The 43,653-nt window shown below is 66.3% G+C and carries 46 protein-coding genes, 3 tRNA genes and 1 pseudogene; 32 read left to right on the top strand and 18 right to left on the bottom strand.

All coding sequences use genetic code 11. From position 1 onward, the window contains the following. Both B3547_RS05040 and B3547_RS05035 read left to right on the top strand, forming a co-directional pair. Window positions 1-554: DUF4198 domain-containing protein (locus tag B3547_RS05040; RefSeq protein ID WP_292960812.1), on the top strand; the 554-nt coding region annotated here is incomplete at its 5' end. A 23-nt stretch (window positions 555-577) separates the two neighbouring features. Next, window positions 578-1,555: an FAD:protein FMN transferase gene (locus tag B3547_RS05035; RefSeq protein ID WP_349676475.1), complete on the top strand. Its 978-nt coding sequence runs from the start codon at window positions 578-580 to the stop codon at window positions 1,553-1,555. A 9-nt stretch (window positions 1,556-1,564) separates the two neighbouring features. Here the strand turns inward: B3547_RS05035 and B3547_RS05030 are convergent, their stop codons facing one another. Further along, complete coding sequence (locus B3547_RS05030) at window positions 1,565-4,000, bottom strand: TonB-dependent receptor (protein WP_292960810.1); 2,436 nt, start codon at window positions 3,998-4,000, stop codon at window positions 1,565-1,567. Between the two features lie 164 nt (window positions 4,001-4,164). Continuing rightward, complete coding sequence (locus B3547_RS05025; protein ID WP_292960807.1) at window positions 4,165-5,424, bottom strand: dipeptidase; 1,260 nt, start codon at window positions 5,422-5,424, stop codon at window positions 4,165-4,167. Between the two features lie 158 nt (window positions 5,425-5,582). Here B3547_RS05025 and B3547_RS05020 point away from each other — a divergent pair, with 158 nt between their 5' ends. Both B3547_RS05020 and B3547_RS05015 read left to right on the top strand, forming a co-directional pair. After that, a complete protein-coding gene (locus tag B3547_RS05020; protein WP_124807700.1) occupies window positions 5,583-6,035 on the top strand; it encodes a tRNA (cytidine(34)-2'-O)-methyltransferase in 453 nt (150 codons plus the stop codon). A gap of 66 nt (window positions 6,036-6,101) precedes the next feature. Next, the gene (locus tag B3547_RS05015; protein ID WP_292960804.1) at window positions 6,102-6,668 is read left to right on the top strand and encodes a DUF1993 domain-containing protein; all 567 of its coding nucleotides are present in this window, start codon (window positions 6,102-6,104) and stop codon (window positions 6,666-6,668) included. Between the two features lie 27 nt (window positions 6,669-6,695). On the opposite strand, the gene B3547_RS05010 is transcribed toward B3547_RS05015, so the two are convergent. The 4 genes from B3547_RS05010 to B3547_RS04995 all read right to left on the bottom strand — a co-directional run bounded on the left by B3547_RS05010 (window position 6,696) and on the right by B3547_RS04995 (window position 9,880). Then, window positions 6,696-6,772, bottom strand: a tRNA-Pro gene (locus B3547_RS05010). A 110-nt stretch (window positions 6,773-6,882) separates the two neighbouring features. Next, window positions 6,883-6,958, bottom strand: a tRNA-Ile gene (locus tag B3547_RS05005). A gap of 87 nt (window positions 6,959-7,045) precedes the next feature. Beyond that, window positions 7,046-8,038 carry a polysaccharide deacetylase family protein gene (locus B3547_RS05000; protein WP_292960802.1) on the bottom strand — a complete coding sequence of 331 codons (993 nt, stop codon included), beginning with the start codon at window positions 8,036-8,038 and terminating at the stop codon, window positions 7,046-7,048. Window positions 8,039-8,071: 33 nt separating this feature from the next. After that, the gene (locus B3547_RS04995; RefSeq protein ID WP_292960800.1) at window positions 8,072-9,880 is read right to left on the bottom strand and encodes a sensor histidine kinase; all 1,809 of its coding nucleotides are present in this window, start codon (window positions 9,878-9,880) and stop codon (window positions 8,072-8,074) included. A gap of 218 nt (window positions 9,881-10,098) precedes the next feature. Here B3547_RS04995 and B3547_RS04990 point away from each other — a divergent pair, with 218 nt between their 5' ends. Then, a complete protein-coding gene (locus B3547_RS04990) occupies window positions 10,099-10,566 on the top strand; it encodes an Lrp/AsnC family transcriptional regulator (RefSeq protein ID WP_124807696.1) in 468 nt (155 codons plus the stop codon). A gap of 51 nt (window positions 10,567-10,617) precedes the next feature. On the opposite strand, the gene B3547_RS04985 is transcribed toward B3547_RS04990, so the two are convergent. Beyond that, on the bottom strand, window positions 10,618-11,382 hold the full coding sequence (locus tag B3547_RS04985; protein WP_292960798.1) for a class I SAM-dependent methyltransferase: 765 nt from the start codon (window positions 11,380-11,382) through the stop codon (window positions 10,618-10,620). A gap of 81 nt (window positions 11,383-11,463) precedes the next feature. Here B3547_RS04985 and B3547_RS04980 point away from each other — a divergent pair, with 81 nt between their 5' ends. Then, entirely contained in the window at window positions 11,464-12,243 is a 780-nt protein-coding gene (locus tag B3547_RS04980) for a helix-turn-helix domain-containing protein (RefSeq protein ID WP_292960795.1), read from the top strand. A 42-nt stretch (window positions 12,244-12,285) separates the two neighbouring features. On the opposite strand, the gene B3547_RS04975 is transcribed toward B3547_RS04980, so the two are convergent. Continuing rightward, on the bottom strand, window positions 12,286-12,573 hold the full coding sequence (locus tag B3547_RS04975; RefSeq protein WP_124807693.1) for a chorismate mutase: 288 nt from the start codon (window positions 12,571-12,573) through the stop codon (window positions 12,286-12,288). Between the two features lie 113 nt (window positions 12,574-12,686). On the opposite strand from B3547_RS04975, the gene B3547_RS04970 reads away from it, so the two are divergent. Continuing rightward, the gene (locus B3547_RS04970; protein WP_125954878.1) at window positions 12,687-13,700 is read left to right on the top strand and encodes a polyprenyl synthetase family protein; all 1,014 of its coding nucleotides are present in this window, start codon (window positions 12,687-12,689) and stop codon (window positions 13,698-13,700) included. 11 nt (window positions 13,701-13,711) lie between these two features. Here the strand turns inward: B3547_RS04970 and B3547_RS04965 are convergent, their stop codons facing one another. Together B3547_RS04965 and B3547_RS04960 are read right to left on the bottom strand one after the other, a co-directional pair. Next, window positions 13,712-14,482: a DUF3142 domain-containing protein gene (locus tag B3547_RS04965; protein WP_194919975.1), complete on the bottom strand. Its 771-nt coding sequence runs from the start codon at window positions 14,480-14,482 to the stop codon at window positions 13,712-13,714. After that, entirely contained in the window at window positions 14,452-16,566 is a 2,115-nt protein-coding gene (locus B3547_RS04960; protein WP_292960760.1) for a hypothetical protein, read from the bottom strand. The genes B3547_RS04965 and B3547_RS04960 overlap by 31 nt, the downstream gene beginning before the upstream one ends. 219 nt (window positions 16,567-16,785) lie before the next feature. Here B3547_RS04960 and B3547_RS04955 point away from each other — a divergent pair. After that, window positions 16,786-16,861, top strand: a tRNA-Thr gene (locus B3547_RS04955). Here the strand turns inward: B3547_RS04955 and B3547_RS04950 are convergent. The 4 genes from B3547_RS04950 to B3547_RS04935 all read right to left on the bottom strand — a co-directional run bounded on the left by B3547_RS04950 (window position 16,832) and on the right by B3547_RS04935 (window position 19,450). Beyond that, window positions 16,832-18,511: a recombinase family protein gene (locus tag B3547_RS04950; protein ID WP_292960758.1), complete on the bottom strand. Its 1,680-nt coding sequence runs from the start codon at window positions 18,509-18,511 to the stop codon at window positions 16,832-16,834. The genes B3547_RS04955 and B3547_RS04950 overlap by 30 nt on opposite strands. 18 nt (window positions 18,512-18,529) lie before the next feature. Then, window positions 18,530-18,778 carry a hypothetical protein gene (locus B3547_RS04945; RefSeq protein WP_155178510.1) on the bottom strand — a complete coding sequence of 83 codons (249 nt, stop codon included), beginning with the start codon at window positions 18,776-18,778 and terminating at the stop codon, window positions 18,530-18,532. A gap of 112 nt (window positions 18,779-18,890) precedes the next feature. After that, window positions 18,891-19,184, bottom strand: a complete 294-nt coding sequence (locus tag B3547_RS04940; protein WP_155178511.1) for a type II toxin-antitoxin system RelE/ParE family toxin — start codon at window positions 19,182-19,184, stop codon at window positions 18,891-18,893. Next, on the bottom strand, window positions 19,181-19,450 hold the full coding sequence (locus B3547_RS04935; RefSeq protein ID WP_155178512.1) for a CopG family ribbon-helix-helix protein: 270 nt from the start codon (window positions 19,448-19,450) through the stop codon (window positions 19,181-19,183). The genes B3547_RS04940 and B3547_RS04935 overlap by 4 nt, the downstream gene beginning before the upstream one ends. 684 nt (window positions 19,451-20,134) lie before the next feature. On the opposite strand from B3547_RS04935, the gene B3547_RS04930 reads away from it, so the two are divergent. Further along, window positions 20,135-22,210, top strand: coding sequence for a ParB/RepB/Spo0J family partition protein (locus B3547_RS04930; protein ID WP_155178514.1), 2,076 nt, complete (start codon window positions 20,135-20,137; stop codon window positions 22,208-22,210). A 448-nt stretch (window positions 22,211-22,658) separates the two neighbouring features. Here B3547_RS04930 and B3547_RS04925 read toward each other — a convergent pair whose 3' ends face one another. Further along, the gene (locus B3547_RS04925) at window positions 22,659-22,973 is read right to left on the bottom strand and encodes a hypothetical protein (protein ID WP_155178516.1); all 315 of its coding nucleotides are present in this window, start codon (window positions 22,971-22,973) and stop codon (window positions 22,659-22,661) included. 78 nt (window positions 22,974-23,051) lie between these two features. On the opposite strand from B3547_RS04925, the gene B3547_RS04920 reads away from it, so the two are divergent. Continuing rightward, window positions 23,052-23,818, top strand: a protein-coding gene (locus tag B3547_RS04920) for an IS5 family transposase (protein WP_155178518.1) whose coding sequence is annotated in 2 segments (ribosomal slippage) — window positions 23,052-23,364 and window positions 23,364-23,818 — 768 coding nt in all. Because the reading frame shifts where the segments join, the coding sequence is not laid out codon by codon here. Window positions 23,819-23,859: 41 nt separating this feature from the next. Next, window positions 23,860-25,470, top strand: a complete 1,611-nt coding sequence (locus B3547_RS04915) for a retron Ec67 family RNA-directed DNA polymerase/endonuclease (protein WP_155178520.1) — start codon at window positions 23,860-23,862, stop codon at window positions 25,468-25,470. Between the two features lie 597 nt (window positions 25,471-26,067). Here B3547_RS04915 and B3547_RS04910 read toward each other — a convergent pair. Beyond that, entirely contained in the window at window positions 26,068-27,117 is a 1,050-nt protein-coding gene (locus B3547_RS04910; RefSeq protein ID WP_155178521.1) for an IS110 family transposase, read from the bottom strand. 206 nt (window positions 27,118-27,323) lie between these two features. Between B3547_RS04910 and B3547_RS04905 the strand changes: the two genes are divergently transcribed. From B3547_RS04905 to B3547_RS04895, 3 genes are all read left to right on the top strand, one after another. Next, window positions 27,324-27,623 carry a DUF736 domain-containing protein gene (locus B3547_RS04905; protein WP_155178523.1) on the top strand — a complete coding sequence of 100 codons (300 nt, stop codon included), beginning with the start codon at window positions 27,324-27,326 and terminating at the stop codon, window positions 27,621-27,623. A gap of 291 nt (window positions 27,624-27,914) precedes the next feature. Beyond that, window positions 27,915-28,757 (top strand): DUF932 domain-containing protein, encoded by an 843-nt coding sequence (locus tag B3547_RS04900; protein ID WP_155178525.1) that lies wholly within the window; start codon window positions 27,915-27,917, stop codon window positions 28,755-28,757. Beyond that, window positions 28,754-28,909, top strand: coding sequence for a hypothetical protein (locus B3547_RS04895; RefSeq protein ID WP_155178527.1), 156 nt, complete (start codon window positions 28,754-28,756; stop codon window positions 28,907-28,909). Before B3547_RS04900 ends, B3547_RS04895 begins: the two co-directional genes overlap by 4 nt. A 3-nt stretch (window positions 28,910-28,912) precedes the next feature. Here the strand turns inward: B3547_RS04895 and B3547_RS04890 are convergent, their stop codons facing one another. Continuing rightward, entirely contained in the window at window positions 28,913-29,134 is a 222-nt protein-coding gene (locus B3547_RS04890; protein WP_414690497.1) for a helix-turn-helix domain-containing protein, read from the bottom strand. Window positions 29,135-29,328: 194 nt separating this feature from the next. On the opposite strand from B3547_RS04890, the gene B3547_RS04885 reads away from it, so the two are divergent. The 11 genes from B3547_RS04885 (at window position 29,329) to B3547_RS04835 (ending at window position 37,726) form a co-directional block, all read left to right on the top strand. Next, complete coding sequence (locus B3547_RS04885) at window positions 29,329-29,574, top strand: DNA -binding domain-containing protein (protein ID WP_414690496.1); 246 nt, start codon at window positions 29,329-29,331, stop codon at window positions 29,572-29,574. 146 nt (window positions 29,575-29,720) lie between these two features. Further along, window positions 29,721-29,942, top strand: coding sequence for a transcriptional regulator domain-containing protein (locus B3547_RS04880; RefSeq protein WP_155178531.1), 222 nt, complete (start codon window positions 29,721-29,723; stop codon window positions 29,940-29,942). A 31-nt stretch (window positions 29,943-29,973) separates the two neighbouring features. Next, window positions 29,974-30,504, top strand: coding sequence for a DUF2285 domain-containing protein (locus B3547_RS04875; protein WP_230461248.1), 531 nt, complete (start codon window positions 29,974-29,976; stop codon window positions 30,502-30,504). 128 nt (window positions 30,505-30,632) lie between these two features. Continuing rightward, on the top strand, window positions 30,633-30,899 hold the full coding sequence (locus B3547_RS04870) for a helix-turn-helix transcriptional regulator (RefSeq protein WP_155178533.1): 267 nt from the start codon (window positions 30,633-30,635) through the stop codon (window positions 30,897-30,899). Further along, entirely contained in the window at window positions 30,896-31,402 is a 507-nt protein-coding gene (locus tag B3547_RS04865) for a DUF2840 domain-containing protein (protein ID WP_155178535.1), read from the top strand. The genes B3547_RS04870 and B3547_RS04865 overlap by 4 nt, the downstream gene beginning before the upstream one ends. Further along, a complete protein-coding gene (locus B3547_RS04860; RefSeq protein ID WP_155178537.1) occupies window positions 31,399-31,956 on the top strand; it encodes a S26 family signal peptidase in 558 nt (185 codons plus the stop codon). Before B3547_RS04865 ends, B3547_RS04860 begins: the two co-directional genes overlap by 4 nt. Window positions 31,957-31,991: 35 nt before the next feature. After that, complete coding sequence (locus B3547_RS04855; RefSeq protein ID WP_155178539.1) at window positions 31,992-32,324, top strand: DUF736 domain-containing protein; 333 nt, start codon at window positions 31,992-31,994, stop codon at window positions 32,322-32,324. 190 nt (window positions 32,325-32,514) lie between these two features. Continuing rightward, on the top strand, window positions 32,515-33,240 hold the full coding sequence (locus B3547_RS04850; protein ID WP_414690495.1) for a lytic transglycosylase domain-containing protein: 726 nt from the start codon (window positions 32,515-32,517) through the stop codon (window positions 33,238-33,240). A gap of 238 nt (window positions 33,241-33,478) precedes the next feature. Beyond that, window positions 33,479-35,236 carry a relaxase/mobilization nuclease domain-containing protein gene (locus B3547_RS04845; RefSeq protein WP_155178543.1) on the top strand — a complete coding sequence of 586 codons (1,758 nt, stop codon included), beginning with the start codon at window positions 33,479-33,481 and terminating at the stop codon, window positions 35,234-35,236. A gap of 15 nt (window positions 35,237-35,251) precedes the next feature. Further along, window positions 35,252-37,231, top strand: a complete 1,980-nt coding sequence (locus B3547_RS04840; protein WP_155178545.1) for a conjugal transfer protein TraG — start codon at window positions 35,252-35,254, stop codon at window positions 37,229-37,231. 9 nt (window positions 37,232-37,240) lie between these two features. Then, window positions 37,241-37,726, top strand: a complete 486-nt coding sequence (locus tag B3547_RS04835; protein ID WP_230461249.1) for a CopG family transcriptional regulator — start codon at window positions 37,241-37,243, stop codon at window positions 37,724-37,726. Here B3547_RS04835 and B3547_RS04830 read toward each other — a convergent pair. Then, window positions 37,642-38,004 (bottom strand): hypothetical protein, encoded by a 363-nt coding sequence (locus tag B3547_RS04830; protein ID WP_292960730.1) that lies wholly within the window; start codon window positions 38,002-38,004, stop codon window positions 37,642-37,644. The two genes, B3547_RS04835 and B3547_RS04830, sit on opposite strands and share 85 nt — an antisense overlap. Before the next feature lie 243 nt (window positions 38,005-38,247). Between B3547_RS04830 and trbB the strand changes: the two genes are divergently transcribed. The 7 genes and pseudogenes from trbB to B3547_RS04795 all read left to right on the top strand — a co-directional run. Next, the gene (gene trbB, locus B3547_RS04825; RefSeq protein ID WP_155178549.1) at window positions 38,248-39,234 is read left to right on the top strand and encodes a P-type conjugative transfer ATPase TrbB; all 987 of its coding nucleotides are present in this window, start codon (window positions 38,248-38,250) and stop codon (window positions 39,232-39,234) included. Next, complete coding sequence (locus B3547_RS04820; protein ID WP_155178551.1) at window positions 39,231-39,563, top strand: TrbC/VirB2 family protein; 333 nt, start codon at window positions 39,231-39,233, stop codon at window positions 39,561-39,563. Before trbB ends, B3547_RS04820 begins: the two co-directional genes overlap by 4 nt. Then, entirely contained in the window at window positions 39,563-39,844 is a 282-nt protein-coding gene (locus B3547_RS04815) for a VirB3 family type IV secretion system protein (RefSeq protein WP_155178553.1), read from the top strand. Before B3547_RS04820 ends, B3547_RS04815 begins: the two co-directional genes overlap by 1 nt. Further along, window positions 39,841-42,317, top strand: a pseudogene (trbE, locus tag B3547_RS04810) (conjugal transfer protein TrbE). Before B3547_RS04815 ends, trbE begins: the two are co-directional and overlap by 4 nt. Next, window positions 42,314-43,072 (top strand): P-type conjugative transfer protein TrbJ, encoded by a 759-nt coding sequence (trbJ, locus tag B3547_RS04805; RefSeq protein WP_155178557.1) that lies wholly within the window; start codon window positions 42,314-42,316, stop codon window positions 43,070-43,072. The pseudogene trbE and the gene trbJ overlap by 4 nt, the downstream one beginning before the upstream one ends. Before the next feature lie 5 nt (window positions 43,073-43,077). Beyond that, window positions 43,078-43,380, top strand: coding sequence for a putative entry exclusion protein TrbK-alt (gene trbK-alt / locus B3547_RS04800; RefSeq protein ID WP_155178558.1), 303 nt, complete (start codon window positions 43,078-43,080; stop codon window positions 43,378-43,380). A 1-nt stretch (window position 43,381) separates the two neighbouring features. Next, window positions 43,382-43,653 (top strand): type IV secretion system protein (locus B3547_RS04795; protein WP_292960722.1); only part of this gene is annotated, 272 nt, incomplete at its 3' end.

The following is a 43,653-nucleotide window of genomic DNA, read 5'->3' as shown; positions in this document are numbered from 1 at the left end:
GCAGCAACCGCCCGCCGATGCCGCCCGCTGGTGGTCCGGCCGGTGGTCCGGGCGGTCCCGGCGGTCCGGGGGGCGAGGGCGGCGGGCCGCGCCGCATGATCGATCCCGCGCATATCGTCGCCAGCGTGGCCGACATTCCGGCCGGCGCCACCGATCTCGATCTCACCCAGAACCAGAGCCGCAACGAGTTCTTCGTCACGGCCGGCGAACCGACGCAGACCGTGCTCCAGGCCACGGGCAAGGGGCTGGAAATGGTGCCGGTCACGCACCCTGACGATCTCGTCACCACCGAGCCAGGCAAGTTCCGCTTCCTGGTCGATGGCAAGCCGGCGGCCGGTCTCAAGGTGGAATTCGTGCCCAATGCCCAGCGCTTTCGCGATGGCGATCATGCCCAGGCGCTGACGACCGGGGCGGACGGGGTGGTCACCATCAAGTGGCCGGTCGCGGGCTTCTATTGGGTGAACGCCAGCCTGACCGACGACAAGCCCACCGCGCCGCGCGCGACGAAGCGCCGTCTGACCTATACCGCGACGCTGGAAGTCGTGGCGCCGTGACCATCGCGGCATCGACCGTTCCGGTGAGCATACGGATCGCCGTGCCGGAACGGATCGATGAAACGGCGCTGGCGCGGCTCGACCGGAGCGCGCCCGTGGTCGATTGGGAGGGCGCCACCATGGGCACGCGCTGGCGTGTCCGCGTGGCGCTGCCTGCAGGCAGCGATGCGGCGGTGCTGATCGCGCGCGTCCAGGCCCGCCTCGACGGGATCGTGGCGGAGATGAGCCACTGGGAGCCGTCGTCGCTGCTGTGCCGCTACAACCACGCCGCGCCGGGAAGCTGGACCGCGCTGCCCCCCGATTTCGCGGCGGTGATCAAAGCGGCGCTGCTGGTGGCGGAACGGTCGGCAGGGGCCTTCGATCCCGCGCTGGGCCGGCTCACCGACGTCTGGGGGCTAGGGCCACGCCGGCCGGACGCGCCACCCGACGAGGCCACGATCGCGCGGGCGCTGGCGGCTTCCGGCTGGCGGCGCCTCGCGCTGGATCGGGCGGGGCAGGGAGCACCAGCCCGCTTGCGCCAGCCGGGCGGACTATGGCTCGACCTGTCGGGCGTGGCCAAGGGCTATGCCGCTGATGCCGTGGCCGACCTGTTGGCGCGGGCTGGCATCGCCCATGCGCTTGTCGAAGTCGGCGGCGAATGCGTGGGAGCCGGGATGCGCCCCGATGGCGATCCGTGGTGGGTCGATCTGGAGACGCCCGCCGGCATCGCTCTGCCGCCGCTGCGCGCGGCGCTGCACCAGTTGGCGGTGGCGACCTCGGGCGATTACCTGCGCGGCGCGCACACGCTTGATCCGCACACAGGGCGCGTGCCGCAGGGCGCGGCGAGTGCCGTCAGCGTGCTGCACCCCTCCTGCATGATGGCCGACGCCTGGGCGAGTGCGCTGGGCGCGGTTCCGCTGGCGGAAGCGAGGGAACTGGCGGTGCGGGAGGGCCTCGCCGCGCGCCTGATCGCGCGCGACGGGGGCGAGTGGCTCAGCCCGGCCCTTTCCGCGATGCTTTGACCGGCCGCCTCAGAAGAACAGCTTGCGCACGCTGATCATCACCGTCCGGCCCAGCGGATCGAGATAGGCAGGCTGATAGGCATAGGGCGTTGCGCCTGTGCCGTCGGCCACTTTCTGGCGCGTGTTCAGCAGGTTGTTCACAGCCAGGCTCACCCGCATGCCCCGCATCCACGGGTGCTTGCCGATCAGGCCGGGCACCTGGGACGGGTTGGCGAAAAGCCGCAGGTTGAACGTGGCGAGGCTGCCGAAGTGCAGGTTGGCGCTGGGCGTGCCCGATGGATCGACGACGCGCGTCGCGCTTTGCCACTGGCCCGTCAGGCGCAGGCCGAATCCGCTGTGCGAAATGCCGGCCTGCACTTCCACTTCATGGCGTGGCTGGCCGGACTGGCTGCCGATCGTGCCGCCGTTCAGCAGGTCGATCGTCGGCTGTCCGGCGGCAAGGCGTGCCGTCTCGGTCAGATGCACCGAATGATAGACCGCGAAGGTGAGGCGGTTGCTGCCGCCTGGTCCGCCCGGGCCGCGCCCACCCGGACCGCCGAACCCGCGCGGAGGACCGCCTTCGCCGCGAGGAGGGCCGCCGCCGAACCCGTCCTGCGGCGGCGGAGGCGGTGTGCCGGCTCCCTCCGCCCGGCGTTGCCGTTCGGCAAAGGCGCGCATGAACGCGGCGCGCATCGCATCAGCCTGCGCTTTCGGAGTCTTCAGCGCTTTCGAAAAGTTGAAGCCCCAGCGCAGGACGCCGCTTTCCTGCCGGTCGATGTTCACGGGCGTGCCGATGATGCGGATCAGGTTGCCGTCATCGTCACGGATGAAGCGGCTGGGGAAGGCGGCCTGCGTCGCCGCGGTCAGCGCGGGCAGGGCCATGATGCCGTTGTCGGTGCTGGCGTGGTTGTAATCGACCGAGAAGGTAATGTCCTTGCCGGTGAACGGCTTGAGCGTCAGGCCCAGCCGCCATTCGCGCTTTTCGGCGCTGAGCAGCGCGGTGTTGCCCCCGCTCACCCGCGTGACCAGCACGCTCTGCCCGGTGGTGTAATCGAACACCGGCACCTGCGGAGTGGGGATCTGCGGGTTGCCGATCTGCTGCATCGTCGGCGCGCTTTGGGTCGATGCGAACGAGGCGATCAGGCTCACCTCGCGGCGCGGCGTCCATGTCGCGCCATAACCATAGCTGGTCAGCCCGCCGAAGTCGGACAGGGTCTGCAACTGCACGTTGCCGTTCACCGAGAGCCGGCCCAGGAACGGTGAGGGGCTGTCGAACACCGGGACGTCGACGCTCAGCGAGGCTAGTCCGGTGGTGCGGTCGAGATCGGCTTTCTGCTGTGTCACCTGCGCGCGCAAGGCCTCCGATCCGAAGCTGTTGAACGTGCCGCCCAGCCGCGCGGTCACCGAGATGTCGCCCGCCGGCAGGCGATAGGGCGTGACGTTCGAGGTGAGGTCCGCCGTTACCGTGTCGGTCGTGCTGCGGGCCACGTCCGCCGGCACGCCGCGCACGCTGATGGTGCGGCCTTCGTCGTGGTCGTAAGTGGTCGTCAGCGTGTTGTGCAGGCCCCGGAAGTCTGCGTTCACGGTCGAGCCGAGGTGCAGCGACAGATCCTTGGCGGTGCGCTGGAACACGTCGAGGTCCGGGGTGGTCGACGCGCCGATCAGCGAATGCTGACGATCCACCGTCATCTCGCCGTTCAGGCTGGCGCTGACCTTGGGCGAGAACGTATGCGCATAAGTCGCCGTCAGTGTCAGTTGCTCGTCCGAGGGAGCAAGCGAGCGCCGGGTGTCGCCCCCGGTGCTGGTGGTGATCCCGCGCTGGCTTTCGGCGAGCGCCGCCGTGTTCTCGTAATCGAGGTTGAGGTTCAGGCGGCCGTTGCGGCGGATGGTGAGCAGGCCCAGTTCGATTTCCGGGTTGTTCGCCCCGCCATCGGTGGTGAACTTGTCCTTGCCTTCCACGGTGATCGACTTGAACCGCCGCCGCAGCACGATGTTCAGCACCTTCTGGTTGGCGGAATAGCCATACTTGAGCGCCACTTCCTCGGGCAGCACTTCGGCGCGCTGGATCGCTTCGGCGGGGATCGTCGCGATTTCGCGGAAGCTGGACACGCGCCGGCCTTCCAACAGAATCACCGGCGAGCCGCCGCGCGTGCTGGCCAGCTGCGGGCCGAGTTCGGTCAGCAGATCGTTGATGCTGCTGACGCCCAGGGCGCGGATATCGCCGCCGTTGAAGGTGAGTTCGGGCTTGATATCGCCGATCACGCTGCCGCGCGGCCTCTGGCCCTGCACGACGATCTCTTCCTCGCCTTCATCCGCCGCCTGCTGCCCGCGTGCCTGAGCGGGCGCCTGAGCTGGTGCCCGAGCTGGCGGTTGTGCCGGTTCGGGCGCGCCGGACTGTGCCAGCGCGGGCACCGGCGACAGCATGGTGGTGGCCAGCCACAGGCCGGTCGGAAAGGAACGCTGCATGGTACTCCCAGATGATATTCGGTCGCGCCCGCCTTCACGGCGCGCGCGTCCTGGTCCGCAATCGGGCTACGGCATAGTTGTGTCAGAGCTTTGCTGGACCGCGCCTGAATTGTCGCAATTGGTCGCGGTCCCCGTAACGGGTCCCGACGCCAGGCAAGCTGCCGCTATTTCATGGTTTTTGCGACCTGCTCCGTGCGTTCCATCGCGCGTAGCACGTTGCCGCCGGCCACCTTGGCCACGTCGGCATCGCTCCAGCCGCGTCGCATCAGTTCGGCCAGCAGCGCGGGATAGGTGGAGACGTCCTCAAGTCCCTCCGGCAACTGGTTGCCCACGCCGTCGAAATCCGATCCCAGGCCAACATGGTCCACGCCGGCCACTTTCGCGATATGCTCGATATGATCGGCCACTTCGGCCAGCGTCACGCGCGGAGCGGGGTGCGCTTTGAGCCAGGCGGCATAGTCGGCCGCTGCCTTTTCCGGCTGGCCGATGTCCAGCCCGCCGAACGGCGGCGCGTTCAGCCGGGTCTTTTCCGCCGCCGAATCCGCCGCCCAGCGCCGATAGGCGTCCGAGACATAGGGCAGCGCGTAGTTGACCATGACCACCCCGCCGTTCGCCGCCACCAGCTTCAGCGTTTCATCCGAGACATTGCGCGGATGGTCGTCCACGGCGCGCGCGCCCGAATGCGAATAGATCACCGGCGCTTTCGACACGCGCAGCGCATCGCGCATCGTCGCTTCGCTCACGTGGCTGAGATCGACCAGCATCCCCAGCCGGTTGAGTTCCGCCACGATCTGTTCGCCGAACGGGGTCAGGCCATCGTGCTGGGGATTGTCGGTGGCGGAATCGGCCCATTCGATCGTCCGCGAATGCGTCAGCGTCAGGTAACCGGCACCCAGCGCGGCATAGGTTCGCAGGATGGAAAGGTTGCCGTCGATCTGGCCGCCACCCTCGACGCCGATCATCGAGGCGATCTTGCCGGACGCGTGCGCGCGGCGCACGTCCGCCGCCGTGCGTGCCAGCGCGAAGGTTTCCGGGTACCGGGCGACGATCGCCTTCACCAGGTCGATCTGCTCGAGCGTCTCCTCGACCTGCTGTTGGCCCGGCAGATTGGCCGAGACATAGACCGACCAGAACTGCCCGCCGACCATGCCCTTGCGCAGGCGCACGATGTCGGTGTTGTAGGCCTCCGGGCTCTTGGACAGGTCGGTCAGGTCGATCGTCCAGCGCTTGTCCCCTTCGCGTTCGCGCAGCGTTTCCGGCCAGTCGTTGTGCCCGTCGATCAGTGGTGTCGCCCGCAGGACGCGCGCGACGCGGGCCTGGTAGTCCTGCGTTGCCGGCGTCGCGCCGAACGCGGGCGCCGTCAGCGCGGTGCAGGCGGCGATCAGGCCGAGAAGGGCGGAGCGGCAGGTGGAGCTTGCGGGCATGGTGTTCCAGTGGTTTGGGCGTGACGATGGCCGGATCAGGATGATCCGGATGATGCGCCGACCATACTCATGCGCGGCGCGATGCCAATGCAATCCTGCTTATACCCGGTGCACGCTGAGGGCTTGCATGGCGTGCGCGCCGGCGCCAATCAGCCGGAATGCGTATAGCCCTTTTCGAACCGGAAATCGCGGGGAATGTCGGCGCCGTGCTGCGGCTTGGTGCGTGCCTGGGCGTGGCCGTGGACCTGATCGAGCCGATGGGTTTCGTGTGGGATGATCGCCGCGTGCGCCGGGCCGCCATGGACTATATCGATCATGTTTCCATCGCGCGCCACGCCGGGTTCGATGCCTTCAGGGAGACCGCAGGATCAAATCGGCTGGTGCTGTTCACCACCAAGGCCAGCCAATCGGTCTACGATTTCGCCTTCGCGCCCGATGATATCCTGCTGTTCGGCAAGGAAAGCGCCGGGGTACCTGTGACGGTTGCCGATGCCTGCCAGGCGCGCGTGCGCATTCCGATGCGGCCGCAGGTTCGCTCGATGAACCTTGCTTCGTCGGCAGCGCTCGCGCTGGGCGAGGCGTTGCGCCAGACGCAGGCTTTGCCTGGCTGATCGACCGTGGCTGCGGATGGCCGTATGATGCCGTCATCGGGCATTCTCCCGCGGAAAGGACTTTTCATGACGTTAGCCAGTCTCGTGGTGCCGACATACCGGCAGATGCTTGGCGCGCTGTCCGGCTGGCTGGACAAGGCACGCTCGCAGTTGTCGGCTGATGGGGGGGAGGCACTTCTGTCCGTTCGGCTTGCGCCGGACATGTTTCCGCTCGCCACGCAGATCCGTTTCGCCTGCGTGCAGGCCTATGAAGGAGTGTTCCGTCTCGGCAACGAGGCGTTTACGCCGATCGTCGCTACGCTGCTGAACGAAGGGCGCAACGCCGGGGAGCAGCCGGGTTCGCTCGCCGAAGCGCAAGACCGGATCGCCGAAACCATCGCGTTTCTCGATGGCGTCGATACGGCAGCGCTCGATGCCGCGGCCGGACGGGCGCTGGCGCACGGCCTGCCCAATGGAATGATCTTCGACCTGACCGCCGAACAATACGCGCGGGACTGGACCTTGCCGCAGTTCTACTTCCACGTGATGATCGCCTACGCGATCCTGCGCAGCGCCGGCGTTGATCTCGGCAAGGCGGACTACGTCGCGCACATGTTCGCCTATCTGCGGCCAGGGACGGTGCCCGGACAATAACGCGGCGGGATGGCGGTGGTGAAAAGGTGGTCGGGGAGATAGGATTCGAACCTACGACCCTCTGGTCCCAAACCAGATGCGCTACCAGGCTGCGCTACTCCCCGACACCGGGTTGCCCTTAGGGATGGCGGCCGATGGACGCAAGCGGGAATGCCGCGTCCTTCCCCCGCGCGGTAGCGACCGGAGCGACCGGTGGGACCGCGCGCGGGTGGGGTGGTGGGCCCGGCAGGATTCGAACCCGCGACCTAGCCGTTATGAGCGGCCAGCTCTAACCGCTGAGCTACAGGCCCGACCCCGGTGGAGGCGTTAGAGGGGAGGCGCGGTCTTGGCAAGGCAGGCTTGGGCGGGCTGGAGCGCCCATCCTGTGCAAAGCCGGGTCAGCCGGCGGCGGCCGTGATCTCGCGAACCGTCGTGGGCTTGATCCCGCGCTGGGCGAGATAGGTCAGGACGGTGCGCCACCAGTCATAGAACTGCGCCAGATCGTCGGCATCGCGGACATAGGGCGTGTAGCCGGGGCACAGCGACGGGCTGTGGAACGAGAACACCAGGATCGGCAAGCCATCGTCGATGGCGATGTCCACGCCTTTCAACGCCTCGTCCACGCTCACGCCTTCGGGCGTCAGTGGGATACGTTCCAGCATGCCCACGCGCGCGAGCAGGCCGCGCAGGCGCGGGACTCGCCACAGCATCGGGTAGAGCGTGCGGCCCTGCTTGCGCAACATGCCCCAGAACACCGTGGTCAGCGGCAGTTCCATCAGGTTCGCGGCGCGATCGATCCAGTAGGGCGTCAGGGGGTGATCGCGAAAGTTGGGGCCGCCCCCGGAACTGTAATCGAACAGCGCGCGGACCGAGGTGTCGATGGCGATGCCGGCGTCCGCCAGGATGCGTGCGCTTTCAGTCCCCACGCCATAGCGCCCGGCGCGGTAGATGCGCGGCGTGGAACCCAACCCGGTTTCGATCGCATCGCGCAGCGTGTTGAACTTGGCCCGTTCCAGCTCGCGCGGAAGATTGCCCGAGAAGCTGTTGTGAACGCTGACGGTTTCCTCGAAGGGCGGGCTGACCCAGGGGTGGAGTTGTACCCCGGCTTCGGCCTTGCCTGCCGCGATCGGGCCACCCATCACCTCGGCCGCGCGCGGGTCGGTAGCGATGGGATAGTCGACCAGGTAGATCGGGTTGACGCCGAAGCTTTCGCAGAACGTCTGGAATTCGGCGATATGGGGCACGTGGTCCAGGCCGAACCCGGTGCGGCTGAACGGCTGGCCCCAGTCGAACTCTTCCTCGGTATCGACCGTGACGATGAAGCGCTGCCCGAAGTCGGCCGCAAAGCGGACCATGTCCGCCTCTGCCGGCAAGTCCAGGATCGTCTTCATGCCCACGCTTCCCCCCGAGGGAACCGGACTGCTTCAACCCGCGCCGGCAGCGGGACCCCCCCGTTCGCTAAGTGCATGTTCGGGCTGGGTCAAGATGGGCAGGGTAACAATAATCTTGGACCCGCGCCGTTCCAGTCGTCCGCCCGCCGCGCGGGCTTCCGCCATGGCCAGGCGCAGCGCGAAGCCGTGGCCCAGCATTGCCGAAACGGGCTGGACGCCGCCGCGCCCCTGATCCGGTGCGAACAGCGTCTCGTCGTCGTGCAGCGCAAGCGAGGCGGTCAGCGGCAGGGCCAGCACCGCCGCGCCGTTTTCCTCGCTCAGCGTGGTGGCAAGCCGTTCGCCCGGCGCGGCGGAGGCAGCCAGGACCGAGAACACGCGCCAGATCATGCGCTCAAGCTCGATCTTCGCCACGCCCACGGGGACCGGCGCGTCCGGCCGGGCGTAACTCAGCCGTATCTGCCGGGAAACGGTTGCCGGCTCCAGTTGCTTCAGCAGCCGGCCGACCAGTTCGGCAAGGTCGGTCTCGCCCGGTTGGCTTTCCAGCCTGCCACTTTCCAGCTTCACCAGCCGTTCGATTTCCTCGAACCCCGCCAGCATCCGGGCCGCGTCGGCGGCGATGCTGGCGGCCAGCCCCCGGTACTGGTGCGGGGTTTCGCCGAAAAGCTGTTGCTGGATCAGCTCGGCAAAGCCCTGGATCGCATTGATCGGCGTGCGCAGTTCGTGCAGCACCTGCCTCAGCCGATCGGCGCTGCCGTCGGGCACATCGTCGTTGGCGGGGCGGCCGGACGCCGTATCCGCACCAGCGGCTTGAAGCGCGGCCGGCCGGCGCAGCAGCGCGTGATAGCCGGTGAAGCGCCCTCCATCCCCGGAAAACAGCGGCGCGGCGTCGATTCGCCAGGCCCCGGCGATCAGCGGCGAACCTGTCAGTTCCATCCGCCCCGCGATGATCGGCACATGCTTTTCCGCCGCGCGGACGGTGGCGGCGTCGCAGCGCGCCGGCGCGCCCGGTTCGGTCGTGAACGGACGAAAGCCCACCAGCATTGGGCCAAGCCCGGCGCCCGCTTGCAGCCCCGCCTGGACGATCCCGCCCGAGGCATCGCAGCGCAGGTCGATAGCGGTGATGCGGGGGGGCGCCGTAGCGCGCGCCTCGTCGCTGAAGGGCAGATGCGGCGCCGTGGGATCGGCCGGCCCTGCGGCCGCATCGCGGTTGCGGCGGAATGCCTCGATCCGTCGGACGATCGCGCCGATGCCTTCGTTGCGACCGGGCTGCCCGTCCGTTTCAGGGGATGGGGGCGGAGTGCGCGCCGCTGGCGTCAGTACGGCGATCCGTTCGTCGGCGGCCTCGTCGATCGGCCAAGCGCCGGACTCGCTGGTCTGCGCGGGCGCGGCGGGAAGCGCATGATAGCCATCGGGCTGCGGCAGGCCGAAATCGTCGATCCCCAGCCGCGCCAGCAGCGCTTCCACGTTCGCGCCCAGATCGCGCCGGTGGCGCAGAAATCCGCGCGCCTGCACGGGCAGCGTGGGGATCAGATCCAGCCAGGCCTGTTCGGGCAGGCGCGCCGATCCGATCGCGGCCAGCGCCACGCGGGGTTCCTGCGCAGCAAAGCGCGCGACCAGCGCGGCATCGGTCAGGCGGGTCTGGCGCAGCAGTGTGGCGCGTTCGTCCTCGTCGAGCAGGATGGCGAGCGAATCCAGGCGTTCCAGCGCGGAATCATGCCGCTTTGCGCCGCGCGCGTCCTCGCGCCGCAGCAGGTCCACCAGCTGCAGGAACTGCGTTCGCGCCGCCGTCGGCCCGGCCGCGACGGTACGCAGCACGGTATCAAGGCGGTCATCGACGATCATTCCTGCTCCGATTGGCCCCCCGCGGACCGGAGAACGGCCAGCTACAGCGTCAGACCCTAACAAATCGTGGCGGATCGGGAAGCGGCATCATCGACCGCGTTGCATTGTGGGACGATTGCGATATGAAACAATAAAATTATCACCCGCCCCTGGATTAGGTGTGGAAAATTACCGCACCTGGCATGGATTCATGTGGTGACGATCGGGATGCTATAGGCATGGCAACTTTGGATGCGATTGACCGCCGGCTTCTCGCCGAACTGCAGGATGAAGGCAGGGTAACCAACGTCGAACTGGCGCAGCGCGTGGGCCTTACCGCCCCGCCGTGCCTGCGCCGGGTGCGTGCGCTGGAAGAGGCGGGGGTGATCCGCGGCTACCATGCCGATCTCGATGCGTCCAAGCTGGGTTTCTCGATCACCGTCTTCGCACTGGTCAGCCTCAAGAGCCAGGCCGAGGAATCGCTTCGCCAGTTCGAGGAGCATATGCGCGGCCTTGCCGAAGTGCGCGAATGCCACATGCTCAATGGCGAGATCGATTTCATTCTCAAGATCGTCAGCCGCGATCTGCAAAGCTTCCAGGAATTCCTCACCAGCAAGCTCACGCCCGCCCCCAACGTGGCGAGCGTGAAGACCTCGCTGACGATTCGCACCGCCAAGCAGCTCCCCGGCGTTCCGATGGACGAATAGGCTCCCTTCTCCTCGGGGGAGGAGGGGAAGCCTGAAGCTGGGCGGAGGAGCTTACCCCGCCACCACCTCGATTTGCGCGGTGTCGAGCGTGAACGAACCGTCCGGTTCGATCTCGAAATAGGCCGCCAATTCGCGCGATGCGCCCGCCTGCAACGATCGGATCGCCGCGCGATGCGGTTCCGGCGTGCGCATCCGCTCGACCCACGAGGGATAGTCCATGCGCAGCCGACGTGTCTGCACCGCGCGCAGCAGGAAGCCGGCCGCGGTCAGCGCCTCGCCCCATTCGGTCACCGTATAGTCGCGGATATGCGAAGGGTCGCGCAGCAGTTCCACGGCCTGCAGATGTGTGTCGAGCGCGGCGGGGCCTGGGGAAACCACATCGATGAACACAGCGGTCGCGCCGGGCTTCAGCACGCGGCGCGCCTCGCGCAGCCCGGCGTGGAAATCCCGCCAGTGGTGGGCAGAAAAGCGGCAGCCCAGGAAGTCGAACGCGGCGTTGGCGAACGGCAGGGCTTCGGCCGGCGTGACGCAGGTCTCCAGATTCGTCAGGCCACGTCCACGCGCGGCTTCCGCCACGGCGGCCATCATGTCGGCCGACAGGTCCGCCGCGATGACCGTCCCGGCATGGCGCGCCAGCCGATAGGCGACATGACCGCCACCCGCGCCGAGATCGAGCGCGTGGCGCGGGCGTGCGTGTTCCGCCAGCGCTTCCAGCGCGTCGAGATCCTCGCCGGCGGCGTGGACGGGGCTCTGCACATAGGCGTCGGCGCGGGGACCGAACTGGTCCTGCACCAGATCATCGTGGGAACGGGTCATCTCTTGCTCTCCTTGTCCCGCAAGAATGCATGCATTTTACCCTGTTACAATGGATGCATTTATCCTGTTATAAAGTGACCCATGTTGAGCGAGGAACAACGCCGCCTGCTTGGACGGTTCATTCGGTCGCACCGCGAACGGGTCGCGCCGTCCGTGCCTACGCGGCGGCGGCGGACGCCGGGCTTGCGGCGCGAGGAACTGGCCGCACTGGCGGGAATCGGCGTGACGTGGTGCGCGTGGATCGAGCAGGGGCGCGACATCCGCGTTTCGCCCGAGGCGCTGGCCCGGCTGGCCACCGCGCTGGCGCTCACCCCGGCGGAACGCGGTTATCTGTTCGAACTGGCAGGCCGGCGCGATCCTGACGCGCCGCGCTCGGAGCCGATGCCGCAGGCGCCGGGATCGGTCCGCGCGCTGGTGGAGGCGCAGGCCCATCCAGCCTACGGGCTCGACAGGGTTTGGAACGCTTGCTGCTGGAACGCGGCGGCGGAGCATCTGTTCGACGGCTGGCTGGGGCCGGGCAAGCAAAAGAACCTGCTGCGCTATGCGTTCACCGAATCGTCGGCACGCATCCTCCTGCCAGACTGGGAAGACCGCGCCGCCCGGCTGCTGGCCGAATTCCGCGCCGACTATGCCCGCGCTCTGGACGATGCGGCGATGGCGCAACTGGTGGCGGAGATGAAGGCGGAATCCGCGCTGTTCGGGCGACTATGGGATGCCCAGTCGGTCAGCGTGCGCGAAGGCGGGCAGCGCACGTTCCTCCATCCGCTCGACGGCCCGCTGGCTTACGAACAGCATACTTTCGTGCCGGCGGAGCGGATGGATTACAAGCTGGTGGTGCTGTTTCCGGGAACGGGCGGATAGCGGACCGCCGAAGCGCCTGCGACTTTGTCAAATCCGCCGGCTTCAGCCCGCCGCCGCCGCCTGTTCGTGGTGGCGGATCACTTCGTCGATGATGAAGCGCAGGAACTTTTCAGAGAATTCGGGATCGAGCTTGGCGTCTGTCGCCAGGGCACGCAGGCGCGCGATCTGGCGTTCCTCGCGCCCGGGATCACTGGCCGGCAGCTTCTTTTCCGCCTTGTACGCGCCGACCGCCTGGGTGATGCGGAACCGTTCGGCGAGAATGTGGATCATCGCCGCGTCGATGTTGTCGATGCTCTGGCGGAATCCTGCCAGCACCGGATCGTCGCTCATTCCCTCACCTCGTCGTTTGTCGGCTCAACCCACGCGGCGAAACCGCGTGGTTCGTGCGCTAACGCGCAACTTGCGTCTTGCCAAGCCGCCGCCCCTCGGCCAATCGGACGGCGATGACTGCAACCGTCCATACGCTTCCCCGCAAGGCGGAGCCTTCGCTCGCCCCGATGATGTCGCTGGTCGCCGAAGGCATGAACAGCGTCAACGCCGTGATCCTCGATCGGATGCAGTCGCGCATTCCGTTGATCCCGGCGCTGGCCGGCCACCTGATCGCGGGCGGAGGCAAGCGGATGCGTCCGATGCTCACGCTCGCCAGCGCGGCGCTGCTCGGGTACGGCGGGGCGCGGCATTTCAAGCTGGCCGCGGCGGTGGAATTCATCCACACCGCCACGCTGCTGCACGACGATGTCGTCGATGGGTCGGACCTGCGGCGCGGCAAGAAGACCGCCAACATCGTGTTCGGCAATCCCGCGACGGTGCTGGTCGGGGATTTCCTGTTCAGCCGCTCGTTCGAACTGATGGTCGAGGACGGCTCGATCCGGGTCCTGCGCATCCTGTCCAACGCCTCGGCGGTGATCGCGGAGGGCGAGGTTGACCAGCTGACAGCGCAGCGGCAGGTCGAAACCACCGAGGAGCGCTACCTCGCGATCATCAGCGCCAAGACGGCCGCGCTGTTCGCCGCCGCCTGCCGCATCGCCGCCGTGGTTGCCGAACGGCCCGAGGCGGACGAGCTGGCGCTCGAAGCCTATGGCCGCTACCTCGGCATCGCGTTCCAGTTGACCGACGACGCGATCGACTACGATTCCGACGCGGCCGAGATGGGCAAGGACCAGGGCGACGACTTCCGCGACGGCAAGATGACCCTGCCGGTGATCCTGGCCTATGCGCGCGGTTCGGACGAGGAGCGGGCGTTCTGGCGCGATGCGATTGCTGGCAACCGCACGGGCGATGCCGATCTGGCCCACGCGATCGCGCTGATCCGCAAGCATGACGCGGTGCTCGCCACGCGCGAACGCGCCCGGCACTATGCCCAGCGGGCGATCGACGCGATCGCCGCGTTCCCGGCAAGCGAGGCCAAGGCCGCGATGATCGAGGCGGCCGAGTTCGCGGTGGCGCGCCGGTTCTGACCGCGCGCCGTTCAGCGCGGTAGCAGGAACACCACATAGCCCCGGAAATGGGGATCGCGCGCCAGCGCGGGTGGGGCGCGCCATGCGCCGCCTTCCACCAGACCCAGCCGATAGGGGAAGGGCAGGCGCGCCAGCGAGCGGAGATAGGCTTCGTAGCCCGGTACCGTGCGCCGTCCCTGATAGGTTTGCAGCACCACGTCATCGACCACGCTGCCCAGCGCGGCCAGCGCCGCCGGATCGCCGCCCGCGCTCCAGTCCATCAGGCCGGTGATCGACAGCTTGTAGCGCCGGGGCAGCCGCCGCCGCGCTTCGGCGAGGAACGCGGCGTAGCGATCGAGCCCGCGCGTGCGCGCATCGAAATCGAGTTGCAGCCCGGCCAACCGGTTGCCCGCCGTCTGCCACCGGTCAAGATCGGCCAGCACCCGTCGCCAGACCGGTTCCTCCCAGTCCAGCCGTTCGAGCCGGACCACCAGCCAGATCTCGGCGTGGTGGACGTGCGGCACCGCCGGCCGCAGCGGCACGAACCGTGCGGGGCTGCCGGCGCGCACTTCGCCATCGAGCAGGTAGATCGTCCTGGCTTTGGCCAGCACCTCCGGCGCTTTCACGCCCGCCCACAGGAAAAAGGCATCGTGTTGCGCCGCGTCCACACGCCCGGGCGGCTGCCGCTCTTGCTCGGGCCGCTTGGCGCAACCGGCCAGCAGGCCACAGCATAGCAGCAGCGCGCCGAAAGCGCGGCCGATCCCGCGCGCCCTCACCAATAGACGCGCAGGCTGCGGGCCCATTGGCTGTTCGGGTATTCGCGCTTCAACTGGTCGAACCAGGCCTTGCGCTGGGCGATCGGAACCTCCTCGCCCCCGCAATCGCTGATGCCCGCCGGCGCGTAGCAGCGGATCGCGCGGTACAGTGCGTAGGAACGCTCGTCCGCCGCCGCCTGTCGGTTGGCGATGATCGCCGCGTAGATGGCGCTGCGCGTCAGCACCGCGCCGGCAAAGCGGCCGGGGCCGGAGGCCAGCGTGCCGTTGGCTTCCACCGGATCGAGCGTGGTGAAGCGATCGAACCCGTTCAGCCGCCAGAACTCGCCCAGGCACAGCCGCGCGCGGACATTGGCCGGATTCTGCGCGAGCTGCCCGGCGGTGGCGTCCAGTGCGGGGCAGGCCAGTTCGCCCGACCACTTGCCCTTGGTGAACACGCCGACCGGCACCGTGTCCCCCGTGCCGAAGTCCCAGATCGAAAGCTCGTTGCCCGCATCCGCCGGCACCAGCGCGCGATCGCGGCCGAAATCGGCATAGTGGCCTTGCGTCAGGTCCTTGTGCAGCAGCGTGAACAACGCGATCTGGCGCGGATGCGGGGCCGATGCCGGATCGACGGCGAAGCGGCGCAGCAGATCGGCGCCGGCCAGCCGCATCAGCAGCAGTTCGCGGATGCGATCGTCGCGCACGGGCGAGTTCGCATCGAACACCGCCTCGAACCGGCCTGCCTTCTGCCAGGTCAGCGCCAGCGCCAGTTCTGCCAGCGGACGCTGATAGGGATCGGACGCCGCCCCGATCAGCCCCTGCCAGTAACCCGTCTCGCCATTGCTACCCGCCTGTGCCATGCCCCGCAGCATCCGCGCGCTGAACGCTAGCGGCACGCTGGCCGGCTGCTGCGCGCGATCGGGCAGCAGCGCCGCGGCTTTGGTATTGTCCTTCGCGATGTAGAAGGCATGGGCGGCCTGGAGATAAGTGTAGAGATCGGGACGCGCGGCAAAGCGCCCCTTCTGGGCCGTCAGCGCGGCGGCGCTCAGCGGCGGTTGCTCCTCGCCGTCAAATTGCCGCATCCGCATGAGATCGATCACGGCCAGCAGCATCGGGCTGTCGACTGCCGCTTCCGCGTTTTTCTGGAGGATGAGCTTGTTGTCGATTTCCTGGATCAATGTCGCCAGTTCCGGGCTGTCCGGCGGGAGCGCCTGGAGCAGCCGTTCGTATTCGCGGCCAAGCCCCGCCAGATCGCCCGATAGCCACAGCGCGCGCCGGTCGAGACCCCGTGCCGAATCCGCATAGCGGCCTTTGGGATAGCGCTTGAGATAGGTGGCGATGGCGGCGCGGGCGCGCTGGAGCGCGGGCTTGTCGACCTTCTCCGGCCCGGTGAAATCGCCATATTCGTCAAAGCTGGCGGCCTGCGCCGCGTTCAGTTCCACGCGCAGCGCCATATAGGCCGCCGCTTCAGCGACCCACAGATCGCGCGCGCCGGCCAGTGCGGCGAACCCGTCGCGCGCCTTGTCCCACTGACCGACGTAGAAGGCGGTGGCCGCGTCGAGATATCCGGCAAATTCGCGCCCCGATGCGCTGGAGACCTGCCCGCGCCAGGCCGTGTCGAGCGCAGCGCCGGCATGATCGCTGATCTCGGAGCACTTTTCCGCCAGGGTTGCGCGCGCGCCGCGCAGCGCTGTGCGCTCGCCTTCGGGAATGCCCTTGGCGGCGGCGAGAGCGGCCTCGAAAGCCGTCTGCCCGGACGCCGCGCTGTTGCAACGGGAATTGAGCGGCTGATCCTCCGAAGCGGCCTCTTCCGCTCCGCTGCGCCCCGCGTACGTGTCGCGCAAGGTGTGCCAGCCGAAGAAGCTGTGACCGAAGCCGCGCTCCTCCCAAGCGGGCTTGGCATAGGCGATGGCCTTGCCCACCGGCGCTGTCCGGCGCAACAGGAACAGGTTGACGCGCGTATCGTTGCCCGGCGCCAGCAAGGCGCGGTTGCCGCAACTGAAACCGCTATCGGAAAGCGCCCAGACCGGATCGCACGAATAGTCCGAACTGGCGCCGGCCGGCCCGGCACCCGCCAGCAGAGCCAACCCCGCCACCCCGGCCCAGATCGCGATCCGCCTCTTGCCACGCATGTCCACACTCCCCAGTAGCGGTTGCGAGAGTAGGGGATTCGGCGGAACAAGGCAAAGCGGCAAGGCAGCCCAATGGATCGTCGGGGGCATCATCATGCAGCCAATCGCCACCAGTTTCGCCGCGTTTCCACGCCGGAATGAAGAGAGGCAAGAAATTGCGCAAAACCCATTGCGTTCCCCGCGCGCCCTCTGTAAACGGCGCCCCTGCCCACGGGGTAGGCCGCTTTAGCTCAGCCGGTAGAGCACATCATTCGTAATGATGGGGTCAGGTGTTCGAGTCACCTAAGCGGCACCATTTCGGTCCAAAAGCCCGAGTCCCTAGCACCGCCGCCTCTACGCCAGAGGCGGCGGTGAGGGTCCGCAGCAACTCGGTGCGCGTGCCGCGGATTCGCACGTCCGTCTTGCTATGGACCTCGACCCGCTGTGCAACCGCTCGAATATGATTCCGCGCATAGGAGCCATCATCGTGGCGGAGCTTGTGCTTCGCCGCCGACGCGAACGCATGAAGGCTCTCGACCGTGATCTCCGGGCTGATCCGCTCGATGTGCGCGACCGCGCGCTCGGCATCGCCTCTGGCCTGATCGCGGAGAACAGTCAGCTCCGCGATCCGCGCCTTGAGCGATGAATCGCCCAAATCGACCAGCCCGTTCTCGATCGCCTCATAGAGCCGGGAGAGTTTGGTGTCCGCCTCCGTCGCCCGCCGTTCCATTTCGGCGACGTGCTGGCGGCGCTCTGTCACCCAATCTTCCCGCCGCGCGATAAGCTGGTCCATCAGCACTTCGAGCCGCGCGGGATCGAGCAGTCGCTTTTCCAGATGGTCGATCACCGCCTCGTTCAGCCGGTCCATCGGGAGCGAGACGCCGGGGCAACCTGTTTTCCCCTTCGTGGCCTTGGTCGCGCAGGTGTAATAGCGATACTCCTGACCGCTGCGGCTGGTGCCGGTGCGTAGCGTCATGGCCCCGCCGCAGCAGGCGCAGAAGCAGATGCCGGTCAGCAGCGTCGATCCGCCCACCGCGCGGGGCGGCATCATCTTCGGGCTGCGCGCTTTCAGGGACCGCTGAACGGCCTCGAACTCCGCCACCGAGACGATCGGCGGCACTTCCATGATAGCGTGTTCACCCTCGGGTTTCCGGCGCTTCTTCTTGACGTCATAGGTGTTGAAACGATGCTGGCCGATGTAGGTCGTCCGCGTGAGCACCTGATGCACCGTACCTTTGCCCCAGCGCCCGCCATAGCGCGTGCGGATATTGTTGTCGTTGAGCCAGCATGTGATCGCCATGACGCCCATCGGCCCGGAGCCATCGGCGCCCTCCAGCGCCAGACGGAAAATCCGGCGCACCGTCTCGACATGGATCGGGTCGATCTCCAGCTTCTTCTTGGTCTTCGTGCCGCGCTGCTCGGCATCAACCACGCGATAGCCGATCGGCGGACGCGCGCCGTTCCAGAAACCCTGGCGGGCATTCTCGTTCATCGCCCGCAGCGTATGCTTGGCGGTCTCCTTCGACTGATATTCGTCGAACAGCGTCATGATCCTGCGCATCATCTCGCTTGCCGGATCATCGCCGAGCACCTGCGTGATCGAGACAACCCTGACACCATTCTTGGCCAGCTTGCGCAGGTAGAATTCGAACTGGAACTGGTCGCGGAAGAAGCGCGAGAAGCTGTGAACAACGACCGTGTCGAACACCGGAGGCTTTTCCAGCGCCGCATCGATCATTTCCTGAAAGGCGGGCCGGCGATCGTCGGTGCCGGAGACGCCGGGCTCTACGAACTCGGCGGCGACCTCCCAGCCTTGTGAGAGGCAATAGCTTTCAAGCTGCCGGCGCTGGTCAGGGATCGAAAGGTCATGGTCCGCCTGACGGGGAGTCGAAACACGAAGGTAGAGTGCGGCGCGGGCCATCGCCACGACAGGCGCGCCCTCTTGCTCAAGCGCAGTGACTGTCATGACGCGATACTCCTCGGTTCACGGCAGCGGACCGAACAGCGCATCCAATTCCTCGCGGAGATGACCTTCGATGACCCGCAGTTCGGCGTCGCCAATAGGGACTTGCTCGGGCCAATCATCGGTGACGACGATCTCATCGCCTTTGGCTGCCCCCAAACTCTTGGACACGCGCCGCTTCGCTTGCGGCTGCAAATAGTCGTGGAGGTCATCGAGACCTTCCGACCATCCGCGTGGCGCGCGGAACCGGCGTTTGCGAGAAAGTACCATCCGCGAAAGCTGCCAATCAACAGCCGCTCTCGCAAACAACGTATCCAAGCGAAGCGCAGATAGGGGCGAAGGGCGGCGCACGGCATCATCGCGTTCCGTGCGGCCAAGCTCATCAATCGTCCGACTCGAAACTGCGCTCCTCGCGACAATGCCAGAGGCGCAGGATGAAAATCGTCGCGTCCGCGATCTCGTAGCGCAGCTCGTAATTGCCGACGATGATGCGCCTGACCTCGCGCGGCGAATAGGCGTCCAGCTTCTCGCCAATCCGGGGATATTCGAGCAACCGATCCGGCGCGCGCGCGAGCTGCTGTACGACCCGCGCCGCTGCCTCGGGGGCGACAGGTCGCAGATGCTCGTGCAGCCGCACGAGATCTAACGATGCCTTGCCGGTCCACTTGATTCTCATGCCGAGGGCGGCGGAAGCGGGGTGTCCGTTCCGAGGCTGTCAGCCCACGCCTGAATCGCCTGATGGTCGATCACCCGTCCGGCATCGACGTCATCAAGGGCTTCGAGCGTCATCCGGTGACGTTCCTCTTCCTGATCGACCCACGCCGCCAGTGCCTGCTTCATCACCCAGCCGCGCGAGCGTTCCAGTCGCGAGGCCATCGCTTCAACCTTTTCCGCGAGCCCCAAGGGGACGTGAGCGGTCAATACCTTCGTCTCGATCGCCATGTTTATCACCTGCTATCAGTCCGATTAAAATATAATCGAAATCGGGTGAAAAGGCAAATTGAGCAAGAGGATTTGGCGCCTCCCTGCGGGACCGCCGCTCTATCTCCGCTGCGCTCCGACCGAGCCGCTGACGGGTCTCGTCCGTGCCGGTGACGATCAGCATGGCGGGTTGGCGCTGACGCGCCGGGCGGAACGCGGATTCAATTGAGCGCACTCTGCGGCGTCTATCGAAACCGACAGGGTTCGCGCGTTGCTTTGGCCGCGTTGCACTCTTGCTCTGGCCGGAGGGCACGGCGACGGCTGGCCCCCAGGTCCGCGCGCACGCCGCCGCGCCGGCCGGTCGCCGCAAGGGTGCGGCATTGATGGCGCCGCTGAGCGGCGCGGTCGCTGGGGCTCCGCCCTCATCGGCGGACCCGCTGGCGGGTCCGGCTTCCTTCCTGTTGCGGAGATCGGACCAGGGCTGCGCCGGTCCGATCGCGTTGCTGTGTCGTTGCACTCCCGCGATGGGGTGGGCGTCGCTTCCCTTTAGGCCCGCCGCGCCGGGCCGCAACGCGCGCGGGGCGCGCTTACCTCCTCTGCGTTCCGGTCCTCACGGATGCTGCCCGGCTCCGCCGGCAGGCCTGCCGGTCGCTTCTTCGCCGCCCACCCCATTCCGGGGTGAATGTGGTTTTTAGGAGAAGTGTGATGAACGCTGTTACCGAAACCGTAGTCGCCGAGCCTGTGTCGGGCGTCGAAATCTTCGTGCCGCTCGCCAAGCTCAAGAAGTCCCCGCGCAATGCCCGCAAGGTGCCGCATGGGGAGGCCGCTATCGAGGCGCTGGCCGCTTCGATCCAGCACAAGGGGCTGATCCAGAACCTTGTCGTGGAGCCGGAGGTCAAGGAGGACGGGACGCCGACCGGCAATTATCTCGTTACCGCTGGCGAGGGCCGGAGGCTGGCGATGCTGCTGCGCGCCAAGCGCAAGCAGATCAAGAAATCCGAGCCGGTGCGCTGCTGGCTGGATACGCAGAACGACCCGTCCGAGATCAGTCTGGACGAGAACGTGACCCGGACCCCGATGCACCCTGCCGACCAGTTCGAGCGCTTTCAGGAACTTTCGGAGAACAAGGGCTGGGGCGCGGAGGAAATCGGCGCGCGGTTCGGCGTGTCGGCTGGCGTGGTGAAACAGCGGCTTCGCCTTGGCGCTGTCAGCCCCAAGCTGTTGCAGGTCTATCGGGAGGACGGGCTGACCTTGGATCAGCTTATGGCCTTCGCGATCACCGAGGACCATGCCCGGCAGGAGCAGGTTTTCGAGGGGCTACATCACAACCGCGAACCGTGGATCATCCGCCGCGACATGACCGCCGCCAACGTGCCCGCCGATGATCGCCGTGCGGTGTTCGTCGGGGCCGACGCCTATGTCGAGGCGGGCGGCAATATCATCCGCGACCTGTTCAGCGAGGATCGGGGCGGGTTTTTCGAGGATGCGGGCTTGCTCGACATGCTCGCCGCCGAGAAACTGCGCGACATTGCGGGTGAGGTTCAGGCCGAGGGCTGGAAATGGGCCGAGGCGCATATCGATTATCCCCATGCCCATGGAATGCGGCGTTTCTATCCGCAGTCGGTTCCCCTGTCCGACGAGGACGAGGCGCGGCTGGAGGTGCTGTCCGCCGAGTATGACGAGCTTGCCGAAGGCTATTCGTCCTATGACGAAATGCCCGAGGACGTGGCGGCGAAGCTGGAGGCGGTGTCCGACGAAATCGACACGCTTTCGGCCAAGCGTTCGGCTTACGATGCCAATGTAATCGCACATGGCGGGGCGTTCGTCGTGTTGCACCATGACGGCAGCGTTCGGGTCGAGCGCGGTTTCGTGCGGGCAGAGGATGAGGCGCTGGCCGATCCGCAGCCGGAGCCGGAAGAAGGCGATGCGACCGAGCCGCAGACCGGCGAGAGCGAGCAGCCGGAGGACGGCGATGAGAGCGTGCAGGATGCCGACGAGGACGAGGAACCGGGCAAACCGATTTCCGACAGCCTCACCCGCGACCTGTCCGCGCATCGGACGCTTGCCTTGCGGGTGGCGCTGGCCGAGCAACCCGATACGGCGTTGATCGCGCTGACCCACACGCTGACCGCGCAACTGTTCTACAGCTATGCGGAGGCCGGTTGCCTTGAGGTTCGTCCGACCGTCACCCCCTTGGGGAGCCATGCGGACGGGATCGAGGATACGCCCTTGGCGGCGCGGGCGAGCGAGCAGCACGAAGCATGGGCCGAGCGGATGCCGCGCGACGTGGCGGACCTGTGGGCCTTCATCGTCGGGCTGACGGACGAGAAGCGGATAGCGCTGCTGGCGCATTGCGCGGCCCGCACCGTCAACGCGCTGCGTCTGCCGTGGGATCGCAAGCCCCGCTCGCTGCAAACCGCCGACAGGCTGGCGACCGCGCTGGCGCTGGACGTGGCGAAGGACTGGACGCCGACCGTGGACAGCTATCTTGGCCGTGTCACCAAAGCGCATATCGTCGAGGCCGTGACCGAAGGCGTGTCGGAAGATGCCGCCCGCCGCATCGCCGACATGAAGAAGGTAGATATGGCCGAGGTCGCCGAGCAGCTTCTGGCCGGGGCCGGCTGGCTTCCCGCGACCCTGCGGACTCCCGAACCGGAGGCGGAGCAATCCGCACCCGTCGAGGCCGAGGATGCCGGGATCGTGGACCAGCCGTCCGAAGCGGAGGATATCGACACCGAAACGGAGGACGGTGAAGCATCTTACGCGGTTGCTGCCGAGTAGCGCCATTGGACCGGGGTCGCATATGCGGCCCCGGTTCTTCCTTGTATTGCGCCAAAATCGCGGCCACGCTCCTACCGGGCGGCCGCTTCTGCTAGGCATAGCTCAATCGCCGCTCGCCGGGCATGGCCCGGCTCGCGGGTCAACGCTTGAAGTTTTATGCGTTTTGGAGAACAACCGCCGCAGGCTTACAGGCAGAGTTGTTATCGAGAATCGCGATATAAGACACCGATGTTGGGCAGTGATGCTCTCCATCTACCCCTAATGCAGCTTTACCGCTGAGCGGACGATCTGATCGAACGCATAGGAGTGCCTGTAAGCCACCTATAGGGGGGTGGGGTGTCTAGTCTGGCGAAACTACAAGCGGCGACGTCGCTCGATGATCTGGCTGCAATCCTGGGATACAAGCCCGCCGCGCTTGCCTACCTAGGCCGTGAACCCATAAAAGTGTTCAGCGGACGGTTTTCGGCCCATCCGGCAACGATATGAGATAGTCGGCTATAGCTTGGGCCGTCGCCGCTGCGGCGTCGGCGTCCACAACAGACATCCCCATGTGCTCGGAGGCTATGCCGGTGAGGTAGGCGGTAGCCTCACCCTTTGAGCCGCCGCGAGAGATCGTGCTGACGACGTGAAGCAGGTAACGATCGTATTCGTCCGCGCACCCCTCATCGGGAGAACTCCCGTTATGCGCCAGTCCGATAGGATCCCAGAACTTCCACCCGATTTCACGTAGGCGGGAGAGCTGTATCTTTGGGTAAAGGGTCATGTTCCAAGCATAGCCGAAAAATGCAGTTCTCAGCCATCTGCACTTTCCATTTTGGCTGTTTGCTGATTCAGACTTTGCATGAGCCGATACGACCTGACCGACTTCGAGTGGCGCGTGATCGAGCCGCTCCTACCCAACAAGCCGCGAGGCGTTCCGCGCGTCGATGATCGGCGCGTGCTCAATGGTATCTTCTGGGTGCTGCGTTCTGGTGCGCCGTGGCGCGATCTGCCCGAACGCTACGGCCCGCGCACTACCTGCTACAACCGCTTCGTCCGATGGCGGAAGGCCGGTGTTTGGGATCGGATGATGGATGCTATTACCGCCGCACATGATGGCGACATCCAGATGATCGACAGCACCTCCGTTCGCGCTCACCAACAGGCCGCGACGGCAAAAAGGGGGATCGAGATCATTGTCTCGGTCGCTCCCGAGGCGGCCTCACCACCAAAATCCACGCGGTCGTCGATGCGCAAGGACTCCCGATCCGGCTCGGCCTGACAGCAGGACAGGCGCACGACGGGCAGGTCGCGGGCACGCTGCTCAACCATCTTGGTCCGCACACAATCGTGCTCGCCGACAAGGCCTACGACGCTGACCGCATCCGTGAGCTAATCGAAGAGCAAGGCGCCACGCCGAACATCCCGGCCAAATCCAATCGGAAGTGGAAACCCTGCTTCAGCAAACGGCTCTACCGCGAACGTAATTTGATCGAGCGCTTCTTCTCCAAATTGAAGCACTTCCGCCGCGTCGCCACGCGATACGACAAGCTCGCCGAAAACTTCCTCGCCATGGTCCAGCTCGCATCAATGCGGCTATGGCTGCGTGCTTATGAGTCTACGGCCTAGTCTATCATCTCCCTGACGCGCAGAAATATACCGCGTTCACCATTCCAAAGCGGGATGGAACGCAGCGGCAGATTCTCGCCCCGACGCCCAAGCTGAAACTTCTGCAACGACGTCTCGCCAACGTCCTCTACCTGGCGCTGGCCGACATCGACAAGGCTGGCACACCCAGGCGCCAGCTCTCTCATGGCTTCGCCAAGCATCTGTCCATCGTGACCAACGCGGCCGTCCACAAGCGGCGGCGTTATGTGCTGAACCTAGATCTCAAGGACTTCTTCCCCTCGATCAATTTCGGCCGCGTGCGCGGCATCTTTATAAAGGACAAGCGCTTCGCCCTCGACCCCAAGGTGGCGACGCTTATCGCGCAGATTGCCTGCCACGACCATGTTCTTCCGCAGGGAAGTCCATGCTCGCCGGTCATTTCCAATATCGTCGGACACTTGCTCGACATTCGGCTGGTTCGTTTCGCCAAAGCGCAGAAATGCACCTATTCGCGCTATGCCGATGACATCACCTTTTCCACGAACGCCAAGGCATTTCCGGCCGACGTTGCCGCTCCGGTATCTGGATCGGAGCACGACTGGGCGCTGGGCGCAGCGCTGCTCAAGGAACTCAAAAAGGCGGATTTCGAGGTCAATCCGGCCAAGACTCGGATGCAATATCGCGGGTCACGACAGGTCGCGACCGGCCTGCTCGTCAACGAGAAGCCGAACGTCCGGCCTGAATACTATCGCACCGTGCGCGCGATGTGCTGGTCGCTGTTCAACAGTGGAACCTATTATCGTATGGTTCCTGCCGCGCTAGCGGGCGGGAAACCCGGCGATCCCGACGTGCAGGAACCGGCCTCCTCGCTGGCCCCGCTGCAAGGCATGCTCGGCTACATCTACCATGTGCGCAATCAGGTCGACACGCGACCTGCTGCCGAGAAGAAGAAAGAGGAGACATCGACGGCGACGCGCAAGCTCTATGTCCGCTTCCTCTTCTACCGCAACTTCGTTGTGGCTCCGAAGCCGCTCATCATTCCCGAAGGCAAGACTGATTCCATCTATCTGCGCGCGGCGATAGAGAAGCTCACCGCCTACCAACCCCGGCTCGGCGAAATGGACAAAGGTAAGTTCAAGCCCGCGCTCAAGTTCATGAATTTCTCCGCCGCAATCCATGACGTGCTTCAGATCGGCAACGGTGCGGGGGATCTGAAGCACTTCATTCGGAAATACCCCGATGCCCTCAAGCACTATCGGCACCGACCTTTGCCGAACCCGGTTATCGTCCTGATCGACAATGACGATGGCGCAAATGATATTTTCAGCGTCGCCAAAAATCTCGGCGCCCCCCACATTTCGCGGACCTCCACCGATCCATTCTATCGGCTTGCCCCCAACCTCTATCTCATCAAGACGCCGGAGATGGGTTCCAAGGGGACGAGTTGCATCGAGGATCTGTTCGAACCCGCCCTTCGAAAAACCGTCATTGACGGGAAGGTGTTTGACCCGAACAAAAAGCACGGCGAAGCCGGGAAATACGGCAAGGCCAGGTTTGCCGAGAAAGTTGTCCAGCCGCAGAAGGACAAGATCGACTTTTCCAAATTCGCGGACCTCCTAGACCGTATTGTTGCGGTCCTCGACGACTACGCCGCAAACCCGCCACCGCCCTGACATGCACGAGTACGGATTTTCTTGGATGGTCGGGAAGCTTCATCATCGCCAGCAGGCAACCATTACCGCGCGGCGTAGATGGACAGTCATCCATATTTTCGGTTCAATTCGTCGGCTCGCGCGATAGGAGGATTTCGTCAGAGGTCCGGCTAGCCTTCACCCTCGATGAGAGGGCCGATGATCCGTCTATGCATCGCGTTTCTTCATCGGCACGACCACGCGGCCTCTCGATTAGCTTGATCTAACCGGGGCCGGCTTCGCCTTGCTCGGCCTGGCGCAACGCCGCCGCGCGACTTTTTTCCGCCGCCTTCGGCTTTGCATCGCGAAACATATGTGGACGCCCCTATCGGGAGAAGATGCAGTTTTCGAGCAGGAGCAAGAAACGGTCGGGTGCTTCCATATGTCCGGCCTCTGCGAGGCGGCGCATCTGGCCGCGGGCCCTGATGAAGTCCGCGGATCCTGGTCCCTATCAAAAAAACGCGCTCGGATGGCGCAGCTTCGCGAACGGGTTGTCCTGATCCAGCGGATTGACCGACTTGCATCATACTCTCTGGTGCCCCCTCCCGAACTGTTGTGAGGCTCAGCCTCGAAAGGCGATCAGATCGCGGCCGGCGCCGGCGTCACGATGCTGTTGCTGAAGGCGCGCTTGCGCATGAGCACCGCCCACGCGATGCGCGCCAGCTTGTTGGCCAGCGCTACGGTGACGAGCCTCGCCGGCTTCTTCTCCAGCAGCCCGCGCACCCAGTCGAGGAGCGGTCCCGGGCAGTTAATCCGTGCCGATCGAATGATCGCGGTCGAACCGACCACCAGCAGGGTGCGCAGATATTTGTTGCCGGCCTTGGTGATCCTGCCGAGCCGCTCCTTGTTGCCGGACGAGCTCTGTCGTGGCGTCAGCCCGAGCCATGCCGCCATGCCGCGACCGGAGTCGAACTGCGCGGCATCGTTGATTGTGGCGGCCAGCGCCGTCGCCGTCACCAAGCCGATACCGGGGATCGTGGCGAGCCGGCGGCTGTCCTCGTTGGCGCGATGCCAGGCGAGCATCTCGGCATCGAGCGTCGCGATCTGCTCTTCAAGCGCTTCGAGCTGGCCGATGTGCACCGCGACCACCGCACGGGCATAGGCCGGGATCGTCTCGGCCGACCGTGAACCATGAACACGCTCGATCAGCTCGGGCAGCCGCTTGATCCCCTTGGGTACGATGATGCCCAGCTCGGCCATGTGCGCCCTCAGCGCGTTGACGATCATCGTCCGGTGCTTGACCAGCATCATCCGCGTCTTGTGCAGCATGAGGGCCTCCTGCTGCTCGACCGTCTTGACCGGAACGAAGCGCATCGTCGGCCGCGTGACGGCTTCGCAGATCGCCTCGGCATCGAGCGCGTCGTTCTTCCCGCGCTTCAGATACGGCTTCACATAGACCGGCGGCATCAACTTCACCTCATGCCCAAGCTCTTCGAGCTGGCGCGCCCAATGATGCGCGGTGGAGCACGCCTCGATGCCGACGAGGCAAGGCGGAAGGCCTGCAAAGAACGGCACCACCTCATCCCGGCGTATCTTCTTGCGATTTACTACCTTGCCCTCCGAGTCGACCACGTGGGCCTGAAAGACGTTCTTTGCGATATCGAATCCGACCGTAAGAAATGTAGACATACAAAGCTCCTGCTCGAAAAGAGGCTTTGCCCAACCTGCCATAAATGTCCGGCTGGGTGGGGCGTCCACATCATCAAAAAAAGCCGCGCGTCGCCATCCTCCGCTGCGCTCCGGCCGCAAGCGGTGCGCGTCCGATCATCCCCGCTTCACCGATCGCCATCGAGGCCGCGGCGGTCGTGGCCCGAGCGAGAGAAAGGAACTTCGACATGGCGACCATCGGCACCTTCACCCAAGCGGCCAACGGTTCTTTCGCCGGAACCATCAAGACCCTCACCCTCAACGCCAAGGCGACCCTTCGCCCGGTCGAAAAAGAAGGCGACAAGTCTCCCGACTTCCGCCTCGCGGTCGGCTCGATCGACTGCGGCGCGGGATGGCAGAAGACCAGCCGCGAAAAGCGCGACTACATCTCGGTCAAGCTGGACGATCCGAGCTTCCCGGCACCGATCTACGCCACCCTGAGCGAGACCGACACCGCCGGCGAATATGCGATGATCTGGTCCCGCTGACCCGAGACGGCGCCCCGCTCCCATCGGAGCGGGGCGCCTTCGTGTGTTTGTCTCCCCCCTGACAATGCGGACGGGCCATGAGGCCCGGCGTTGTGGTGAGGTGCTTGGGGCGCTGCCCCTGGCGCCCTTCGGATCGGCTTCCGCCCAGCTTCCTCCACGCGGCGAACCGCGTTCCGTGCAGCCGGTTCCCCGCGAAGCCGCCCGCTCCGGTTGCACCCCCGGTCTCGCCGACGGGCAGGGTTTCAGCGCGGCGCTCCGCTGCGCGGAAACCCAAGCCCAAGGAGTTCAGCCATGTATCATCAGCTTGCCACCCGGTTCGGCCGCAACGCCCACCAGATCAGCGGCAGGGAGCCGCTCGACAACGAGGCGCTCTATCGCCACGTCCCGTCCATCTTTGCCCGCGAGGCGCACGACAGCCGGTCGGAGCGCTACGTCTATGTCCCGACCATCGACATCGTGGAGGGATTGCGCCGGGAAGGATGGTTTCCGTTCTTCGCCGTGCAGTCCGTGCCGCGCGACGGCAGCCGCCACGGCCACGCCAAGCACATGCTGCGCCTGCGCCGTGACGACGGTATCGGCAAGCCGGAGGCTGCCGAAGTCATCATCGTCAACAGCCATGACGGGACCAGCGCCTATCAGATGTTCGCCGGAATGCTGCGCTTCGTCTGCACCAACAGCATGATCGCGGGCGAGCGGTTCGAGGAAGTCCGCGTGCCGCACAAGGGCAATATCGAGCACGACATTATCGAGGGCGTTTACACCGTTGCCGAGGACTTCCCCCGGCTGATCAACGCCAGCGAGTCGATGAAGGCGATCCGGCTGTCCGAGGACGAGCGACGCTTGCTCGGTGAGGTCAGCCTTGTCGCTCGCTATGGCGAGGACGAAAGCCCGCTGCGTCCCGAACAGATCATCGAGCCCCGCCGCCGCGAGGATGTGAGCGACAGTCTGTGGGCCACGTTCAATGTGATACAGGAGAATGTCATTCGGGGTGGGTTGCAGGGCCGCAAGCGCAATGCCGAGGGCCGCATCCGCCGCGCGCAGACCCGCGCGATCAACGGCATCGATCAGAATGTGACGCTCAATCGCGCCCTCTGGACCTTGGCCGAGGGAATGCAGCGCCTCAAGGCGGCTTGACCGCTCGCCGCCGCAGGGCCGGAACACCGGTCCTGCGGTTCCACCATTTCGCGCCGATCCGCCACGGCGGATCGGTGGCGACCGCGCGTCCCAAGATCCGCGCGGTCGCAATCGCGCTCGCCGGGCTGACGCCCGGCTCGCAATGCAGATGAAGGTTAGTCGGTCTCGGAGATGTCGGTCTCGGCGACCAGTTCGGCCGGCGTTGCGCCAAGTGCCGAGGCCAGGTGAAACAAGGTGACGACGGTCGGATTGCGTCGGCCGCGTTCCAGATCGCTGACATATTGTTGAGTAAAGCCGGATGTTTCGGCAAAGCGCTCCTGGGTAAAGCCCTTCTCCTTTCTCAGCCTGGCAAAGTTCAATCCCACGAGGCGCCGCATGTCCATGCGCGGCAAACTGGACGATACACCTTATTCGGTTTATCCCATATAAGGTGTATCCGTTGATCGGCGCGTGTCATCGCTGCGATCGGTGCATTCAACGATGCAGGACTTGCGCGTAGCCCAGCGATGTATTTCGACTAGATTGGCAAATGGGGACGGGCGCCATGAGCACATGCCGATTCAAAGATCGCGTGCCGGATTCGGCGAAGGTCACGGCCTATGACGAGAGTCATGCGCGGGACTATCTGCGCCTGCTCGATGCCGATGCCGAAGGCGCCAACTGGCGCGACGTTGCCGCGACGATCTTCGGCATCGATGCCGCGATCGAGCCCGAACGGGCGAAGGTCATGCACGCCAGCCACCTCGCGCGCGCAAGGTGGATGACCGAGGTCGGATATGCGCATCTGCTTGGTGCGGAGCCGCCGTTAAATCGTTAATATTTCGTCCGATTTGGTGACGATTAAGCCGCCGATCCCGCCGCGCGACAGGCATGGTTGTGCGCAACCTTTGCGCTATCTGGGGGCGATTGCGACGTCATCATGACATCCTTGAAGTATGTGCGATACGCACATGGGAGGATGCCATGCCGACGCCCCCGAGGCGTCGCCAGCGGCGCGCCGACGGTCTATCCGGCGCGCTCGGGCGCGCTGATCTCGCTGCCGAATTCCTGCGAAGGAACCACACCTATCGCGCCGAACATGCGCAGATGCAGCACAGCATCGCCAGCGGCGCCGTCGCGAGGAACGCCGCCGAGGCGGCGTTCGCACGGCGCTGGGGGTTGTCCTTTCGCGACGGCGCCGGATGACCTGTCAGAGCCGGTCGCCTGGCGTCCGGAATTGACCGCCGTCACGGTCATTCTGGACGCAGCACCGGAGGAATTTGAGACCGCGGCCCCGGCCGATCCGCGCGCGCTCGGCGCGCTGCTTGCCGACCATGCCGGGATCGACGGACGCCATGTCATCGTGGCCGACGCAGCGGGCGAGCATCGGCTTTGGCTCCGCGCGGTGACGCCCGGCCAGCCGCTGGCCGCCGTCATCCCGCTCGACAAGGATTTCATCACGCGCATCGCGAGCCTGCTGCGTTTCCACCGCCGTCTGCTCGGGCGCGCGCCGGGGCCATTGCCGCGCGGCTGGCCGCTCACCGCCTACCGGCTTATGCGGCTCGACCTGATGCTTCGTGCGTTCGACCTGCGAAGCGCCGGCGCGACTTACCGCGAGATCGCAGCCGAGCTGGGGCGCGACGATGCGACCCGATTATCGGCGAGCGACTGGAAGATGTCGGCTTCACGTTCGTTCGTCGTGCGCCTGGTCCGCGACGCGACCGCCTTCGTCAATGGCGATTACCGCAAGCTCTTACGCATCCGCTGATTCCTGATCCTCTGTAGCCTTTGCGAGGGGTGGTCGCATCCGCGCAGCCGCACATCTTCATACCCCACCCGTTCGCTTCCAGCCTGTCATTTACGCCTCCTGCCGCCACCGCCCGCAGGAGCCATCACTTGTCCGATACGCCCACCAACCTGCCGCCCCGCTTCCTGCGCACACCGGAAGCCGCGCGCTTTCTCGGCCTCTCCGGCCGGACCCTTGAGAAGCACCGCTATTTCGGCACCGGCCCCGCCTACCGCCGGATCGGCGGTCGCGTCGTCTATTCGGTCGATGACCTGCGGGCCTGGGCCGACATCGGCACCAAGCATTCGACCTCCGATCCGGGCCAGGACGACCTCATGCCGCGCGCGGACTCGGCCATCGCCCGGAGTCGGCGATGAGCGTCCCTCCGTCACCCATGCGTCACCGCGTGCCGTCCGATGACGGCATGACTCGTGTTGAACTGACCTGGATCGAGAAGCGGATCGAGCACTGGATCAGGTTCGGCCGCGTCGCCGTGGACGAGATCGTCGATCGCCGCCGCCGCATCGTCCGCTTCCGGCCCGGCGCGATCTTCGCGTTCGTCCGCTGGGCGGCGAACGACTACGGCACGGTTATCTCGCGCATCGACATCCTGCGCGCGGTCGGCGCGGACGAGCCGTTCACGACGTTGCCGTTCGTGCGGCCCGGCGGCGACATCCTGCTCAAGATCGAGGGCTGGCCCAAAGTGAGTCAGGTTCTCGCAGCGATCGACGCGACTGAAGCGGCCGGCGTCGATCCCTGCGACGCCGCGCCCGACCATTGGCGGCACGTCCACAACCGCATCGCCGCCGGACAAGCCCCGCGCTCCTACACGCTGGAGCGTCATCGCGCCTGGCTCAAGCGCCGGGAGATCGAGGGATGACGCGCCGCTTCTATCTCCGCGCGACAGCCTCCGTCGCCTCAGCGTTCGTCCTATCGTTCGCTGCCATCGCGCTCACCGATCCGCTTCCGCGCGTCATCTGGAACGCCAGTGCGAGCGCGCCCCTCGGCCTTTACCGCATACGGCCCGACAGCGATCCGCCCGTTGGCCCGCTTGTCGCCGTCGCGCCGCCCGAGCGGCTCGGCCGCTGGATGGCAGAGCGCGGCTATCTCGGCCGCGACGTGCCGCTGTTAAAGCATGTCGCGGCCAAGGCGGGACAGCGCGTTTGCCGGGTCGGCGCGACGATCAGCGTGGATGGGCGGGCGGTTGCCGTCGCCCTGATCCGTGACCGGATCGGCCGTCCGCTGCCCGCGTGGCAAGGTTGCCGCATGCTCGCCGCCGGTGAGCTGCTGCTGCTCAATCCCGATCATCCCGACAGCCTGGACGGGCGCTATTTCGGGCCGCTGCCGGCCTCGACCGTGCTCGGCCGCGCGATCCCGATCCTCACCCGAGACACCCCCGGAGCGCCGCTGACCTGGCGTGCCGCCCGGCCCTGACCCGCATCCAACCCGCCAAACGAAAGGACATTCCCATGCAGATCGGCAGCTTTTTCCGCACCGCCAACGGCTATGAAGGCATCATCGAGACAGCGACGCTCGACATCCGCATCTCAATCGTTCCCGCCGACCCGACCGACGCCGAAAAGGCGCCGGACTGGCGCGTCCACCGCGGCGATAGCGAAGGCCCGGAGATCGGCGCGGGCTGGAACGAGACCGGCGAACGCGCCGGAGATTACGTCTCGCTGCGCATCGACGACCCCGCGTTCGCGCAGCCGATCCGCGCCGCGCTGTTCCAGAACACGGGCGACAAATCGGTCTGGTCGCTGCGCTGGAACCGCCAGCCAAAGTCGCGCGAGCAGGACTGAGCCGGTGCGATCCCTGTTCATCCCTTTGTTCGCGGGAAAGCCGTCTCATCCCTTCGTCCCGCTCGGCCCAAGGCCGGCCAGCGCGCGCAGCGGAGGTCAAGGGCGGCCAAAGGCCGGCGCTTGGCGCGAACCCTTTACCGCAGAGAGCACGCTGGCAGGCTGGCGGCGAAGCGGAGTCGGATCGGTCATATTGATTGCCGCCGTCCTGCTGTCCGGTGGCGCTGCACCGGGAACGGCCTGGGCGCAAGAAGCGCCCGTTGCCGCCCCGGCCGCAGCACATCCCTATGCCGGTCATGTCGCCGACGCCGCGCGGCGGTTCGGGATTCCCGAGGCGTGGATATGGGCGGTCATGCGCGTCGAAAGCCGGGGCAATTCGCGCGCCGTCTCGCGGGCTGGCGCGATGGGACTGATGCAGATCATGCCCGCGACTTGGGGCTCGATGCGCGCCCGTTACGGTCTCGGTCCCGATCCGTTCGACGTGCGCGACAACATCATGGCGGGCGCGGCCTATCTGCGCGAGATGCACGACCGCTACGGCAACGCGAGCGCGATGCTGGCGGCCTATAATGCGGGACCGGGGCGCTACGACGACTATTTGTCGCGCGGCCGTCCGCTGCCCGCCGAGACGGTCGGCTACCTCGCCCAGTTCACGGCCGTAGTCGGCGCGCCGGGAGCGGTCGAAACAGCGGTGAGTGCGCCGCCGGACCGCTTCGCGTGGCGTCGTGCGGCGCTATTCGTCCGCATCACAGGCAGCGGGTCCGCGCCGTCTGCCGCGCAATCGGACGACACGTCCGATGCGCCAGGATCAGTCGCGGCACGCCCTACCGAAGCGCAAGGAAGTGCTGTTCCTTCGTCGCCGGAAACGCAGGCGGACACGCTGTTCGTCCCCCGCGCCCGCGCGGGCCGACCGCAATGATTTCCCCTCGGTTCAGATGGTCCACCGGATTCAGGGAAGCGATCGGGAGGGCAGGAAACAGGGGGGAGGTGCGAGGGCAAGATACAAGCCGCACCCCGTTTCGCCGAAATGCCGAGGCTTTTCCGTGGCTTCACATGGGGGCGTCGGTCGGCGCGCGTGCCGCGCGGAAGGGAAAAGCCAGTCAAATCAACGCCTCCAATGGCACCATCGGCCATTTTCGGCGGAAAACGGCCCGGCCATGAGCGAGGATCGCGAGTTCCGCGTCCGGCCCGGCAAGGCCAAGCGCAGCTCGGCGGGAAGCCGTAACGCGCGGGGCCTGGTCGCCGAGGTGCTGCGCGTCGCCGCGATGAGCGGCGGGGGCCAGCGTGGCGGCTGGGGCGGATCGCGTCGGCGCGGCCAATCGAGCTTCGGCAAGGGCCGCACAGCTTTCGCACGCAGTCGCCTGTTCGGCTCGGGCCGGCGCGTGCTGGTGAAGGCGCTCCCCGTCCGTCATCGCATCAGCGGCCGGCGCATGGCGCCGTTGTCTGCGCACATCGCTTATCTGAAGCGCGAAGGCGTGACCCGCGACGGCTCGCCGACACGCATGTTCGACGCCGAGTCCGATCGCGCCGACGATCGCGGGTTCGCCGAACGCTGCAAGGACGACCGGCATCATTTCCGCATCATCGTTTCGCCCGAGGACGCCGCCGACCTCACCGATCTTCGCGAATACACCCGCGATCTCGTGCGCCAGATGGAGGCGGACCTGGGGACGCGGCTCGATTGGATCGCGGTCGATCACTGGAACACTGACAATCCGCACGTCCATCTGCTCGTGCGCGGCGTCACCGACCAGGGCGCGGATCTCGTCATGGCGCGCGACTATATCAGCCACGGTCTGCGTTCTCGCGCCGAGGAACTGGCCTTCGCCGAGCTGGGGCCGAAGCCCGAGCATGAAATCAGCCGGGCGCTCGACCGCGAGGTGACGGCCGAGCGTTGGACCCGGCTCGACACCGAGATTGGCCGCGCGGCCGACGAGCTGGGCGTGATCGACCTGCGCCCCGAACGGCCCGGCCTGAACGATCCGCAGCTCCGCCGCTTGATGGTCGGACGGTTGCAGCATCTGGAGACGATGGGCCTCGCCGCCGAGGGAGAGCCAGGCCAATGGGCGGTGGCCGAAGGCGCGCAATCCAGGCTGCGCGAGCTCGCCGCGCGCGGTGACATCATCCGCACGATCGGCCAGGCCCTCAAGGATCAGGGACAGGATCGACCGCTCGACAGCTATGCCGTCGTGAGCGGCGCACCTGAGAAGCCGATCGCCGGCCGGTTGATCGACAAGGGATTGCACGATGAACTTACCGGCGCGGCCTATGCCGTGATCGACGGCACGGACGGCCGCACCCACCATGTCCGGCTACCGGGGATCGAGGCGCTGGAACAAAGCCCGGCGCTCGGCGGGATCGTCGAGTTGCGCGCGATCGGCAAGGCGGGCGAGGCCAAGCCGACCCTGATCCTCGCCACGCGGTCGGACCTGGACCTATCCGCGCAGGTGAAGGCCCCCGGCGCGACCTGGCTCGATCATCGGCTGATCGAGCGCGGCGCCGGCGTTGGAGACGCCGGGTTCGGCGCCGAGGTGCGCCGGGCGATGAATGCCCGAACCGATCATCTCGTCCGCGAGGGGCTGGCGCGCCGCTATGGCGAACGCACCGTGTTCGAGCGCGGGCTGATCGACACGCTGCGCCGCCGCGAGCTGGATGCGGTCGGGGCGAAGATCGCCGGAGAAACCGGCCTGGCTTACCGGCCCACGCAGGCCGGCGAGAAGGTTGCGGGCGTCGTCCGCCAGCGCCTTGCCCTCGCGTCGGGTCGCTTCGCCATGATCGACAACGGATTGGGCTTCCGCCTCGTGCCTTGGGCCAGCGCCCTCGAACAGCAACTCGGCCGTCAGGTGTCCGGCATCGTCCGCGACGGCGGCGGGCTCGACCTGATGGTGGGCCGCAAGCGCGGCCTCGGCATCTGAACAAGGAGACATTCCATGCCTGCTACCAAAATCCTGTGGGGCCAGATCATCGCGGTGTTCTTTATCGTGCTGACCGCGATCTGGAGCGCGACGCAATGGACGGCAACGGCGTTGGCGTATCAGCCCGAGCTTGGTGAACCCTGGTTCGTGGCGCTCGGCTGGCCCGTCTATCCGCCATACGCCTTTTTCTGGTGGTGGTTTAGTTTCGACGCCTATGCGCCCGACATCTTCCAGACCGGCGCGTTCATCGCCGCGTCGGGTGGGTTCGGGTCCATCGCTGTCGCCATCGCCATGTCGGTCTGGCGGGCGCGCGAGGCGAGGAACGCCGAGACCTATGGCTCGGCGCGCTGGGCGACCGAGGAGGAGGTGCGCGCGGCCGGACTGCTCGGCGGCGACGGCGTTGTGATTGGAAAGCTGGGCCGCGCCTATCTCCGCCACGACGGCCCCGAGCATGTGCTATGCTACGCCCCGACCCGAAGCGGCAAGGGCGTCGGCCTCGTGGTGCCCTCGCTTTTGACCTGGCCGGCGTCGGCGATCGTCCACGACATCAAGGGCGAGAACTGGACATTGACCGCCGGCTTTCGTGCGAAGCATGGCCGTATCCTGTTGTTCGACCCGACCAACGCCGCATCGGATGCCTATAATCCGCTGCTGGAAGTTCGCCGCGGTGAACGGGAAGTGCGCGACGTACAGAATGTCGCCGATGTGCTGGTCGATCCCGAAGGCAGTCTCGAGCGCCGCAATCACTGGGAGAAGACCTCGCATTCGTTGCTGGTCGGCGCGATCCTCCACGTCCTCTACGCCGAGCCGGACAAGACGCTGGCCGGCGTGGCCTCGTTTCTCTCCGATCCATCGCGCACAATCGAGCAGACGCTGGCGGCGATGATGGCGACGCCGCATCTGGGCGAAGCCGGGGTGCATCCGGTCGTCGCCAGCGCGGCGCGCGAACTGCTGAACAAATCCGACAACGAGCGATCGGGGGTACTCAGCACCGCCATGTCGTTCCTCGGGCTATATCGCGATCCCGTGGTCGCCCAGGTCACGCGCGCCTGCCACTGGCGCGTCATGGATCTGATCGCAGGCGAACAGCCGACGACGCTCTACTTCGTCATTCCCCCCAGCGACATCTCGCGGACCAAACCGCTGATCCGTCTGATGCTCAACCAGATCGGGCGACGGTTGACGGAGGAACTGCCGAGCGGCGCGAAGCGTCACCGCCTGCTCCTGATGCTCGACGAGTTCCCGGCGCTGGGGAGGCTCGATTTTTTCGAGAGCGCGCTGGCGTTCATGGCCGGCTATGGGCTGAAATCCTTCCTGATCGCGCAGTCGCTGAATCAGATTGAGAAAGCCTATGGGCAGGACAACGCGATCCTCGATAACTGCCACGTCCGGGTGAGCTTCGCGACGAACAACGAGCGGACGGGAGAGCGCGTGTCGAAGGCGCTCGGCACCAAGACCGAGATGCGGGCGATGAAGAACTATGCCGGGCACAGGCTTTCGCCCTGGCTCGGACATCTGATGGTGTCGCGCTCCGAAACCGCCCGTCAACTTTTGACTCAGGGCGAGGTCATGCAGCTCCCGCCCGATGAAGAAATCGTCATGGTGTCGGGCGTCCATCCGATCCGCGCGAAGAAGGCGGCCTATTACATCGATCCCCGGCTCGCCGAACGAATCTTGCCGCCGCCCGATCCGATCGCGTCGCAGCATCGGGAGGTCCGTCCCGATGACTGGACGGGGCGCACAGCCATCGTCGATCCCGCCGATGTGGCGCGGATTGTTCGCGCCCAGGAGGACGTCGCGAATGGCGGGCTGCGCCGCGAGCCCGAACTGCCCGAGCATGTCGCCATAGCGCCCGAGACGCCGCCGCCCGCGCAGGAGTTTTCGATCGTGGACGATGAGCCCGACGACGACGCGCGGCAGGCAGCCGTGCGACGCCGGATGCAAGGTATTGCGCGGCAGGCGTCGCTCGACCCCGGCGACGGTATCGAGCTGTAGGCTGCGATCATGCGCGTCCGACTCAATGTCTATTTCCCGCCCACGCTCGCCAAGCAGGTCGACGAGCTAGCGATCCGGCGACGTATCTCGCGATCGGCGATCGTCGAGGCGGCAGTGGCTTCCTATCTGTCGCCGGATGGCGCCGATCGCATGGAGGCGGCGTTCGCTCGCCGGCTCGACCGGCTGTCGCGCCAAGTGCAGCGGTTGGAGCGGAATACCGGCCTTTCGACCGAGGCGCTGGCGCTGTTCGTGCGGTTCTGGCTGTCCGTGACACCGCCGCTCCCCGACGAGGATCAGGCGGCCGCACAGGTGAAGGGCCGGAAGCGCTACGAAGGTTTCATCGAAACGCTCGGTCGGCGCTATGCCAGCGGCAAGAGCCTGCTCGACGAAATCGGACGGGATATTGCGCCTCAGGATGACAGCACGATGGACAGAACCAGCGATAGCACGCCGAGCGCAAGCGAGATTCCTCCGAGCCATGCCGATAGGCGATAGCCGGGGTCGATGTGCTTGAAAGGAATGACTGCCAATTCCCAAAACTTGGCCCGCCGGATCGTCAAATCCAGTTCCGGCTGTTCGTCCTCGGTGCGTCCCTGCAAATCGATCCAGCCAGCCCAATCCACGACAACTTTGTCGGCGGGCAGATTCACCGAATATCTGATGATCCGATAGATGCGGTGCTTTCCGGACGTGATAGCGACCCAATGGCCGTGCGTTGCTCTCCTGTCTGATTTCGAACTGAGATGACTGTGGCGGACCACGATCCAGCCCATCGCTAACTCGACCTTATCCGCAAATTTTGCGGGGGAGATTCTCCCAAACTGACCACTTGCGATTCGCATGAACTCTCCCTGATGATCAACAAGGCGAACTATACCTTCCTCGCCTTCTGCAAGTTTCTGCCGCCGCCTTTACTACGCCGCAACCTAACTGTTGCAGCGGCTGAATTTCTGGCTCTCTTGATGTGCTCCTGACGCCGGGCGGCGGTTCGCCCGGTCCATTGCAGGGGCCAAGTCTTGACCGTCCAGCCAACCCAATCCGAGGCGAGATCACGCGGCGCGCGGATGCTGCGCACGGCGCTTGGGAATTCGATCGCCGCGTGGTTGGACGACCCCGCCGTCATCGAAGTGATGCTGAACCCCGATGGCCGGCTCTGGCTCGATCGGCTCGGCGAAGGGGTCAGCGACACGGGTTTGTCGCTGGCGGCGGCGGACGGCGAGCGCATCGTTCGCCTGGTCGCGCACCACGTCGGCGTCGAGGTTCATGCCCGGTCTCCGCGCGTCTCGGCCGAGCTGCCCGAAGGCGGTGAGCGGTTCGAGGGGCTGCTGCCGCCCGTCGTCACCGCGCCGGCCTTCGCGATCCGCAAGCCCGCCGTCGCCGTCTTCACGCTCGATGATTATGCGGCGGCCGGGATCATGCGACCGGACGCGGCGATGGCGCTGCGTCAGGGTGTCGAAGCCCGCGCCAATATCCTCGTCGCGGGCGGGACCGGCAGTGGCAAGACCACGCTCGTCAATGCGCTGCTCGCCGAAGTCGCCAAGACCACTGACCGGATCGTCCTGATCGAAGACACGCGCGAGCTGCAATGCGCCGCGCCCAACCTCGTCGCCATGCGGACCAAGGATGGCGTCGTCTCGCTGTCCGATCTCGTTCGCTCCTCGCTCCGCCTGCGGCCTGACCGCATCCCTATCGGCGAGGTGCGCGGCGCGGAGGCGCTCGACCTGCTCAAAGCCTGGGGCACCGGACATCCCGGCGGCATCGGGACGATCCACGCCGGCACCGCGCTCGGCGCGCTGCGGCGCATGGAACAGCTCATTCAGGAGGCCGTCGTGACGGTCCCTCGCGCGCTGCTCGCCGAGACCATCGACATCATCGCCGTGCTGGTCCGCGACGGACACGGCCGCCGCCTCGCCGAGCTGGCCCGCGTCGAGGGACTCGATCCCGCCACCGGCGACTACCGCCTCACGCCGCTGACCACCCCCCAACCCGGAGACCTGCCATGATCCATGTCCTTCGGCATGGCGCACGCCGCGCCATGCTTGCCGCCACCGCCAGCGTTATCGCGCTGAGCATGTCCGTTCCTGCCTACGCCGGCGGTTCGTCGATGCCGTGGGAAGCCCCGCTGCAAAGCATCCTCGAATCCATCGAGGGGCCGGTGGCGAAAATCGTCGCGGTTATCATCATCATCGTGACCGGCCTGACTTTGGCGTTCGGCGATACGAGCGGCGGCTTCCGTCGGTTGATCCAGATCGTGTTCGGCCTGTCGATCGCGTTCGCGGCCAGCTCCTTCTTCCTGTCGTTCTTCAGCTTCGGCGGCGGGGCGCTGGTCTGATGGAGAGCCCGGAGTCCTTTGGCTCGCCGATCGCGGGTTTCTATGCCCCCGTCCACCGGGCGCTGACCGAGCCGATCCTGCTCGGCGGGGCCCCGCGCTCGCTCGCCATCGTCAACGGGACGCTGGCGGGCGCGATCGGCCTCGGCCTACGCCTCTGGATCGCCGGGCTGGTCATCTGGGCCATCGGCCATGCGCTGTCCGTCTGGGCCGCCCGCCGCGATCCGCAATTCGTGGACGTGGCCCGCCGCCACCTCCGTTACCCGAGCTGGATGCGGCCATGATGAGCCTCAGCGAATATCGCAACAAGGCGGCGCATCTCGCCGACTTCCTGCCCTGGGCGGCGCTGGTCGGTGAAGGCGTCGTGCTCAACAAGGACGGGTCGTTCCAGCGCACCGCCCGATTCCGCGGCCCCGATCTGGACAGCGCGACGCCAGCCGAACTGGTGGCGACCACCTCGCGGCTCAACAATTCGCTTCGCCGGCTCGGTTCGGGCTGGGCGATCTTCGTCGAGGCGCAGCGCACCCCCGCGCTCGATTATCCCGAGGATGATTTTCCCGATCCCGTGTCGGCGCTGGTCGATATGGAACGGCGCGAACAGTTCCGCGAGGAAGGCGCGCATTTCGAGAGCGCCTATTATCTGACCCTGCTGTGGATGCCGCCCCCGGAAGAGGCCGCGCGGGCCGAAGGCTGGCTCTACGAGGGCCGGTCCACAGCCGGCGTCGATCCGTGGGAGCTGCTCAAGGGCTTCACCGACCGCAGCGACCGCGTGCTCAATCTCGTCGAAGGTTTCGTGCCCGAGGTCCGCTGGCTCGATGACGCCGAGACGCTGACTTACCTCCATTCGACGATCTCGACGCGCCGCCAACGTGTGCGTGTGCCCGAGACGCCGATGCACCTCGACGCGCTGCTGGCCGATGAGCCGCTGACGGGCGGTCTGGAGCCGCGCCTGGGCGACCATCATCTACGGACGCTGACGATCACGGGATTCCCGAGCGTCACATTCCCCGGCCTGCTCGACGAGCTGAACCGGCTCGCCTTCGAGTATCGCTGGTCGACCCGCGCGATGATGCTCGACAAGACCGATGCGACGAAGCTGCTGACCCGCATCCGCCGCCAATGGTTCGCCAAGCGCAAAAGCGTTGCAGCGATCCTCAAGGAAGTGATGACCAACGAGGCATCGACGCTGCTCGACAGCGACGCCTCGAACAAAGCGGCCGACGCCGACACCGCCTTGCAGGAGCTAGGCGCCGACTACGCCGGCATGGCCTATGTCACCGCCAGCGTGACGGTGTGGGACCGCGATCCCGCCATTGCCGCCGAGAAGCTGCGGCTGGTCGAGAAGGTCATTCAGGGCCGCGACTTCACCGTCATCCCCGAGGGTATGAACGCGATCGAGGCATGGCTGGGAAGCCTCCCTGGCCACACTTACGCCAACGTCCGCCAGCCCCCGATCTCCACCATCAATCTCGCCCACCTGATCCCCCTGTCAGCAGTATGGGCGGGGCCGGAGCGGGACGAGCATTTCGGCGCTCCCCCCTTGCTTTACGGCAAGACCGNNTCCGGTTTTCCCTTCACGTCGGCGATGTCGGTCACACCCTCATCGTCGGGCCGACCGGCTCCGGCAAATCGGTGCTGCTGGCGCTCATGGCGATGCAGTTCCGCCGCTACGAGAACACGCAGGTCTTCGCCTTCGACTTCGGCGGCAGCATCCGCGCCGCCGCGATCGGCATGGGCGGCGACTGGCAAGATCTCGGCGGGATGCTCGCCGACGAGGCCGGGGACGGCGTTCAACTCCAGCCGCTCGCCCATATCGACTCGCCCGAAGAACGCGCCTGGGCCGCCGAATGGCTGGCGGCGATCCTCGCATCCGAGAATGTGACCGTCGATCCGCAGGCCAAGGAGCATATCTGGTCGGCGCTGACATCGCTCGCCACCGCGCCGATCGCGGAACGGACTCTGACGGGGCTCGCCGTGCTGCTCCAGAGCCAGCAGCTCAAGCAGGCGCTCGCGCCCTGGTGCGTCGGCGGCGCATGGGGCCGGCTGCTCGACGCAGAGACCGAGCGGCTTGGTGAGGCCACCGTTCAGGTGTTCGAGACCGAAGGCTTGATGGAAAGCGGTGCGGCGCCCGCCGTCCTGTCCTACCTGTTTCACCGCATCGCGGGGCGGCTCGACGGAAGCCCGACGCTCATCATCATCGACGAAGGTTGGCTGGCGCTGGGATCGCCCGCGTTCGCCAAGCAGCTTTCGGAATGGCTGGTGACGCTGCGTAAGAAGAACGCCAGCGTCATCTTCGCCACCCAATCGCTCGCGCAGATCGAGGGCAGCACGATCGCGCCGGCCATCGTCGAGAGCTGCCCGACACGGATATTCCTGCCGAACGAACGCGCGGTCGAACCGCAGATCGCGGTGATCTACGAGCGGTTCGGGCTCAACGCCCGCCAGATCGAAATCCTCAGCCGGGCAACGCCCAAGCGCGACTACTACTGCCAGTCGCGGCGCGGCAACCGCCTGTTCGAGCTGGGGCTGGGCGAGGTCGCGCTGGCCTTCGCCGCCGCGTCTTCCAAGACCGATCAGCGCCGGATCGCGGAACTGGTGGAGGCGCACGGCGCATCCGCCTTCGCCGCTGAATGGCTGCGCCACCGCGGCTGCGCCTGGGCGGTCGAGCTTCTTCCCGAACCCGAACCCGATCCGCTGGCCGGAGGCCGGGAAGTTACCGGCCAGCTCCCCCTTGCCTTGAAGGACATGACCCCATGAAAACCTCCCTCCTGCGCCGCGCCATGCTGGCCGGTGCGATCGCCACGTCGAGCATGATCGGGATCACTGCCGCGACGCCGGCCCACGCCCAGTTCGGCGGCATCGTCTATGACCCGACGAACTACGCCCAAAATGTGCTGACGGCGGCTCGGTCGCTCCAGCAGATCAACAACCAGATTCAGCAAATCCAGCAAGCAGCGACGAGCCTCACCAACGAGGCGCGCAATCTCGCCTCGCTGCCTTTCAGTTCGCTCCAGCAGCTCCAACAGCAAGTGCAGCGCACCCAGCAGCTTCTCGGCGAGGCGCAGCGGATCGCCTACGACGTGCAAAACGTCCAGCAGGCGTTCAACGGGCGCTACAAGGGCGCCGCGCTCACCGGCACCCACGCGCAGATGATCGCCAACGCCAATGCGCGCTGGGAGGACAGCGTCGGCGCGTTCGAGGACGCGCTGCGCGTTCAGGCCGGCGTCGTGGGCAATATCGACGGCGCACGCACGGCGATGAACGGGCTGGTTTCGTCGAGCCAGTCCGCGACCGGCGCTCTCCAGGCAGCGCAGGCCGGCAACCAGCTTCTCGCCCTGCAATCGCAGCAGCTCGCCGACCTCACCGCTCTGGTCGCGGCACAGGGCCGGGCGCAGGCATTGGATTCTGCTCGCCGCACGGCGGCCGAAGCGGAGGGCCGCGAGCGGCGTCAGCGCTTCCTGACGCCGTCCACCGGCTATCAGCCGGGCAACACGCGCATGTTCCACGACTGACCGTCATGGGCAGCAAACACCTCGCTCGGATCGGCGCGATCATCTTCGTCGCGATCGCGATCACGATGACCGCGATCGAAATGGCGCGCGTGCCGGAGCCGATCCGCGAGACGCCGGTGTCCGTCGCCGAAACCCCGGCGACGGACCCGCTGCTGATCGAGCTACGCCGTTGTCAGTCGCTTGGGGCTTCCGGCGCCAGCGATCCCGATTGCCTTCGCGCATGGGCGGAAAATCGCCGCCGCTTCCTCGCGCCTGGTGCGCGTCCCGCCGCGCGCATCGCCGATGGCGCGGCCCCACAGGAGAACTGACATGGGCGGCACCGGCGTCGTCGATCGCTTTCTGGATGTGTTCACCCGCTACATCGACAGCGGGTTCGGCCTGCTCGGCGGCGAGGTGGCGTTCATCGCCACGACGCTGATCGTCATCGACGTAACCCTGGCGGCGCTGTTCTGGACGTGGGGCGAAGGCGACGACATCGTTGCCCGCCTCGTCAAGAAGACGCTGTTCGTCGGCATCTTCGCCTACATCATCGGCAACTGGAACAGTCTGGCGCGGATCGTCTTCGAGAGCTTCGCCGGCCT

This window comes from Novosphingobium sp. UBA1939 (assembly GCF_002336885.1).
GTDB lineage: Bacteria > Pseudomonadota > Alphaproteobacteria > Sphingomonadales > Sphingomonadaceae > Novosphingobium.
Note: the sequence above shows the minus strand (reverse complement) of the source record. Positions and strands in the feature narration are given on the sequence as shown.

Excerpts from the sequence above, each read along its gene's own strand:
- B3547_RS05030 (WP_292960810.1), bottom strand. The coding sequence starts at position 4,000 with ATGCAGCGTTCCTTTCCGACCGGCCTGTGGCTGGCCACCACCATGCTG.
- B3547_RS05025 (WP_292960807.1), bottom strand. The coding sequence starts at position 5,424 with ATGCCCGCAAGCTCCACCTGCCGCTCCGCCCTTCTCGGCCTGATCGCC.
- B3547_RS05020 (WP_124807700.1), top strand. The coding sequence starts at position 5,583 with ATGCGTATAGCCCTTTTCGAACCGGAAATCGCGGGGAATGTCGGCGCC.
- B3547_RS05015 (WP_292960804.1), top strand. The coding sequence starts at position 6,102 with ATGACGTTAGCCAGTCTCGTGGTGCCGACATACCGGCAGATGCTTGGC.
- B3547_RS05000 (WP_292960802.1), bottom strand. The coding sequence starts at position 8,038 with ATGAAGACGATCCTGGACTTGCCGGCAGAGGCGGACATGGTCCGCTTT.
- B3547_RS04995 (WP_292960800.1), bottom strand. The coding sequence starts at position 9,880 with ATGATCGTCGATGACCGCCTTGATACCGTGCTGCGTACCGTCGCGGCC.
- B3547_RS04990 (WP_124807696.1), top strand. The coding sequence starts at position 10,099 with ATGGCAACTTTGGATGCGATTGACCGCCGGCTTCTCGCCGAACTGCAG.
- B3547_RS04985 (WP_292960798.1), bottom strand. The coding sequence starts at position 11,382 with ATGACCCGTTCCCACGATGATCTGGTGCAGGACCAGTTCGGTCCCCGC.
- B3547_RS04980 (WP_292960795.1), top strand. The coding sequence starts at position 11,464 with ATGTTGAGCGAGGAACAACGCCGCCTGCTTGGACGGTTCATTCGGTCG.
- B3547_RS04975 (WP_124807693.1), bottom strand. The coding sequence starts at position 12,573 with ATGAGCGACGATCCGGTGCTGGCAGGATTCCGCCAGAGCATCGACAAC.
- B3547_RS04970 (WP_125954878.1), top strand. The coding sequence starts at position 12,687 with ATGACTGCAACCGTCCATACGCTTCCCCGCAAGGCGGAGCCTTCGCTC.
- B3547_RS04965 (WP_194919975.1), bottom strand. The coding sequence starts at position 14,482 with ATGGGCCCGCAGCCTGCGCGTCTATTGGTGAGGGCGCGCGGGATCGGC.
- B3547_RS04960 (WP_292960760.1), bottom strand. The coding sequence starts at position 16,566 with ATGCGTGGCAAGAGGCGGATCGCGATCTGGGCCGGGGTGGCGGGGTTG.
- B3547_RS04950 (WP_292960758.1), bottom strand. The coding sequence starts at position 18,511 with ATGACAGTCACTGCGCTTGAGCAAGAGGGCGCGCCTGTCGTGGCGATG.
- B3547_RS04945 (WP_155178510.1), bottom strand. The coding sequence starts at position 18,778 with ATGGTACTTTCTCGCAAACGCCGGTTCCGCGCGCCACGCGGATGGTCG.
- B3547_RS04940 (WP_155178511.1), bottom strand. The coding sequence starts at position 19,184 with ATGAGAATCAAGTGGACCGGCAAGGCATCGTTAGATCTCGTGCGGCTG.
- B3547_RS04935 (WP_155178512.1), bottom strand. The coding sequence starts at position 19,450 with ATGGCGATCGAGACGAAGGTATTGACCGCTCACGTCCCCTTGGGGCTC.
- B3547_RS04930 (WP_155178514.1), top strand. The coding sequence starts at position 20,135 with ATGAACGCTGTTACCGAAACCGTAGTCGCCGAGCCTGTGTCGGGCGTC.
- B3547_RS04925 (WP_155178516.1), bottom strand. The coding sequence starts at position 22,973 with ATGACCCTTTACCCAAAGATACAGCTCTCCCGCCTACGTGAAATCGGG.
- B3547_RS04910 (WP_155178521.1), bottom strand. The coding sequence starts at position 27,117 with ATGTCTACATTTCTTACGGTCGGATTCGATATCGCAAAGAACGTCTTT.
- B3547_RS04905 (WP_155178523.1), top strand. The coding sequence starts at position 27,324 with ATGGCGACCATCGGCACCTTCACCCAAGCGGCCAACGGTTCTTTCGCC.
- B3547_RS04900 (WP_155178525.1), top strand. The coding sequence starts at position 27,915 with ATGTATCATCAGCTTGCCACCCGGTTCGGCCGCAACGCCCACCAGATC.
- B3547_RS04890 (WP_414690497.1), bottom strand. The coding sequence starts at position 29,134 with ATGCGGCGCCTCGTGGGATTGAACTTTGCCAGGCTGAGAAAGGAGAAG.
- B3547_RS04880 (WP_155178531.1), top strand. The coding sequence starts at position 29,721 with ATGCCGACGCCCCCGAGGCGTCGCCAGCGGCGCGCCGACGGTCTATCC.
- B3547_RS04865 (WP_155178535.1), top strand. The coding sequence starts at position 30,896 with ATGAGCGTCCCTCCGTCACCCATGCGTCACCGCGTGCCGTCCGATGAC.
- B3547_RS04860 (WP_155178537.1), top strand. The coding sequence starts at position 31,399 with ATGACGCGCCGCTTCTATCTCCGCGCGACAGCCTCCGTCGCCTCAGCG.
- B3547_RS04855 (WP_155178539.1), top strand. The coding sequence starts at position 31,992 with ATGCAGATCGGCAGCTTTTTCCGCACCGCCAACGGCTATGAAGGCATC.
- B3547_RS04845 (WP_155178543.1), top strand. The coding sequence starts at position 33,479 with ATGAGCGAGGATCGCGAGTTCCGCGTCCGGCCCGGCAAGGCCAAGCGC.
- B3547_RS04840 (WP_155178545.1), top strand. The coding sequence starts at position 35,252 with ATGCCTGCTACCAAAATCCTGTGGGGCCAGATCATCGCGGTGTTCTTT.
- B3547_RS04835 (WP_230461249.1), top strand. The coding sequence starts at position 37,241 with ATGCGCGTCCGACTCAATGTCTATTTCCCGCCCACGCTCGCCAAGCAG.
- B3547_RS04830 (WP_292960730.1), bottom strand. The coding sequence starts at position 38,004 with ATGGGCTGGATCGTGGTCCGCCACAGTCATCTCAGTTCGAAATCAGAC.
- B3547_RS04820 (WP_155178551.1), top strand. The coding sequence starts at position 39,231 with ATGATCCATGTCCTTCGGCATGGCGCACGCCGCGCCATGCTTGCCGCC.
- B3547_RS04815 (WP_155178553.1), top strand. The coding sequence starts at position 39,563 with ATGGAGAGCCCGGAGTCCTTTGGCTCGCCGATCGCGGGTTTCTATGCC.
- trbJ (WP_155178557.1), top strand. The coding sequence starts at position 42,314 with ATGAAAACCTCCCTCCTGCGCCGCGCCATGCTGGCCGGTGCGATCGCC.
- trbK-alt (WP_155178558.1), top strand. The coding sequence starts at position 43,078 with ATGGGCAGCAAACACCTCGCTCGGATCGGCGCGATCATCTTCGTCGCG.